53 protein-coding genes, 1 tRNA gene and 1 pseudogene (1 of these 55 running past the window's edge) are annotated in these 56,378 nt (G+C 63.4%); 29 read left to right on the plus strand and 26 right to left on the minus strand.

The window, feature by feature from the left end; genetic code table 11:
- On the minus strand, nt 1-597 hold the full coding sequence (locus DYZ14_RS16665; RefSeq protein WP_154721731.1) for a J domain-containing protein: 597 nt from the start codon (nt 595-597) through the stop codon (nt 1-3).
- Between the two features lie 471 nt (nt 598-1,068).
- On the opposite strand from DYZ14_RS16665, the gene DYZ14_RS16670 reads away from it, so the two are divergent.
- Complete coding sequence (locus tag DYZ14_RS16670; protein ID WP_028735154.1) at nt 1,069-1,281, plus strand: cold-shock protein; 213 nt, start codon at nt 1,069-1,071, stop codon at nt 1,279-1,281.
- Nucleotides 1,282-1,373: 92 nt separating this feature from the next.
- Here the strand turns inward: DYZ14_RS16670 and dusA are convergent, their stop codons facing one another.
- Entirely contained in the window at nt 1,374-2,384 is a 1,011-nt protein-coding gene (dusA, locus tag DYZ14_RS16675; protein WP_154721732.1) for a tRNA dihydrouridine(20/20a) synthase DusA, read from the minus strand.
- Between the two features lie 238 nt (nt 2,385-2,622).
- Here dusA and DYZ14_RS16680 point away from each other — a divergent pair, with 238 nt between their 5' ends.
- Nucleotides 2,623-3,015 (plus strand): GFA family protein, encoded by a 393-nt coding sequence (locus tag DYZ14_RS16680; protein ID WP_154721733.1) that lies wholly within the window; start codon nt 2,623-2,625, stop codon nt 3,013-3,015.
- A gap of 90 nt (nt 3,016-3,105) precedes the next feature.
- Here the strand turns inward: DYZ14_RS16680 and DYZ14_RS16685 are convergent, their stop codons facing one another.
- Both DYZ14_RS16685 and DYZ14_RS16690 read right to left on the minus strand, forming a co-directional pair.
- Nucleotides 3,106-3,543 carry a DUF1489 family protein gene (locus tag DYZ14_RS16685; RefSeq protein WP_115670018.1) on the minus strand — a complete coding sequence of 146 codons (438 nt, stop codon included), beginning with the start codon at nt 3,541-3,543 and terminating at the stop codon, nt 3,106-3,108.
- 63 nt (nt 3,544-3,606) lie between these two features.
- A complete protein-coding gene (locus tag DYZ14_RS16690; RefSeq protein ID WP_154721734.1) occupies nt 3,607-5,007 on the minus strand; it encodes an L-serine ammonia-lyase in 1,401 nt (466 codons plus the stop codon).
- Nucleotides 5,008-5,587: 580 nt separating this feature from the next.
- On the opposite strand from DYZ14_RS16690, the gene DYZ14_RS16695 reads away from it, so the two are divergent.
- From DYZ14_RS16695 to DYZ14_RS16705, 3 genes are all read left to right on the plus strand, one after another.
- Nucleotides 5,588-6,286, plus strand: coding sequence for a DUF599 domain-containing protein (locus DYZ14_RS16695; RefSeq protein ID WP_154721735.1), 699 nt, complete (start codon nt 5,588-5,590; stop codon nt 6,284-6,286).
- Between the two features lie 76 nt (nt 6,287-6,362).
- The gene (locus DYZ14_RS16700) at nt 6,363-7,334 is read left to right on the plus strand and encodes a DUF1624 domain-containing protein (RefSeq protein WP_232365570.1); all 972 of its coding nucleotides are present in this window, start codon (nt 6,363-6,365) and stop codon (nt 7,332-7,334) included.
- 12 nt (nt 7,335-7,346) lie between these two features.
- The gene (locus tag DYZ14_RS16705; protein WP_115670021.1) at nt 7,347-7,823 is read left to right on the plus strand and encodes a methyltransferase family protein; all 477 of its coding nucleotides are present in this window, start codon (nt 7,347-7,349) and stop codon (nt 7,821-7,823) included.
- A 39-nt stretch (nt 7,824-7,862) separates the two neighbouring features.
- On the opposite strand, the gene DYZ14_RS16710 is transcribed toward DYZ14_RS16705, so the two are convergent.
- Both DYZ14_RS16710 and mgtE read right to left on the minus strand, forming a co-directional pair.
- Complete coding sequence (locus DYZ14_RS16710; protein ID WP_115670022.1) at nt 7,863-8,249, minus strand: MerR family transcriptional regulator; 387 nt, start codon at nt 8,247-8,249, stop codon at nt 7,863-7,865.
- 67 nt (nt 8,250-8,316) lie between these two features.
- Nucleotides 8,317-9,735 carry a magnesium transporter gene (mgtE, locus tag DYZ14_RS16715; RefSeq protein WP_154721736.1) on the minus strand — a complete coding sequence of 473 codons (1,419 nt, stop codon included), beginning with the start codon at nt 9,733-9,735 and terminating at the stop codon, nt 8,317-8,319.
- Nucleotides 9,736-9,943: 208 nt separating this feature from the next.
- Between mgtE and DYZ14_RS16720 the strand changes: the two genes are divergently transcribed.
- Together DYZ14_RS16720 and DYZ14_RS16725 are read left to right on the plus strand one after the other, a co-directional pair.
- Nucleotides 9,944-10,438, plus strand: a complete 495-nt coding sequence (locus DYZ14_RS16720) for a peptide deformylase (RefSeq protein WP_154721737.1) — start codon at nt 9,944-9,946, stop codon at nt 10,436-10,438.
- Nucleotides 10,439-10,517: 79 nt separating this feature from the next.
- Nucleotides 10,518-11,018 (plus strand): BON domain-containing protein, encoded by a 501-nt coding sequence (locus DYZ14_RS16725; protein ID WP_154721738.1) that lies wholly within the window; start codon nt 10,518-10,520, stop codon nt 11,016-11,018.
- Between the two features lie 86 nt (nt 11,019-11,104).
- Here the strand turns inward: DYZ14_RS16725 and DYZ14_RS16730 are convergent.
- Nucleotides 11,105-11,189, minus strand: a tRNA-Leu gene (locus DYZ14_RS16730).
- A 190-nt stretch (nt 11,190-11,379) separates the two neighbouring features.
- Between DYZ14_RS16730 and lipB the strand changes: the two genes are divergently transcribed.
- The 10 genes from lipB to fghA all read left to right on the plus strand — a co-directional run bounded on the left by lipB (nt 11,380) and on the right by fghA (nt 19,786).
- A complete protein-coding gene (gene lipB, locus DYZ14_RS16735; RefSeq protein ID WP_154721739.1) occupies nt 11,380-12,096 on the plus strand; it encodes a lipoyl(octanoyl) transferase LipB in 717 nt (238 codons plus the stop codon).
- A 126-nt stretch (nt 12,097-12,222) separates the two neighbouring features.
- Nucleotides 12,223-13,149 carry a DMT family transporter gene (locus DYZ14_RS16740; protein WP_154721740.1) on the plus strand — a complete coding sequence of 309 codons (927 nt, stop codon included), beginning with the start codon at nt 12,223-12,225 and terminating at the stop codon, nt 13,147-13,149.
- 159 nt (nt 13,150-13,308) lie between these two features.
- Nucleotides 13,309-13,968: a hypothetical protein gene (locus DYZ14_RS16745; RefSeq protein WP_232365571.1), complete on the plus strand. Its 660-nt coding sequence runs from the start codon at nt 13,309-13,311 to the stop codon at nt 13,966-13,968.
- Nucleotides 13,969-14,007: 39 nt separating this feature from the next.
- On the plus strand, nt 14,008-15,291 hold the full coding sequence (locus DYZ14_RS16750; RefSeq protein ID WP_154721742.1) for a hypothetical protein: 1,284 nt from the start codon (nt 14,008-14,010) through the stop codon (nt 15,289-15,291).
- 47 nt (nt 15,292-15,338) lie between these two features.
- Nucleotides 15,339-15,959 (plus strand): GNAT family N-acetyltransferase, encoded by a 621-nt coding sequence (locus tag DYZ14_RS16755; RefSeq protein ID WP_154721743.1) that lies wholly within the window; start codon nt 15,339-15,341, stop codon nt 15,957-15,959.
- Nucleotides 15,960-16,079: 120 nt separating this feature from the next.
- Complete coding sequence (locus DYZ14_RS16760) at nt 16,080-17,207, plus strand: S-(hydroxymethyl)glutathione dehydrogenase/class III alcohol dehydrogenase (RefSeq protein ID WP_154721744.1); 1,128 nt, start codon at nt 16,080-16,082, stop codon at nt 17,205-17,207.
- Nucleotides 17,208-17,335: 128 nt separating this feature from the next.
- On the plus strand, nt 17,336-17,740 hold the full coding sequence (locus tag DYZ14_RS16765; RefSeq protein ID WP_154721745.1) for a hypothetical protein: 405 nt from the start codon (nt 17,336-17,338) through the stop codon (nt 17,738-17,740).
- A gap of 45 nt (nt 17,741-17,785) precedes the next feature.
- The gene (locus DYZ14_RS16770; protein ID WP_154721806.1) at nt 17,786-18,229 is read left to right on the plus strand and encodes a YaiI/YqxD family protein; all 444 of its coding nucleotides are present in this window, start codon (nt 17,786-17,788) and stop codon (nt 18,227-18,229) included.
- A gap of 44 nt (nt 18,230-18,273) precedes the next feature.
- Nucleotides 18,274-18,933 carry a DUF1345 domain-containing protein gene (locus DYZ14_RS16775; RefSeq protein ID WP_154721746.1) on the plus strand — a complete coding sequence of 220 codons (660 nt, stop codon included), beginning with the start codon at nt 18,274-18,276 and terminating at the stop codon, nt 18,931-18,933.
- 19 nt (nt 18,934-18,952) lie between these two features.
- Nucleotides 18,953-19,786, plus strand: coding sequence for an S-formylglutathione hydrolase (gene fghA / locus DYZ14_RS16780; RefSeq protein WP_154721747.1), 834 nt, complete (start codon nt 18,953-18,955; stop codon nt 19,784-19,786).
- A 234-nt stretch (nt 19,787-20,020) separates the two neighbouring features.
- Here fghA and DYZ14_RS16785 read toward each other — a convergent pair whose 3' ends face one another.
- The 9 genes and pseudogenes from DYZ14_RS16785 to DYZ14_RS16825 form a co-directional block, all read right to left on the minus strand.
- Nucleotides 20,021-21,655, minus strand: a complete 1,635-nt coding sequence (locus tag DYZ14_RS16785; RefSeq protein WP_195949998.1) for a glycoside hydrolase family 43 protein — start codon at nt 21,653-21,655, stop codon at nt 20,021-20,023.
- 225 nt (nt 21,656-21,880) lie between these two features.
- Entirely contained in the window at nt 21,881-22,933 is a 1,053-nt protein-coding gene (gene mgrA / locus DYZ14_RS16790; protein WP_154721749.1) for an L-glyceraldehyde 3-phosphate reductase, read from the minus strand.
- A gap of 363 nt (nt 22,934-23,296) precedes the next feature.
- The gene (locus DYZ14_RS16795; protein ID WP_154721750.1) at nt 23,297-24,430 is read right to left on the minus strand and encodes a Gfo/Idh/MocA family protein; all 1,134 of its coding nucleotides are present in this window, start codon (nt 24,428-24,430) and stop codon (nt 23,297-23,299) included.
- Nucleotides 24,431-24,466: 36 nt separating this feature from the next.
- Nucleotides 24,467-25,228 carry a sugar phosphate isomerase/epimerase family protein gene (locus DYZ14_RS16800; RefSeq protein WP_154721751.1) on the minus strand — a complete coding sequence of 254 codons (762 nt, stop codon included), beginning with the start codon at nt 25,226-25,228 and terminating at the stop codon, nt 24,467-24,469.
- Nucleotides 25,229-25,301: 73 nt separating this feature from the next.
- Nucleotides 25,302-27,763, minus strand: a pseudogene (locus tag DYZ14_RS16805) (beta-mannosidase).
- A gap of 295 nt (nt 27,764-28,058) precedes the next feature.
- Complete coding sequence (locus tag DYZ14_RS16810; RefSeq protein ID WP_154721752.1) at nt 28,059-29,150, minus strand: ABC transporter ATP-binding protein; 1,092 nt, start codon at nt 29,148-29,150, stop codon at nt 28,059-28,061.
- A 3-nt stretch (nt 29,151-29,153) separates the two neighbouring features.
- Entirely contained in the window at nt 29,154-30,095 is a 942-nt protein-coding gene (locus DYZ14_RS16815; RefSeq protein WP_154721753.1) for a carbohydrate ABC transporter permease, read from the minus strand.
- On the minus strand, nt 30,088-30,990 hold the full coding sequence (locus tag DYZ14_RS16820) for a carbohydrate ABC transporter permease (protein WP_154721754.1): 903 nt from the start codon (nt 30,988-30,990) through the stop codon (nt 30,088-30,090). The genes DYZ14_RS16815 and DYZ14_RS16820 overlap by 8 nt, the downstream gene beginning before the upstream one ends.
- A 141-nt stretch (nt 30,991-31,131) precedes the next feature.
- Nucleotides 31,132-32,367 (minus strand): ABC transporter substrate-binding protein, encoded by a 1,236-nt coding sequence (locus tag DYZ14_RS16825; protein ID WP_154721755.1) that lies wholly within the window; start codon nt 32,365-32,367, stop codon nt 31,132-31,134.
- A gap of 450 nt (nt 32,368-32,817) precedes the next feature.
- Here DYZ14_RS16825 and DYZ14_RS16830 point away from each other — a divergent pair, with 450 nt between their 5' ends.
- Together DYZ14_RS16830 and DYZ14_RS16835 are read left to right on the plus strand one after the other, a co-directional pair.
- Nucleotides 32,818-33,852 carry a LacI family transcriptional regulator gene (locus DYZ14_RS16830; RefSeq protein WP_154721756.1) on the plus strand — a complete coding sequence of 345 codons (1,035 nt, stop codon included), beginning with the start codon at nt 32,818-32,820 and terminating at the stop codon, nt 33,850-33,852.
- 335 nt (nt 33,853-34,187) lie between these two features.
- A complete protein-coding gene (locus tag DYZ14_RS16835) occupies nt 34,188-35,159 on the plus strand; it encodes a transposase (protein ID WP_154721757.1) in 972 nt (323 codons plus the stop codon).
- Nucleotides 35,160-35,334: 175 nt separating this feature from the next.
- Here the strand turns inward: DYZ14_RS16835 and DYZ14_RS16840 are convergent, their stop codons facing one another.
- From DYZ14_RS16840 to DYZ14_RS16865, 6 genes are all read right to left on the minus strand, one after another.
- The gene (locus DYZ14_RS16840) at nt 35,335-36,663 is read right to left on the minus strand and encodes an aspartate aminotransferase family protein (protein ID WP_115672634.1); all 1,329 of its coding nucleotides are present in this window, start codon (nt 36,661-36,663) and stop codon (nt 35,335-35,337) included.
- Nucleotides 36,664-37,155: 492 nt separating this feature from the next.
- Entirely contained in the window at nt 37,156-37,473 is a 318-nt protein-coding gene (locus DYZ14_RS16845; RefSeq protein WP_154721758.1) for an ArsR/SmtB family transcription factor, read from the minus strand.
- A 110-nt stretch (nt 37,474-37,583) separates the two neighbouring features.
- Nucleotides 37,584-38,333, minus strand: a complete 750-nt coding sequence (locus DYZ14_RS16850) for a HugZ family pyridoxamine 5'-phosphate oxidase (protein ID WP_154721759.1) — start codon at nt 38,331-38,333, stop codon at nt 37,584-37,586.
- 42 nt (nt 38,334-38,375) lie between these two features.
- Complete coding sequence (gene choV / locus DYZ14_RS16855; protein ID WP_154721760.1) at nt 38,376-39,422, minus strand: choline ABC transporter ATP-binding protein; 1,047 nt, start codon at nt 39,420-39,422, stop codon at nt 38,376-38,378.
- Nucleotides 39,419-40,294, minus strand: a complete 876-nt coding sequence (choW, locus tag DYZ14_RS16860; RefSeq protein WP_154721761.1) for a choline ABC transporter permease subunit — start codon at nt 40,292-40,294, stop codon at nt 39,419-39,421. Before choW ends, choV begins: the two co-directional genes overlap by 4 nt.
- An 80-nt stretch (nt 40,295-40,374) precedes the next feature.
- On the minus strand, nt 40,375-41,328 hold the full coding sequence (locus tag DYZ14_RS16865; protein WP_154721762.1) for a choline ABC transporter substrate-binding protein: 954 nt from the start codon (nt 41,326-41,328) through the stop codon (nt 40,375-40,377).
- Between the two features lie 293 nt (nt 41,329-41,621).
- On the opposite strand from DYZ14_RS16865, the gene DYZ14_RS16870 reads away from it, so the two are divergent.
- The 8 genes from DYZ14_RS16870 (at nt 41,622) to DYZ14_RS16905 (ending at nt 49,746) form a co-directional block, all read left to right on the plus strand.
- Complete coding sequence (locus DYZ14_RS16870) at nt 41,622-42,005, plus strand: c-type cytochrome (protein WP_154721763.1); 384 nt, start codon at nt 41,622-41,624, stop codon at nt 42,003-42,005.
- A 230-nt stretch (nt 42,006-42,235) separates the two neighbouring features.
- Nucleotides 42,236-43,324: a hypothetical protein gene (locus tag DYZ14_RS16875; RefSeq protein ID WP_154721764.1), complete on the plus strand. Its 1,089-nt coding sequence runs from the start codon at nt 42,236-42,238 to the stop codon at nt 43,322-43,324.
- A gap of 184 nt (nt 43,325-43,508) precedes the next feature.
- Nucleotides 43,509-44,663: a hypothetical protein gene (locus DYZ14_RS16880; protein WP_154721765.1), complete on the plus strand. Its 1,155-nt coding sequence runs from the start codon at nt 43,509-43,511 to the stop codon at nt 44,661-44,663.
- A gap of 3 nt (nt 44,664-44,666) precedes the next feature.
- Entirely contained in the window at nt 44,667-46,589 is a 1,923-nt protein-coding gene (locus DYZ14_RS16885) for an AAA family ATPase (protein WP_154721766.1), read from the plus strand.
- 50 nt (nt 46,590-46,639) lie between these two features.
- A complete protein-coding gene (locus tag DYZ14_RS16890) occupies nt 46,640-46,906 on the plus strand; it encodes a type II toxin-antitoxin system RelE family toxin (protein ID WP_269749457.1) in 267 nt (88 codons plus the stop codon).
- Nucleotides 46,903-47,349 (plus strand): helix-turn-helix domain-containing protein, encoded by a 447-nt coding sequence (locus DYZ14_RS16895; RefSeq protein ID WP_154721767.1) that lies wholly within the window; start codon nt 46,903-46,905, stop codon nt 47,347-47,349. The genes DYZ14_RS16890 and DYZ14_RS16895 overlap by 4 nt, the downstream gene beginning before the upstream one ends.
- Nucleotides 47,346-48,644, plus strand: coding sequence for a DUF6638 family protein (locus DYZ14_RS16900; protein ID WP_154721768.1), 1,299 nt, complete (start codon nt 47,346-47,348; stop codon nt 48,642-48,644). Before DYZ14_RS16895 ends, DYZ14_RS16900 begins: the two co-directional genes overlap by 4 nt.
- Nucleotides 48,637-49,746, plus strand: a complete 1,110-nt coding sequence (locus tag DYZ14_RS16905) for a DUF2333 family protein (protein ID WP_154721769.1) — start codon at nt 48,637-48,639, stop codon at nt 49,744-49,746. The genes DYZ14_RS16900 and DYZ14_RS16905 overlap by 8 nt, the downstream gene beginning before the upstream one ends.
- Before the next feature lie 30 nt (nt 49,747-49,776).
- Here the strand turns inward: DYZ14_RS16905 and DYZ14_RS16910 are convergent, their stop codons facing one another.
- The 3 genes from DYZ14_RS16910 to DYZ14_RS16920 form a co-directional block, all read right to left on the minus strand.
- Nucleotides 49,777-50,241 carry a PAS domain-containing protein gene (locus tag DYZ14_RS16910; protein ID WP_154721770.1) on the minus strand — a complete coding sequence of 155 codons (465 nt, stop codon included), beginning with the start codon at nt 50,239-50,241 and terminating at the stop codon, nt 49,777-49,779.
- A 47-nt stretch (nt 50,242-50,288) separates the two neighbouring features.
- On the minus strand, nt 50,289-51,011 hold the full coding sequence (locus DYZ14_RS16915; RefSeq protein ID WP_154721771.1) for a helix-turn-helix transcriptional regulator: 723 nt from the start codon (nt 51,009-51,011) through the stop codon (nt 50,289-50,291).
- Between the two features lie 162 nt (nt 51,012-51,173).
- Nucleotides 51,174-51,635 carry an Lrp/AsnC ligand binding domain-containing protein gene (locus DYZ14_RS16920; RefSeq protein ID WP_115672605.1) on the minus strand — a complete coding sequence of 154 codons (462 nt, stop codon included), beginning with the start codon at nt 51,633-51,635 and terminating at the stop codon, nt 51,174-51,176.
- A gap of 110 nt (nt 51,636-51,745) precedes the next feature.
- Between DYZ14_RS16920 and putA the strand changes: the two genes are divergently transcribed.
- Nucleotides 51,746-54,865: a bifunctional proline dehydrogenase/L-glutamate gamma-semialdehyde dehydrogenase PutA gene (putA, locus tag DYZ14_RS16925; protein WP_154721772.1), complete on the plus strand. Its 3,120-nt coding sequence runs from the start codon at nt 51,746-51,748 to the stop codon at nt 54,863-54,865.
- A 40-nt stretch (nt 54,866-54,905) separates the two neighbouring features.
- Here the strand turns inward: putA and DYZ14_RS16930 are convergent, their stop codons facing one another.
- Complete coding sequence (locus tag DYZ14_RS16930) at nt 54,906-55,424, minus strand: TIGR00645 family protein (RefSeq protein ID WP_115672602.1); 519 nt, start codon at nt 55,422-55,424, stop codon at nt 54,906-54,908.
- Between the two features lie 272 nt (nt 55,425-55,696).
- Here DYZ14_RS16930 and DYZ14_RS16935 point away from each other — a divergent pair, with 272 nt between their 5' ends.
- Nucleotides 55,697-56,378 carry the beginning of a formate--tetrahydrofolate ligase gene (locus DYZ14_RS16935; RefSeq protein ID WP_154721773.1) on the plus strand. 998 nt of this gene lie beyond the right edge of the window, so the window shows 682 of its 1,680 coding nt (coding positions 1-682); its start codon is at nt 55,697-55,699; its stop codon lies beyond the right edge, outside the window.

Consider the following 56,378-nt stretch of genomic DNA (forward strand, 5'->3'; position numbering starts at 1 on the left):
CTATTCCGCCGCCTCGGCCTCGGGGCCGCGGGGGCCGGCGGCCTCCAGCTCGTAGGAATAGCCTTCGAGCATGGCATAGGCCCGCTCGATCGCGGAAATCTGCGTCTCGGCGCCCTTGATCGCCTCGGTGATCGACTGGGCGCGGGCGCGCAGCATGGCGCCGAGCACGTCGTTGTCCGGGCGGCGGCCGATGCGGTCGGCATGCTGGCGCACGCGGGTGCGGTGGCGCTCCAGTTCGAGGATGTGGAAGCGGGCCTTCAGCAGATCGTCGGTCAGCTTGCGGCGCAGGCCGGCGACGGGATCGAAGCTGCCGGGGGCGCGCTCGTCGAGAATCATCTCGTTGACCAGCGTCTCCAGCATCATCAGGCCCTTGAGGTCGGTGGCGTCGGCGAGTTGCGGGTCATAGCCGGTATCGTCATAGACCCGGCGGCGCACCGGGTCCTTGAGCAGTTCATAGGACGCGTTGAGCCGGCCGAAGGCGTCGAGATCGCCGCCGGCATCCGGATGGGCGCTCTTCGCGGCCTTGCGATAGGCGGCCTTGACCGCCGCCTCGTCGGCGTCGCGCTCCAGTCCGAGCAGTTGATAGGGATCGATCACGGCGAAAGCTTCCTCGGCATGTGCAAAGCGGGCCCCCGCATGTCTGGTAAAGCGTCCGGGCCCCGGCTTCAAGTCGCAAGGCCGCTTGTCCAAAGAATGGCAAAGGGCGGTGCAAGGGCCAGGGACCGGCGGCGCGCGCCCGTGTCGTGTCCGGCGCCCCCGCCGCACCCCTCAAATCTTAATGGATTCAGCCGGTTGCCCTGCCGGAGTGACGATGCCGGGCCTGCAAGCCTCTTGCCTTTTGACGCAAAAGGCCTTAGCAATGTCGCCGTTCGGGCACTAATGATCCCGGAGACTGGACCGACTGTATGACCGCCGGAGCGGTCCTGGGGGCTTCCTCCCGCTGGTAGACGTTCTTTCCCCGTTATCGCGACTTCCGACTAGCCCGTCACACCGAAGGGCAATATCGACCCCTCTTCCGGCCCGCCGGGCGTGGGGAAACCAACGACACAAGGGATAAGGAACTCTCCCATGGCCACCAAAGGCACCGTAAAATTCTTCAACCAGGACAAGGGCTTCGGCTTCATCACCCCGGAAGGCGGCGCAAAGGACGTATTCGTCCACATCTCCGCTCTCCAGGCTTCCGGCATCCAGACGCTCAAGGACGGCCAGCAGGTTTCGTTCGACACCGAGCCGGACCGCATGGGCAAGGGCCCGAAGGCCGTCAACATCCAGGCTTTCTGAGCCCGTTCGCCGAAAGGCGATGATCATTTGAGACGGCGTCCACGGGGCGCCGTTTTTCGTTGTCCGCTTGTCCGGGCCGCCCTGCCCGCCGCTCAGGCCGCGACCTTCGGCCCGCCGGCAATGTCGACGGCGGCAAAGGCCTCGGCGATGATCTCCGGCCCGGCGGAGGGCTTGGTGGCATCCGACAGGATCTGCCGATAGCGCCTGGCCCCGGCAAAGCCCTGGAACAGGCCGATCATGTGGCGGGTCACGTGATTGAGCCTGCCGCCCCCGGCAATCACCGTCTCGGCATAGGCGATCATGGCGTCGCGCACCCCGTCCCAGTCGGGGGCCTTGGCGGGCAAGCCATAGATTTTTTCGTCCACCTCGGTCAGAAGCGTGGCATTGTGATAGGCGGCCCGTCCGAGCATGACGCCGTCCATCACCGCAAGGTGGTCGAGCGCCTTGTCCAGCGTGTCGATGCCGCCGTTGATGCCGAGGAAGACGCCCGGGTTTTCGCGCTTCATCCGGTAAACGATGTCGTAGTCGAGCGGCGGGATCTCTCGGTTCTCCTTCGGCGACAGGCCCTGCAGCCAGGCCTTGCGGGCATGGATCCAGATCGCATCGGCGCCGGCGGCCACCATGCGGGCGAGGAAATCCGGCAGCACCGCCTCCGGTGCCTGGTCGTCCACCCCGATCCGGCACTTGACCGTCACCGGCACGCTCGCCACCTTCTTCATTGCCGCGACACAGGCCGCCACCGTCTCCGGCTCGCGCATCAGGCAGGCGCCGAAGGTTCCCGACTGCACCCGGTCGGACGGGCAGCCGACATTGAGGTTGATCTCGTCATAGCCGAAGTCCGCCGCGATCCGCACCGCCTCGGCAAGCTTTGCCGGATCGGAGCCGCCGAGCTGCAGCGCCACCGGATGTTCTTCCGGCGAAAAGCCTAAGAGACGGTCGCGGTTGCCGTGCAGGATCGCGTCGGCCACCACCATCTCGGTGTAGAGCAGCGCCCGGCCGCTCAGGCGCCGGTGGAAGTACCGGCAATGCCTGTCCGTCCAGTCGATCATCGGGGCGACCGCGAAGATCTTCGTCCCCGGGCTTAAGAGCGGTGCTATCGTCATGCCGGGTCAGATAGCCTTGGCAGAGGCCGTCCGCAAGGGTGTCGGGTTTCGGCACCGGTTGTTTGAAAGGTCAAATAGGGATGGTCTTGCCGGCGCTGGCGCCGAGGGTTTCCGTTCGTCTGGCGCGAAAATTCTCCACCCCCGCGAAAATCCGAGACTCTCCATACTGCGACGAACAATTGCCGCTTTGCCGGCCTTCGTCGTAAACAGGGAGTAATTTGCCTGGAGGAGGTGCAGCATGGAGACGTTCACCGGCGGTTGCCTGTGCGGCAATGTCCGCCTTGTCGCAACGGGGCGACCCTACCGGGTCGGCATCTGTCACTGCCTCGACTGCCGCAAGCATCACGGCGCGCTTTTTCATGCGTCGGCGATCTTTCCCGAGGATGCCGTGACGGTCGAGGGCGAGACGCGCGGCTATGCCGGGCGGTTCTTCTGCCCGCGCTGCGGCTCACCGGTGTTCGGCCGCAGCGGCGACGAAGTCGAGGTAAACCTCGGATCACTGGATGCGCCCGACCAACTGGTGCCGACCTACGAACTCTGGACCATCCGCCGCGAATCCTGGCTTCCGCCATTTCCGCTCAACAGGCGTTACGAGCGCGATCGCGACGAAACCAGCCGCTTCGAGGAGTAGCACAGGCCGCAGTTATGGGGTCAGAGGAGCGAGCGGTGAACGATTGCCGAACCGAGTTGCCGTTCCGACTGCGATCAGGCGGGCCCGTCCTCACAACAGCCCGAGTTCCGCCAGTTCGCGCTTCAGATCCTCCGGCATGTCCTCGAGGTTGGCGCCGGAAGCCCCAAGGTCTCTCGGAGCGGAATCAGGCTCAAGGTAGCGCCAGCCCTGGAACGGGCGGCGGGGGGCGGGTGCGGTTTCGATCACTTCGGGGCCGAGCACCAGTTCGCAGCGGGAAATGCCGTCGGCGCCGGTGAAGGTCTTGATGTCGATGAGCTTCTGGCGGGCGGCGACCTGGCCCTTGATGACCCAGTAGAGCGATCCGCCGTCGAGCAGTTCGTCCATCCGCTTGGGCACCATGCGCGTCACATGGCTCGACTGCGGCTCGAGGCCCGCCGCAACCGCGGAAAGCGCGCGCTCGGCCACCCATTCGCGAAGATCGTCGAGGCTGTCGGCGCCGACGCAGAGCTTGATCATGTGCAGTGTCATGGCACCGGTGATAATCCGCTCACCGCCGGCGTCAAGGACAAAGCGGCTCTCCGACCCCCGCCGTCAGCATTCCACCACGTTGACGGCAAGGCCGCCGAGCGAGGTTTCCTTGTATTTCTCGCTCATGTCGTTGCCGGTCTGGCGCATGGTCTCGATGCAGGCGTCGAGCGGGACGAAATGCTGGCCGTCGCCCTTGAGCGCCAGCGAGGCCGCGGTCACGGCCTTGACGGCGCCGAGCGCATTGCGCTCGATACAGGGCACCTGGACGAGGCCGGCGACCGGGTCGCAGGTCATGCCGAGATGGTGTTCAAGCGCGATTTCGGCGGCGTTCTCGATCTGCTCCGGCGAGCCACCCATCACGGCCGCCAGCCCCGCCGCCGCCATGGCGGAGGCCGACCCCACTTCGCCCTGACAGCCCACTTCGGCGCCGGAAATCGATGCATTGTGCTTGATGATCCCGCCGATGGCAGCCGCCGTCAGCAAATAGTCGCGGATGCCGTCCTGGTCGGCATCGGGGTGGAAATGCAGGTAGTAGCGGATGGTGGCCGGCACCACGCCGGCCGCCCCATTGGTCGGCGCGGTGACGACACGGCCGCCGGCGGCGTTCTCCTCGTTGACCGCCATGGCATAGACCGACAGCCAGTCATTGGCGAGCAGCGGATTCTGCCGGTTGGAGCGCCATTCCTCCTGCAGCTGGTCGTGAATGGAGCGGGCGCGGCGGCGCACGTTGAGCCCGCCCGGCAGCCGTCCGTCCTGTTTCAGGCCACGGTCAATGCAGCCGCTCATGGCGTCCCAGATCCGGTCGAGGCCGGCATTGAGCGCCTCGCGGTCCATGACCGCTTCCTCGTTCGCCCGCTTCATCTGGGCGATCGTCAGGCCGGAGCGGGCCGCCATGTCGAGCATTTCCCTGGCCGAGGCGAAGGGATAGGGCACCTTGTGGCTGGAGGCCGCCTTCTTCGCCTTCTGCAGGGCCAGAAGCTCGGTGTCGGTGACGACGAAGCCGCCGCCGATCGAGTAGTAGATCGTCGTCAACAGCACGCGCCCGTCCCTGTCGAGGGCGGAGAGCCGCATGCCGTTGGCATGGCCCGATAGCGGCACCTTCTTGTCGAAGACGAGGTCTTCCTTCGGATTGAAATGATAGGCCGGATGGCCGGGCGGCGCGACCTTGTGGGTGCGCTCGACCTCCTCGACGATGGCGTCCATCCGGTCCGGGTCGATCCTGTCCGGCGCCTCGCCGGTCAGGCCGATGATCACCGCCCTGCCCGTCCCATGGCCGATGCCGGTATAGGCGAGCGAACCGTGGAGGCTGGCTTTGAGTGCCGCGACCTGAGCACCTTGCGGGCGTGGCCAGCTATCCGAGGCGATCAGGTCGAGAAAGCGGTTGGCCGCCGTCATCGGTCCCATCGTATGGGAACTCGAGGGCCCCACCCCGATCTTGAACACATCGAAAACCGAAAGAAACATGTCGCTCCGCCGCCTCCAGGCTGATTTGCCTCACGCTAGATCAACATGCTTAGCGGATGCGGCGGCGAACCGACATCCTTTTTCATCCGCGCGACATGAAGAGGGATCCCAAACGACAACAGCGCGGGTCGTGAAACCCGCGCCGCCTGAAACCGTCATTGATGACTTCGGATCAGATACTGCCAAAGAGATAAGCCAGGCACAAAATGCCGGCAAATCCGACCAGAGCGCGGATCGTAACGCCCCAGCAGGATTTATGGATGCTGTCTTCCATGAAGACTCCGTTTGACCGTTGTTGGCAGAAAGCCGTCCCCCGACCGCTTCCGTGCGAAACGATTTATTAAAATCCGCACGCCTTCGCAACTGCAAAAAAGGCAAAAGAAAGGCACATACCGCGCAGCAGCCATGCACCACGCGCATACGACATCGAAAATTCAATGACTTGCGCGCCAGCACTCGTCCGGCGCCCCGCAGAGATTTGCCCCGTTTCAATCCAAGATCTTTTCATTCGGTTAATTCGCTTGTGGAGAACCGTGCGAATCCGCTTAGAAAGGAGCCAGTCCATCGCGCCGGAATCGCCATGACCCTTCTCGACTATCTCGCGCTTTCGCTGTTCGGCCTCTTGTGGTTCGCCTTCGCCTGGATCACCGGCCAGGGACGCATTTTTTCCCGCACCAGCCTGACCCAGGCCATGGCCGAGCGCCGGCGCCAATGGATCATGAATTCGCTCGGGCGAGACCTGAAGATGATCGACACGCAGATCCTGTCCGGCCTGCAAAATGGTACCGCCTTCTTCGCCTCGACCTCGATCTTCGCCATCGGCGGCTGTTTCGCGCTGCTCGGCCAGACCGAACAGGTCGATGCCGTGCTGAAGGACCTGCCCTTCGTGGTCGAGGGCGGACGCACGACCTTCGAGGTCAAGGTCTTCGTTCTGACCGCGATCTTCGGCTATTCCTTCTTCAAGTTCGGCTGGTCCTACCGCCTGTTCAACTATTGCACCATCCTGTTCGGCGCACTGCCGATGGCCGACGAGGCACGCCGGGACCCCGAAGCCGCCGCCCGGGCCGCCGAACTGACGATCCGCATGAACATAATCGCGGCGGGACATTTCAATGCGGGCCTCAGAGCGCTGTTCATGTCGATCGGCTATCTCGGCTGGTTCGCCAGCCCCTATCTCTTCATGGCGAGTTCGCTCACCGTCTTCGTCGTCCTGCTGCGCCGGCAATTCTTCTCCGAGGCAAGGCTCGCACTGATCGAAACACCTGCGTCCGCGCCATGAAATCGTCACCTTTGCGCGGTCTGGCAAGGCGCATGGCGTAACCCGCCGACGAGACGGCAAGACGGAAGGAACGCGCGTGGCCGCTGATCAACAAACGACCGCCCAGGGCCTGCCGACCTTGCGGCGGATCGAGGCGCTGGACGCGGCGCGCGGCCTCGCGCTGATCGCCATGGCGACCTACCATCTGACCTGGGACTTCGAGTTCTTCGGCTATCTCGAACCCGGAACCGCCACCAGCGGTTGGCTGAAGATCTATGCCCGTGCCATCGCCTCGAGCTTTCTCTTCCTTGCCGGTTTCAGCCTGGTCCTGGCGCACTATCCCGAGCTGAAGGCGCGATCCTTCGCCAAGCGGCTGGCCGTCATCGTCGCGGCAGCCGCCGCGATCACCGTGGCCACCGCGGTCGCCATGCCGGAAAGCATGATCTTCTTCGGCATCCTGCATGCGATTGCCGCCGGCAGTCTGGTCGGGCTCGCCTTCCTGCGCCTGCCGCCGTTCGTCACGCTCGCCGCGGCGGTGGCGGCCATCGCCCTGCCCAATTTCTACCGGTCCGAGATTTTCGACGCGCCGGCCTTGTTGTTCGTCGGCCTGTCGCAGCATTTGCCCCGCTCGAACGACTATGTACCGCTCCTGCCCTGGGTCGGGGCACTGCTCACCGGAATTGCCGCGGCACGGATCGCTCTCGCCAGCGGCTGCCTTTCGCGGCTCGCCGGTCTGCCGGCTGGTCCAAGCTGGATCAGGCTGGCCGGACGCAACAGCCTCATCGTTTACCTTCTGCACCAGCCGCTGTTGATAGCGGTGGTTTTCCTGATCTCGATCATAGCGCCGCCACAAAAAAGGGATCCTATGCAGTCGTATCTGGCGAGTTGTGAAAACGCTTGCCTGGCCGAAGGCTCGGACGCGGCACTGTGCCAGCGTTTCTGCGCCTGCACGCTCGACCGGCTGCAGCAGCAGTCGCTTCTTTCGCCCCTCCAGTCTGGCGCAATCTTGCCGGACCAGGATGAGCGAATACTAGAGCTTGCGCGTGAATGTTCGGCCATCAGTCAATGACAGGACCTGACCATGAATGCCTATAGGTTGAAGCCGCTCAGCTTTCCCTGGCCTCCCGTCTTGTACGGTCTGGCCATCCTCTTCGCCCTGCTGGCCGACCGCTTCATCGGAATTCTGCCTTCGGTGATGCCCAACGGCTATCTGTTCTACGCAATCGGCGCGCTTCTCGTCGCCGTCGCGCTCTTTCTCGACCTGTGGGCTATCAAGACGCTGGTCGAATACCGAACGACCGTGATGCCGCATCGCGGCGCGCAACGGCTGGTGACGAGCGGCCCGTTCCGCTACAGCCGCAACCCGATCTATCTCGGCTATACGCTGATTACGCTGGCGATCGGCTTCCTCACCGGCAATGCCTGGTTCTTCGTCGCCGCCATCGGCGCGGCGATCGTCACCACCGTCATCGCCATCCGCAAGGAAGAGATGCACTTGCTGGCGCGGTTCGGCATCGATTTCGAGCACTATTGCCAGCGCACCCGGCGCTGGCTCTGACGGGCGGGCCCGGGCAGCGCCGCTGACACTGGTGGACGATCAGGTTCCGACGCCGATTTCCACAAGCCGCGTCAGGCAGGCCTCTTCGGCCTGATCGAGTTCGGCGAGCGTCTCCTCGATGTCCCGGCGCTTCTGCCGAAGATCGTCGCGCTTCTCGTCGATCTTCTTCATCATCAGCTTCAACTGACCGATTTCGCCCGGCGGTTCCTTGTAAACGTGGACTATTTCGCGGATTTCGGCTACGGTAAACCCAATCCGCCGGCCACGCAGGATTTCCTGCAGCAGGTGACGGTCGGCAGCCCGGTAGAGCCGGGTGCGGCCACGACGCTCGGGATGAAGCAGGCCCTCGTCTTCGTAGAAGCGAAGCGTGCGGGTCGACACCCCGAATTCGCGCGTCAGTTCCGTTATACTGTAATACTTCTTCACAACCGTTCCGATTCATTTGGGAAACGGTATCTTATTGACTTTTACGTATAAGTCAATTTTTTGCCCGTCAGTGCACCGAAAACCACCAGGTGGCGAGGCCGAGGAAGGCGAAAAAGCCGGTGATGTCGGTGACCGCGGTGACAAAAACCGCCGACGACACGGCCGGATCGGCGCCGACCTTGTCGAGCAGCAAAGGGATCAGGATTCCTCCGACGGCGGCGGCGAACATGTTGATCAGCATGGCCGTGGCGATGATTCCGCCGATATTGACGTCCTGGAACCAGAACCCGGCGATCACCCCGATCAGCATGCCGAAGACCACGCCGTTGAGCAGTCCGACGCCGGCTTCGCGGCGCACCACCCGCCAGGCATTGTGAATGTCGAGATCGCGGGTGGCGAGCGCCCGCACCGTCACCGTCATGGTCTGCGAGCCGGCATTGCCGCCCATGCCGGCAACGATCGGCATCAGGATGGCGAGCGCCACGATCTCCTCGATCGTCGCCTCGAACAGCGAGATGACCGAGGCCGCGAGGAAGGCGGTGAGCAGATTGACCAGCAGCCAGGGAATGCGCGAGCGCGATGCCTCCCGCACGCTGTCGGAGAGTTCTTCGTCACCGACGCCGCCGAGGCGCATCAGGTCTTCCTCGGCCTCTTCCTGGATCACGTCGACGACGTCGTCGATGGTCAGCACGCCGACGAGGCGTCCGTTCTCGTCGACGACGGCGGCGGAGAGAAGGTCGTATTGCTCGAAGACCTGGGCCGCCTCTTCCTGGTCCATCTCGGCCGGGATCGGATGGCTGGTTTCGCGCATGATCGTCTCGATCTTCTCCAGGCGCTTGGTGCGCAGGATGCGGTCGAGGTCGACGGTGCCGAGCAGCTTGAAGGTCGGGTCGATGACGAAGATCTGGGAAAAGCTTTCCGGCAGATCGGCTTCGTCACGCATGTAGTCAATGGTCTGGCCGACCGTCCAGAACGGCGGCACGGCGACGAACTCCGTCTGCATGCGGCGACCGGCCGAGCTTTCCGGATAGTCGAGCGCGCGGCGCAGCCGGACGCGCTCGGTGAACGGCAGCTGCGCCAGGATCTCTTCCCGGTCCTCATGATCGAGGTCTTCGAGAATGTAGACGGCGTCGTCCGAATCGAGCTCGCCGATTGCCGCTGCGATCTGGGCATTCGGCAGGTGCTCGACGATCTGCAGGCGGATCGCCTCGTCCACCTCGGTCAGCGCCGTCATGTCGAAGTCGTCGCCGAGCAGCCGGACAAGCGCGATGCGCTGGTCCGGCTGGAGCGCCTCGATCAGGTCGCCCAGTTCCGATTCGTGCAGGCGGGCGACGTGCTGGCGCAGGAAAAGCAGGTCGCGATCGGCGATCGCCGCGCCGACCAGGGCGCGGAAATCGGTGCGGATCGAGCCGTCCTCGGCGTAGATATCCTCCGGGCTGTCGTCGGCAGGGCTGCGAACGCGGATGTCTTCACCGGTCTCGGTCATGCTCGCGCCCTCGCCAAATCAAATCACAGCCGGCTTTCCTGCCGCCAAGGAGAATGGCGTCGGAAAGCGCATTGTCAACAACCGCCTAGCATAGCGCACGGGGATATATGCAATTGCGAAGGCTTCCTGCTAACCTATTGGCGAAGCGGGGTCCAGCCTCGATTGCACAGCCGCTTCGCCAGCCCGACCCGCAGCCGAAGAGGTGCCCTTGAGCGTCCGTCCGATCCTTCGATATCCCGATCCCGCCCTCAAGCGCGCCTGCCTCCCCGTCACGGCATTCGACACCAATCTGTCTGCTCTTGCCGACGATCTTCACGACACGCTGCGGGCGGCGCCCGGCGTCGGAATCACCGCCGCGCATATCGGCGTGGCGCTGCGGCTCGTCGTGCTGGACCTGCCGGAGCTCGGCGGCCGGCGCGACTATGCCAATCCGGAAATCTTATGGTCCTCCAGCGAAACAATGGAGCACACCGAAGGCAGTGTCTCGATGCCGGGTGCCACGGAAACGGTTACCCGGCCGCGCACCATCGACATTCGCTACCGGGATCTCGCCGGAGCCGTGCATGAAACGCGGCTCGAGGGATTTCCCGCCATCTGCATGCAGCACGAGATCGACCAGCTCGACGGCATGTTCTGGCTGCAGCGGCTCTCGAAGCTGAGACGTGACCGGCTGATCCGCAAATGGGAAAAGAGCCTCCGCTGAGTCGAACGCCTCGTCGTCGAACCAAAGACGGGTGTCGTGCGTTGTGTCGGACCACACCTGAGCCAAGGAGCGCGACGACATGACGATCGGCGATGAAAAGAAGGACTTCAGCCGCGAAGAGGACTATCGCGATTTCGAGCAGCGCGACATCGAGAACGGCTGGCCCTATGATGACGGCGCGGGTGCGGCTTCCCGTCCGGTCGGCAACAGCGCCTATGGCGAGCCGGAAGCCAATTTCGACCGCGAGCGCAATGGCGGCTATCGCCTCACCCATGCGGAGTCAGACGGTGGCCAGGTGCCGCTTTCCTCCCCGGTGCTGCCGGAAACCGACCACCGCGAGAACAGCGACCAGTTGGAAGCCGATATCGCCGATGCGCTCCAGGACATGCCGGAAACCATGCTCGCCGCCCTCGACATCCATGCGGACGGGCACATCGTCACGCTTCGCGGCGCAGTCGACACGGCTGAAGAGCGTCGCACGATCGAACTTCGGGTCCTCGGGACAAAGGGTGTCTCGGAAGTGCGCAACTTCATCACCACCATGGGTGTCGACACCCATATTCCGCGCGACGCGGACTGATAGTGGCCCGAAGGCAAATCCCGGAAACGACGAAGCCGGCCACCTTTCGGTAGGCCGGCTTTCGTATTCTTCCTCTGAAGGAAGAATGGTGCGGTCGAGAAGACTCGAACTTCCACGTCTTGCGACACAGCGACCTCAACGCTGCGCGTCTACCAATTCCGCCACGACCGCATCCTGGTAGCGCCGAATTGCTCCGGCGGGGCTGCATGTAGCAAAAGCATTCCGGGTGCACAAGGCCAAGATGACAGTTTTTTGAGAATTCCCGGACTGGCCCAGCCAACGCTTCGCCGGTCGTCCCCGCAGGGGCCTTGAAGTCGCGGGCCTTTCTTGCCAAGTAGAGGGAAAATGAAGGCTTTTTCCGATGCAGCGGACCGATCTCGCAATAGAAATGCTCCCCCTTCCCGGCTCCCCCCCGGTGCGCTGGCGCATCTCGGATGGTCTCGTTGCCTATGAGGATGCGATCGCGGAAATGGAGCGCCAGGTGGCGGCGATCGCCGACGGCACGGCGGATGAACTGGTCTGGCTGCTCGAGCACCCGCCACTCTACACCGCCGGCACCAGCGCCGACGCAGCCGACCTGATCGAGCCGGAGCGATTCCCGGTCTTTGCCACAGGTCGTGGCGGCGAATACACCTATCACGGACCGGGCCAGCGGGTCGCCTATGTGATGCTCGACCTGAAACGCCGCCGCCAGGACGTGCGCGCCTATGTGGCGGCACTGGAAGATGTGGTGATCCGCACGCTGGAGAAGATGAACGTCAAGGGCGAGCGGCGCGAGGATCGCGTCGGGGTCTGGGTGCGCCGTCCGGAAAAGCCGGCGCTTGCCGATGGCTCGATGGCGGAGGACAAGATTGCAGCCCTCGGCATTCGCCTTCGCCGCTGGGTGAGCTTCCACGGCCTGTCGATCAACGTCGATCCCGACCTGTCGCATTTCTCCGGCATCGTGCCATGCGGCATCAGCGCCTATGGCGTGACCAGCCTCGTCGACCTCGGGCAACTGGTGATGATGGCCGATGTCGACATCCGCCTGCGCGAGGCCTTCGAGGAAGTGTTCGGCCCGACGGTGCGCGCGGACTGAACCGGTCTAACGCAGCGGCCAGTTCGAATCGCTCCGGCGAGGGTGCGCGTACCGGCCTCTATCCGATCGGGCTTGAACGACTCTCGCACGCATGCTTGGTGGGTGTCTCAATGAGGCCCGCCGCCGATGTCCGATAACCACCTCTCAGGCACTGATACGACGCTGAAGGGCATTGCTCTGATGGCGGGATGCATGCTGGTCCTGCCGTTCATGGACGCGATCGCCAAGTACATGGCGAATGTCGAGGGCATGTCGCCCGGCCAGGTGAATTTCTATCGCTTCTTCTTCCAGGTCGCCTGTATCCTGCCATTCCTCTTCGCGATCCAGGGACGCAGCGCGCTGTCGGCCAAGCGGCCGGGGCTGAACCTTTTACGCGGCGTGCTGCACGGGGCGGCTAGCCTGATGTTCTTCACCGCCGTCAAGTACATGCCGCTGGCCGACGTCTTCGCCATCTATTTCGTCGAGCCCTTCATCCTGACGGCACTTTCGGCGGTCTTCCTCGGCGAAAAGGTCGGCTGGCGGCGCTGGCTGGCGATCGTCGTCGGTTTCGGCGGGGCGATGATCGTCATCCAGCCCAGCTATGAAGTATTCGGCCTGACCTCGCTGCTGCCGATCGCCTGCGCGTTCCTCTATGCCCTCTACATGTTTCTCAACCGGGCGATCGGCGAAGCCGACACGCCCGTCACCATGCAGACCATGGCCGGGATCGGAGGCACGTTGTTCATGGGTGCGGTGCTCGTCGGCGGCGATGCGGCGGGACAGGCGGATTTCGCCATCTCGCTTCCCACCTCCTGGCTCGGCCTCGCGCTGCTGGTGATTCTCGGCTCGATCTCCGGCTACGCCCACCTCATCGTGGTGCGCGCCTTCCGCATGGCGCCGCTGTCGGTTCTGGCACCGTTCCAGTATTTCGAGATCATCGCAGCGACCATTTTAGGGTATGCCCTGTTCAATGACTTCCCGACTGTATCGAAATGGGTCGGCATCCTGATTATCGTCGGTTCAGGCCTGTTCATCCTATGGCGCGAACAGCGCCGCGTCGCCGAAAGGCGCTGATTTTAGCTTTCCCGTCAAACGCCCGCTAACCCCCTTCCTTGGCGGAAACGCAAGGTTTGTCGGGCAATGTTCCGCCCAGTTTCATGATGAAACAGGGATAGAAAGATGAGCGAGTTTCGGCTCTCTTTTCCGGCATGTGTCGTCGCCGGGAAGAACAGGATGTCCGCCGAGGACATTCTGCTATTGCGCAGATACACCTTCCCGGAGGGCGTCAGGACGCCCGACGACGTGGTGACGTTGATGGCGCTCAACACCTGCTGTCCCGAGAAATGCCCGGAATGGACCGACTATTTCGTCGAGCAGTTGGCCGGCTTCATCGTCGAGCGCTGCCATCCCATTGGTTCGCTCGACGAGATCAATGTCGACTGGATCGAGAGCGTGCTGTTCAAGGACGGCGTGATCGAAGGCGAACTCGAACTTGCCGCCGTTCTCCATATCATGGACCTGGCCCGCCACGTGCCGCCGTCGCTGAAGATGTTGATGCTCGACCAACTCAGGATCGCGCTTGCCGAGGGGCGCGGCGCCTATGCCGGGAAGCGCGCATTTCGCACCGGGATCGGCGCGGACGACATTGCCTATGTGCAGCGTATCCTGCGCGGCCGGCTGGGCCAGGGCGCGCCTCTCCTGTCTCCGGCCAAGCTGGCGATCCTCGAGGTGATCGACCGCGAGAGTTCTTCCGGCGCGCGCCATGGCGACTGGCAACACTTCATCGAATCCGTGTTTCCGCACCGCAACCGGGCGCGAGCGGGAACGGAGCCGGTGCGGCGATGGCTGCAGGTGCCCGACTCGTTCTTCCTCGACGAGGAGATGGTGGCGTGACTCGGGCAACCACCCTGCCCCGATGAAGGGAATGACGCGATGACGAGCTTCCACTCCGCCTTCGTCCTCATCGGCTTCAATCTCGGCCTGATCTGGCTGATCATGGCTGCACCCCTCGGGACGAGGACGATTTCCGTGCGGCGCCAGACCGACAGGCGGCCTGAGGAGCTGTGGGACATGACGCGGCCGGCCGGCGGGCTGGCCGACTGGCATCCCGCGGTCTCCTCGGTCCGGCCGATCGACGGCAGACCGGACCGGCTGGAACTCTGCTATCGCGATCCAGACCGGAGCGGACGGCCGATCGTCCGCATGCTGGCGATCGACAGGACCGGGGTCACGGCGGATGGCGAGTTCTCCTGCGAACTTAGAATCGTCGCCGACAGCGCGCTCGATGCGGGCTTCTGGTCCGGCTATCGCGAGGTGCGGCGGATCGGACCGGCTGACCGGGGCGCGGTCATCGCGATCGAGCAGACCGACAGCTATCGCGGCCTCGGCTTTCTCTTCTATCGCTATCTCATGCTGCACCGGGAAATGGCGGCGCTGGAGCGCCATCTCGGTGGCCGCAGGGCAGAAGCCCGCGGATGGCTGGAGCATCCTCTGAGCCAGGCGGCTCTTGCCACCCTCTCGACCCTGATGCTGTGGCCGTTCTTCGGTCTCAACGCCAACGGATTGATGATCTCGGTCTTCCTGACGCTGGTGATCATCTGTCACGAACTCGGCCATATGGTGGCATTCCGCGCCTTCGGCCACCGCAACACGCGGATGATCTTCGTGCCGCTGCTCGGCGGCATCGCGATGGGCGGACGGCCCTATGCCAGCCGGTTCGAGGTGGCCACCTGCGCGCTGATGGGCGCCGGTGTGTCGGCCTTTGCGGTACCGATCCTGATTGCCGCCCACCGGGCGGCCGCCGACGGGCTGCTGACGCCCCAGGTCGCCGGCCCGCTCCTGGTGTTTCTGCTGATCCTGTCCGCCTTCAACCTGCTCAACCTCCTGCCGATGCACCGATTCGATGGCGGACAGGTCTTGCGCCAGCTGTTTGCCGGGCAGGCGATGCGAGCAGTGGCCACATTCACCGTGACCTCGGCGATCGCCTGGACGGGATGGCGCATCGGCTTCTCGTCGACGACGGTGATCGCAGGGCTTTCCGTCTTCACCCTGATGAGCCTGATCCCCACGCGCAGCGCAAAGCCGCGCCTGGAACTGGAGCCGATGACGCAGCAGCAGAGGGTACTGACCGGATTCGGGCTCTGCGCCGCCCTGACGATCCACGTGGGCGGCGTCATCCACGCTTGCGACCGGCTGTTTGCACCAGCGCCGCTCTGACGACCGGCCCCTTGACTTGGATGCGCCGAACGGTTCCAAAGACAGCCATGGATACCGTGAACCCTCCCCTTCCCGACGGCTATTCGGCCGTGCCCGCCGGCAAGATTGCCAATGTCGTCACCTGCCTGGAAATGCTGGAGAAACCGCCGGCCAAGCCGGCACGGCCGGCCGAACCGGGGCTGACCATCGAACGCTGGGACCGTCCCGACCTTGGCGAATACCGGGCGCTGTTTCGCGCCATCGGCGAGGAATGGATGTGGTTCTCGCGACTGGTCATGCCCGACGAGGAGCTTCGCGCGATTCTTTCCCATCCGGAGGTTCACGTCTATGCGCTGACCGACGGCGGGCGCCGCATCGGGCTGCTGGAACTCGATTTCCGCACCGAGGGCGAATGCGAGCTTGCCTTCTTCGGCCTCGTTACCGATGCGATCGGTCAGGGCGCCGGGCGAATACTGATGAACGCGGCGATCGACAAGGCCTGGGAGAAACCGATCAAGCGCTTCTGGGTCCACACCTGCCATTTCGATCATCCGGGGGCGCTGTCCTTCTACCAGCGCTCGGGCTTCCGGCCCTATGCCTTCATGGTCGAGGTGACCGACGATCCGCGGCTCACCGGACAGATGCGGCGCGATGCGGCCCGCCATGTTCCGCTGATCGAGCCACGCTGAGGCACACCAGGATCCTGTCGTTCAGGCGGCATGACGGGTGTCCGAGCCCGGCCTCCCTTGAGGCCGCCTCCTCCGCCGTGCCGTGATCACTTCCTAAACAAAAAAACCGGAGACATCCCCATGGATACGCGCGCCGCAGTCGCCACACAGGCTGGCAAACCGCTGGAAATCATGACCGTGCAGCTTGAAGGCCCGCGGGCCGGCGAGGTGCTGATCGAGGTCAAGGCGACCGGGATTTGCCATACCGACGATTTTACGCTCTCGGGCGCCGATCCGGAAGGCCTGTTTCCCGCCATTCTCGGCCATGAGGGCGCCGGCATCGTCGTCGATGTCGGCCCCGGCGTCACCTCGGTGAAGAAGGGCGACCATGTTATCCCGCTCTACACGCCGGAATGCCGCGAATGCTATTCCTGCCTTTCCCGCAAAACGAACCTCTGCACCGCCATCCGCTCGACGCAAGGCCAGGGCCTGATGCCGGACGGCACCTCGCGGTTCTCGATCGGCAAGGACAAGATCCACCACTACATGGGCTGCTCGACCTTCTCCAACTTCACCGTGCTGCCGGAGATCGCGGTCGCCAAGGTCAACCCCGACGCCCCCTTCGACAAGATCTGCTATATCGGCTGTGGCGTCACCACCGGCATCGGCGCGGTGATCAACACCGCCAAGGTCGAGATCGGTTCGACCGCCATCGTCTTCGGCCTCGGCGGCATCGGGCTGAACGTGCTGCAGGGCCTGCGCCTGGCCGGTGCCGACATGATCATCGGCGTCGACATCAATCCGGACCGCAAGGAATGGGGCGAAAAGTTCGGCATGACGCATTTCGTCAATCCGAAGGAAGTCGGCGACGACATCGTGCCCTATTTGGTCAACATGACCAAGCGCAACGGCGACCTGATCGGCGGCGCCGACTATACCTTCGACTGCACCGGCAATACCAAGGTGATGCGCCAGGCGCTCGAAGCCTCGCACCGCGGCTGGGGCAAGTCGATCATCATCGGGGTTGCCGGCGCCGGCCAGGAAATCTCGACGCGTCCCTTCCAGCTGGTCACCGGCCGCAACTGGATGGGCACGGCATTCGGCGGCGCGCGCGGCCGTACCGACGTGCCGAAGATCGTCGACTGGTACATGCAGGGCAAGATCCTGATCGACCCGATGATCACCCACACCATGCCGCTTACCGACATCAACAAGGGCTTTGACATGATGCACAAGGGTGAGAGCATCCGCGGCGTGGTGGTCTATTGATTCCATGCGCCCGGCCGTCCTGAAATAGTCAGGGCGGCCATTGGGCTCCTCCCCCTGCAGATGCCGCGAAACATGCTAGATTGCGGCAGCTCGGATCATCCACGCCGCGAGCCATTGGGGGGAACCATATGTCGATCAAATACGCATTGACTGCCATTGCCATGCTTGCTCTGCCGGGCATGGCCGCAGCCGATCCGACCGGAAGCTATTCGCTTGTCGGCCGGAATCCGGACAGCGGCCAGGAATACACCGGCACCGTCGAAGTCAGCCGCCGGGGCGAGACCTATATCGTCGTGTGGGACATCGGCGGCAAGGAATCGATCGGCACCGGGCTCGGCGCCAAGTTCGTCGGCGAGGACCGCTTCGAAATCGGTCCAGCGAGCGACGACGACACCGCCATTTCCGTCGGTTATGTGGCGGAGGACAATTTCGGCATCGCCATGTATTTCGAGCAGCCGGACGGCACCTGGCAGGGCGTGTGGACCTATGGCGGCTCGGAAAAGGTGACCGGAGAAATCTGGACGCGGGACTAGTCCGAGGCTATTGGGCCTCGGCGGAGTGAAGGATTGAAAACCTCAGTGATCTACGTCGATGCCGATGCCTGTCCGGTCAAGCCGGAAATCCTGAAAGTCGCGGAACGCCACGGCCTCGAGGTGACCTTCGTCGCCAATTCGGGCTTGAGGCCGTCGCGCGATCCGATGGTGAAGAACGTCATCGTTTCTAACGGCTTCGACGCCGCCGACGACTGGATCGCCGAACGCGCCGGTCCCGGCGACATCGTTGTGACGGCCGACGTGCCGCTGGCGGGCCGTTGCGTTGCCGCCGGCGCCTTCGTCACCGGGCCGACCGGCCGGGTGTTCGACAAGACCAATATCGGCATGGCGACCGCCATGCGGGATTTCGGCGCACACCTGCGCGAGACCGGCGAGAGCAAGGGCTACAACGCCGCCTTCTCGCCACGCGACCGTTCGGCCTTCCTCGAAACGCTCGACCGGCTTTGCCGGCGAGCCAAGGCGTGCTAGTCGGTCCGGTATTCCTGCCGCCGTGCGCACCCTGGGACCGGACAATGGCCAGTATTTTCCAACGCCTGATCGCCCACCGACACGGTCCCTTCTTCGCCGGCCTCGCCGCCGCAGCGATTGCCGTCATAGCCACGGGCCTGATGAAGCCACGTCTCGTGATCGAAGCCGGGGCCGTGGCCTTCTTCCTCGCCTATCTGGTGCTGATCGGCGTTCGCCTGCCGCAACTGAGCGCGGACTATCTGAGGGACAATGCGGAGGAAGCCGACGAGCCGGCGCCGGTGATCCTCCTGGTCACGCTCGCCACGGTGATCGTGGCGGTGGTGTCGCTGTTTCTCGCACTCAACCGGACCTCGGGCGGGAGCGGGCTTGAACTGGCACTCGCCTTTGCCTCCGTGCTCGGCGGCTGGCTGACGATCCACACGATGACCGCCATTCATTATGCACACCTCTACTGGAGGCCCGACAGCACGGAAGAGCGCGACGGCAATCGCGGCGGGCTCGAATTCCCCGGTACCGAGGCTCCGTGCGGCTACGACTTCCTTTACTTCGCCTTTGTCATCGGCATGACGGCGCAGACCTCCGACACCGCCATCAGCTCGACCGCGATGCGACGGATCAACCTCATGCACTCGATCGTCTCCTATTTCTTCAACACCGTGCTCATCGCTGCCGCCGTCAACGGCGCAGTGTCGTTAGCCGGCTAGCTAAAAGGACGTTTTCTCGATGAAGATCCTCTCGCAGAACACCGCTTTCGGCGGCATGCAGGGCGTGTTTTCCCACGAATCGCAGACGACCAAATGCGAAATGACCTTTGCCGTGTTCGTTCCGCCGCAGGCCATCGCCGAGCGTCGGCCGGTGCTGTGGTATCTGTCGGGCCTGACCTGCAGCCATGCCAATGTTATGGAAAAGGGCGAATATCGCCGCATGGCCGCCGAGCTCGGGCTCATCATCGTCTGCCCCGACACCAGCCCGCGCGGCACGGACGTACCGGACGAGTTGACCAACTGGAAGATGGGCAAGGGCGCCGGCATGTATCTCAATGCCACCGAAAGCCCCTGGGCCGAGCATTTCCAGATGAATTCCTACGTCACGGAAGAGCTCCCGGCGCTGGTCGCCGAGCATTTCCGCGTCGACATGGGCCGGCAGGGCATTTTCGGCCATTCGATGGGCGGCCACGGCGCGATGACCATCGCGCTGAAGAACCCGGAACGGTTCAAGAGCTGCTCGGCCTTTGCGCCGATCGTCAATCCGTTGACCGCCGACTGGACGCAGGACGCATTCGAGAAATATATCGGCGCCGACCGGGCGAAATGGCGGGAGTACGATGCCTGCGCGCTGGTCGAGGACGGCGCCCGCTTTCCCGAGTTCCTGATCGACCAGGGCAAGGCCGACAGCTTTCTCGAAACGGGCCTGAAGCCCTGGTTGTTCGAGGAGGCGATCCAAGGCACCGACATCGCCCTCACGCTCCGTATGCACGAGCGCTACGACCATTCCTACTACTTCATCTCGACCTTCATGGACGATCATTTGAAGTGGCACGCCGAGCGGCTGGGGTGAGCCTGGCGAACTCCTCTTCTCCCCAGCGGGGAGAAGGTGGCGCGAAGCGCCGGATGAGGGGGAGCGCAGCCACTCAGCGGCAATACAACCTCGGAATGGGGCCCCCTCATCTGCCCTTCGGGCATCTTCTCCCCGCTGGGGAGAAGAGGGAGCACGCACCCGGCCCCCTCATCTGCGAGATCTGAGGGTAGCATTGCCATGCCCTCGATGGGGAGAAGGTGGCGTCGGCCAGGCTCAGCGCCGGCGATAGGTGAAATGGTCGAAATCCGCCGGCTGGCCTCTCCCGCTGGTGTCGAAGGCGAACATGCCGGTGAAGGCGCCGGTGAACGAGCCGTGCTCGCCGCGGCCGCCTTCGTCGGAGATCACGCCGGCGTCGAGGACAGGGCCGATCGGCTGCCAGGCGGCCTCTCCGCTCCCCTCGCCCATGCCGCCGACAGCCGGCCGCCAGAAGAACTGGAGATCGTTATCGACTACCTCCATGGCGAGATCGACCGGGCCATCGGGCAGGCTCACGCCGTGACTAGCCGGGAAACTTAGCCGGCTATCGGGATAGTCGCCAGCGCAGGAGAGGATGGTCACGACGCGGCCGAGCTTCTCATGCAGGGTCACGCCGAGCGCATGCAGCTTGTGGCGGTTGTAGTAGTGGGTGAGGCCGGCGACCTGCTGGTAGGTGTCGGGCGTGAAGTCCACACGGGTCTTGGCGCGAAACCGATGATCCTCCTGCCGGCGCGCCACCAGGGACTGTTCGAACCACGAGCCGAGGCTTTCGCGGCCGAAGAGCCGCAGGTGACCCGGCCGGGCGGCGAGCGTGAACAGGCGGTCGGGTTCCGGCGTGCGCAGCCAATGGAACTCCGGCGGCAGGGCCGCATGGTCGAAATCGCGCCGGATGGTCTCGGGCCGTTCGATGCGCTCCACCGGCTTCGGCGGCATGACTTCGACAGCCGGGACCGGGGCGCCGCTTTCGAGGTAGAGCCAGCCGTCGTCCTTCCATACGCATTTCTGCAGTGCCGTTTCGCGCCCCAGCGTGCAGCGCCGTTTGGGCTGCAGCGGTCGACCGCAGAGATGGGTGTGATAGACCTCGCCCTCGGGCGTCTCGACATATTGCCCATGGCCGGCGCGCTGGAGTGCGGCCTCCGGATGATCCTTCGAGGTGATCAGATGCGTGTCCGGATGCATCTCGTAAGGGCCCTCGATCGTCCGCGACCGCGACATGGTCACGGCATGGCCGTAGCCGGTGCCGCCCTCGGCGGTGGTCAGGTAATACCAACCGTTCCTCTTGAACAGATGTGGTCCCTCGACCAGACCGAGCGGGCTGCCGGGAAAGATGTTCTTCACCGGCCCGGTCAGCTTGCGGCTCGCCGGATCCCATTCCTGCAACAGGATGCCGTCGAAGGCGGGATGCTTGGGCGAGCCGCCATAGCTCTCGGTGCGGTGGTTCCACTGCATGTTGAGGAACCATTTGCGGCCGTCGTCATCGTGGAACAGCGAAGGGTCGAAGCCGGAGGAGTTGACATAGACCGGATCGGACCATCCGGCGTCGATCGACGGGGCGGTGACGATGTAGTTGTGCGCGTCCTTGAAGTTGCCGTCGAAGCGCTTGACGTCGGTATAGACGAGATAGAACTGACCGTCGGCATGGGACAGGCACGGCGCCCAGACACCGCAGCTGTCGGGATTGCCGCGCATGTCGAGCTGCGACTTCCGCTCCAGCGGCCGCCGCACGAGCGTCCAGTTGACGAGGTCGCGCGAGTGATGGATCTGCACGCCCGGATACCACTCGAAGGTGGAGGTGGCGATGTAGTAATCCTCGCCGACCCGGACGATCGACGGGTCCGGGTTGAAGCCCGGCAGGATGGGGTTGTGGATCATGCTGTGTCTCTCCTCCATTTTTTCGGAAAACACCCCCTCTGTCGGCTACGCCGACATCTCCCCCACAAGGGGGGAGACGATCCGCTACCGTCGCACCCTCCCGTGCTCGGAAACTGAAACGCCGCAACTTCCTGCCAGAGGAAGTCGGACGGTCTGCCGGGGCCTCTCTCCCCCCTTGTGGGGGAGATGGCCGGCAGGCCAGAGGGGGTAAGCCGATTTCCAGCATCATTTCTTCTTCCGCGCCGGCCCCTTGCGTTCCGCCGAGGCGGCCCAGAGGTTGATGTCGGCTTCCTTCGCATAGGTGTCGATCTCGGCCAGTTCGTCGGGCGTGAAATCACGCCTTTCGAGCGCCTTCACGCAGTCCTCGACCTGGGACGGCTTGGATGCGCCGATCAGCGCCGTGGTGATCCGGTCCCCGCGGAGCACCCAGGCGAGCGCCATCTGCGCCAGCGTCTGGCCACGACGCTCGGCGATCGCGTTCAGCGTGCGGATGTTCTCGACATTGCGCTCGTTGAGGAATTCGCGGTTGAGCGACTTGTCCTGGGCCGCACGGCTCTCCTCGGGAATGCCACCGAGATATTTCGACGTCAGCATGCCCTGGGCGAGCGGCGAAAAAACGATCGAGCCGATGCCGAGTTCTTCCAGTGTGTCGATGAGCCCGTCCTCCTCGATCCAGCGATTGATCATCGAATAGCTCGGCTGGTGGATCAGGCAGGGCGTGCCGAGGCCTTTCAGGATCGCGACCGCCTCGCGGGTGCGCTTCGAATTGTAGGAGGAGAGGCCGACATATAGCGCCCTGCCCGACCGGACAATATGGTCGAGCGCGCCGCAGGTCTCCTCCAGCGGCGTGTCGGGATCGAAGCGGTGCGAATAGAAGATGTCGACATAATCGAGGCCGAGGCGCTTCAGGCTCTGGTCGCAGGAGGCGATCAGGTATTTGCGGCTGCCCCATTCGCCATAGGGGCCCGGCCACATGCCGTAGCCGGCCTTGGACGAGATAACGAGTTCGTCGCGATAGCCGTCAAGATCGGTCTTCAGGATCTCGCCGAAGGCCAGTTCGGCGCTGCCGCCCGGCGGGCCGTAATTGTTGGCGAGGTCGAAATGGGTGATGCCGAGGTCGAAGGCCTTGCGGACGATCGACTGCTTCAGGGCATGCGGCGTGTCGTTGCCGAAATTGTGCCAGAGCCCCAGCGAGATCGCCGGCAGCTTGAGGCCGCTCTTGCCGCAGCGGCTGTAGGTCATCCGCTCGTAGCGGTCTTCGGCGGGGGTGTAGGTCATGCGTCTCTCCCATGCTGTTGTCGAGGAAGGACTACCCCTCCCCAACCCCTCCCCACAAGGGGGCGGGGCTCTCTCATGGCCGTCCCCTGCCCTCGTCGACAGTCTCCTTGCGCGGCAGCAGCGGCGCACCTGTCGACCGTCGTGGCTGCCGCCCCCTCACCCGGCGCTACGCGCCACCCTCTCCCCGGTGGGGAGAGGAGTACCTCCGACGTCGTGGTCCCTCTTCTCCCCATCGGGGAGAAGGTGGTCCGAAGGACCGGATGAGGGGGCCGCAGGCAGATGGGCCGGTCCGGGGCACAGCCGCGGTCTTCTCCAGACCATTCATGACCGATCCAGGGCCGGCTGTAGGCCGAAGCATACCACTTACCTGAGCAAAGCCCGCGCCTCCTCGATGCCCAGCGCCGCCGGCTGGGTGCAGATGGTGGAGAGCGTGACGAACTGGCCCGTCTCGCCGGATTTGAGGATTGCCGTCATGACGTCGACACCATGAAGCGCGCGGTCGAGCGAGCAGCGGGCGTCGCGGCCTTCGAGGATGGCGACTGCCATGTCGGCAAGGCCGGCCGTGCGGTAGTTGGCGCGCGGGCCGTTGGCATGGTCCTGGTTGTTGACGCCGAAGGGGTGGTCCCAGTTCGCCAGCGGCTTGATGTCCTTGTCCCGGCCGGAAGCCTCGACGAGACCGCCGAAGAAGTTGGGGTCGGGCACGTAGAGCGAGCCTTCGGTGCCGTAGAGTTCCATGTTGGCGTGGCGGTGCGACCAGACATCCCAGCTGGCCGAGAGCGTGACCGTCGCGCCGTTCTGGAATTCGAGGAGCGCATGGACGTTGGTCGGCGTCTTCACCGGAATGACCTCGCCGGCACGCGGCTGGCTGGTGATGGTGCGGGTTTCGCTGGCCGTCGACGTCAAGGCGGCAACCCGCTTCACCGGACCGATCAGGTTGACCAGATTGGCGATGTAGTAAGGGCCGAGATCGAGGATCGGGCCGCCGCCGGGCAGGAAGAAGAAGTCCGGGTTCGGATGCCACATCTCCATGCCGGGGCTCATGACGTGGCATGTGCCCGAGGTGATCCGGCCGATGCCGCCCTTGTCGATATGGGCGCGGGCCAGCTGGTGGGCACCGCCGAAGAAGGTGTCCGGCGCGCAGCCGACGGAGAGCCCCTTGCCGCTGGCGATCCGCCGCAGGTCTTCGCCCTGTTCGAGGCTCAGGACCAGGGGCTTTTCCGAATAGACGTGCTTGCCGGCTTCGAGGATGCGCCTCGACACCGCATAATGCGCGTCCGGGATGGTCAGGTTGACGATGATGTCGAGCTCGTCATTGGCGAGCAGATCTTCGAGCGTCTGGGCCTTCACGCCGTATTCCTCGGCGCGGAGCTCGGCGGCGTTCATGTTGAGGTCGGAGCAGGCCAGCACCTTCAGCCCTTTGAAGAGCGGTGCGAGCGAGAAGTAGGTGGTCGAGATATTGCCGCATCCGATGATGCCGACGCCGAGTTCGCGTGCCATGGAATATGTCCTGATTGGGTGAAATGCCGTGGGAGATCAGTAGGTGTTGAAGGCGGCGATGGAGCGCTTGATGAGGCGGCCCACATCCTTCGGATTGTCGTGTTCGAGGATGTAGTGGCGCACGCCATAGGCCTTGAGCGCGGCCACCAGATCCTTCCACGGCACGGTCCCCTGCCCGACGTCGGCCCAGCCGTCCTCGTCGGTATTGGTGCCGGGAGGCGCGATGTCCTTGACATGAACGGCGGTGATGCGCTTGCCGTAGCTTTCGATCCAGGCGAAGGGATCGGCCGCGCCACGGATGATCCAGGCGATGTCGGCCTCCCAGGCGAGTTCGGGCCCGCCGGCAAAGATCTGCTCCTGCGGCGTCGAGCCGTCCTCCAGCGTGGAGAATTCGAAGTCGTGGTTGTGCCAGCCGAAGGTCAGCCCCGCATCACGCAGCGGCTTGCCGACTTCCTGCAGGCGCTGGCCGAAGGAGAACCAGCTGCTGGCATCCCTCGGGCGCATGTCGGGCAAGAGATAGGGGCAATAGACCGCCTCGATGCCGAGCAGCCTGGCGATCTTCAGGGCGCGCATCGGATCGCCTTCCAGCAGGTCGAGACCGAAGTGGCCGGTCGGCATGGTCAGCCCGTTGCGGTCGAGATCGGCACGCAGCGCGTTGAGGCCGGCATCATCCAGGGCGGCATACATGGCGCCATAGCCTTCGACATGGGTGTAGCCGGCTTCGGCGAGGAGCGGATAGATATTGGTGAAGGGCTGGAAATTGCGGGCGCTGTAAAGCTGGAAACCGAAATTGGACATGGTTCATTCCTCCTGTTCTCGGACGTCGGGCGGTGGGTCCGCCGTGACGTCCTGTCTTTGTCTGGCGATCGCCTCAGCCGAGTTGCTGGCAGCTCTGGAGATCGTAGGTTCGAAACTGCGGGACCCGGCCGTCGACGAGGGGTGTGGCCGGGGTAAATGTGACACGGCGGCTCATGCCGGCATGAAGATCGAAGGCGTTGTCGGAATATCGCCCCGGGCAGTCGCCTCGAGCATGACGAAGAGCGCGAGGCCGGTGGCGCTGACCGTGATCTCGAACCGTCCGTCGGTAAGCGGAGCGACGCCCGTCTCCAGGCCGGAGGGCTGGAGCTCCAGGGCCTTGTAGGGTTGAAGCGCCAGGTGCCCCTCGCCGCTCATGCCGTTGGAGGCGATGAAGCTCCAGGCGAGCAGCGCGTCGACCGGAATGTCCGTCTCGTCGAGCGTCAGGAGCGGAGCGGCCCGGTCGGGCGGGCATGTGCCGGTGGCGGTGCGGATCGGCAGGCGCTCGCCGTCCAGGGTGACGGCAAAGAGGTTCATGTCGACGGTCAGCTCTTCCAGGGTGTCGTTGACCATGGAGAAGGCGATGCTGGTTCCGTCGTCGCTCGGGATGGCGACGACATTGACCGGCTGGAAGAAGCGCCGCGCCATGTAGTGCAGCGCCTTCCAGCTGCCGCCATAGTCGAGGCTCGACCAGGAGGCGACCGGCCAAGTGTCGTTGAGCTGCCAGTAGAGCGTGCCCATGCAATGGGGTTTCAGCGACCGCCAGTAGTCGACCGCCGTGCCGATCGCCAGGCCCTGCTGGATCTGGCTGAGATAGACGAAATTGGCAAAGTCCTTGGGGAAGCGGAAATAGCGGAACATGGTGCCGGCGATCCGCTCGTTGCCGCCGGCATTCTTCTGGTGCAGCTCGATCACCGGCGAGGCGATGTTCATGTCGCCCTTGTTGGCGAAGGTCTCGATCACCGGCATCGAGGTGTAGGACTGGAAACCGAATTCCGAGCAGAAGCGCGGTTTGATAGTTCGGTAATTAGCGAAACTCTTATTCTCGTGCCAGACCGACCAGTAGTGCATGTCGCCGGAGCCGTCGGCATGCCAGGCGTCGCCATAGTCGAGATAGCCGGAGGCCGGGCTCGACGGCCACCAGATGCCCTGGCGATGGGCCTTCTTCACCCCCTGCTCGATCACCCGGTTCAGCCGGTCATAGGCGACGAGGTAACGGTCGCGGTTGTCGCGGCTTTCCTTGAACCAGGTGAGCGCGCCGACCAGTTCGTTGTCGCCGCACCACAGCGCGATGGACGGATGGGACGACAGTCGGCGGACCTGATAGTCGACTTCCTGGGAGACGTTCGACAGGAAATCCTCGGTGCAGGGATAGAGGTTGCAGGCGAACATGAAGTCCTGCCAGACCATCAGGCCGAGCCGGTCGCAGAGGTCGTAGAACCAGTCCTGCTCGTAGAAGCCGCCGCCCCAGACGCGGATCATGTTCATGTGGGCGGCGACGGCCGATTGCAGCAGGCCCTCGGTCTTTTCCAGGCTGGTGCGGGAAAAGAGCGCATCGGCGGGAATCCAGTTGGCGCCGCGGCAGAAGATCTCGCGGCCGTTGACCTTGAAGGCGAAGCGCGAACCGGCCTCGTCCGGGTCGGTGATGAGGGCAATGGTGCGCAGGCCGATCTGGCGGGTCAGCGTTTCGCCGGGGATTTCCGCGGACAGCGTATAAAGCACCTGCTCGCCGCTGCCGGCCGGCCACCAGAGGCGCGGCCCGTCGATGTGGAAGACGTGGGCGATCACCGTCTCGCCGGCGGGGATGCCGCAATCGAGCCGCTCGCGCAGGCCGTCGAATTCGAAATGCACCGGCACGATGCTCGGCTCGAAGGCATGCAGGGTGAGTTTGACATGCAGGTCGACGCTGCCGTCGTCGTGATGAACCTGCTCGGTCTCCAGATGCTCGATACGGGCGGGATCGAGCTTTCTAAGCGCAATCGTGCCGTAGAGGCCGAGCGGCGCCACCGCGATGTTCCAGTCCCAGCCGAAATGGCACTGCGGCTTGCGCAGCATGTTGCCGTTGGCGATCGGCGAATTGGCGGTCGAATAGGGAATGTAGAAGGGCTGGCGCGCCTGGCGCTCGGCGCCGGCAGCGATCGAGGAATGCAGCAGAATGCGAATGGTGTTCTCGCCGGGCTGCAGCGCGGCCGAGACGTCCGGCCGGTAGCGGCGGAAGCAGTTGTCGGCGGAGAGCACCGGCACGTCGCTGACGAAGACGACGGCGACCGTGTCGAGATAGTCGATGTCGAGGTACCAGCTTCCGTCGGCGTGATCGAGGAAGAACGACCGTTCCAGCGTCCAGTCATGTTCGGCCACCCACTGCACCGCCTCCTCGTTGCGGCCGAAATAGGGGTCGGGAATGATGCCGGCGGCCTGCAGCGCCGAATGCACGTCGCCCGGCAGCGTGATCGCCGCGCCGTGTTCGCCCTCGGCGGTCGACAGGCGCCATTCGCCGGATAGGTCGATCTTGCTCTGAGTGTCGGAAGCATTCGTCATGGGTCAATCCAGATCATTCATGTCGGAGCAAGAGCGCCCCCTCTGGCCTGCCGGCCATCTCCGCCACATTGGGGGGAGATCGGAATACGGTGGGCGCCTCGTTTCTCTAAGCGCCGTTGTTGCTTGAGCCACTCCTCTCACGATCGTCAGTAGAGCGAGCGGCCAACGCCGGCGGCGGCCTGAGCGCTCCCGACTGGAGACGGGAGGCAAGGCACGTCCGTCCTGCCGATCTCCCCCCTTGTGGGGGAGATGGCCGGCAGGCCAGAGGGGGGTGACACCGGACTGCCTGTGTCCATCAAAGCCTCGCTTCCGTCTCTGCATCGAACAGCGAGGCGACCGACATGTCGAAGCCGAGGCGCAGCTTTGCGCCCGGTCGATAGCGACGGGTGCCCGAGGTGCGGACCGACATGACGTGGCCGGCATGTTTCAGCCACAGCAGGTTGTCGGCACCCATCGGTTCCTCGATATCGACCACGGCCTCATGGGTCTCGGCGCCGGCCGGCACCTCGTCGTCGATCAGCACGTGTTCCGGGCGGATGCCGAGCACGACCTTGCTACCCGCGGTCAGCGGACCGGCCGGCTCGTAGCCGTCGAGGAAGAAGTCGACGCCGTTGGTGGTGAAGACCAGGCCGTTTGCCCGCTCGACCAGTTCGCCACGCAGGAAGTTCATCGAGGGCGAGCCGATGAAACCGGCGACGAACAGGTTCTTCGGCCGGTTATAGATGACCATGGGATCGTCGAGCTGCTGGATCACGCCGCTCTTCATGATGGCGATGCGGTCGGCGAGCGTCAGCGCCTCGATCTGGTCATGGGTGACGTAGATCATCGTGTTCTTCAGCGAATGATGCAGCCGCTTGATCTCGACGCGCAGCTCGGAGCGCAGCTTGGCGTCGAGGTTGGAGAGCGGTTCGTCGAACAGGAAGACGTCGACGTCGCGAACCAGCGCCCGGCCGATGGCGACGCGCTGGCGCTGGCCGCCGGAGAGCTCGGCCGGCTTGCGCTTCAGAAGCGGTTCGATCTGCAGGATCTCGGCGGCACGTGCCACCTTCTCGCGGATCTTGTCATCCGGCACCTTAGCAACGCGCAGGCCGAAGGACAGGTTCTTCTCCACCGTCATCTGCGGATAGAGCGCGTAGGACTGGAAGACCATGCCGATGCCGCGGTCCTTCGGCTCTTCCCAGGTGACGTTCTTGTCCTTGATGAAGATCTGCCCGTCGGTCGGCTCAAGCAGGCCGGCGATGCAGTTGAGAAGTGTGGACTTGCCGCAGCCGGACGAGCCGAGAAGAACGAGAAACTCACCGTCACGGACCTCGAGATCAAGGTTTTTCAACACGTTGACCGCACCGAAGGACAGGGACAGATCGCGGATGGATACGCTGTTGGACATGAATTAACCCTTCACTGCGCCGGCGGCGATGCCGCGGACAAAAAGCCGGCCGGAAACGAAATAGACGATGAGCGGAACGGCCCCCGTGAGCAGCGTCGCCGCCATGTTGACGTTGTATTCCTTCACGCCCTGAACCGAGTTGACGATATTGTTTAGCTGCACCGTCATCGGATAGGTGTCGGGCCGGGTGAAGACGACACCGAACAGGAAGTCGTTCCAGATGCCGGTGATCTGGATGATCATGGCGACGACGAATATCGGCAGAGACATGGGCAGCATGATCCTGAGGTAGATCTGCCAGAAGCCCGCGCCATCGATGCGCGCCGCCTTGAAGAGTTCGGCCGGCAAGGACGAGAAGTAGTTGCGAAACAGCAGCGTCAGGATCGGCATGCCGAAGATGGTATGGACGATGACCAGACCCGTGAGCGTGCCGTAGATGCCGAGTTCGCGAAGCGCGATGACCACCGGATAGATCATCACCTGATAGGGAATGAAGGCGCCGATGATGAGGATCGAGAAGAACAGTTCCGAGCCCTTGAACCGCCAGTTGGCGAGCGAATAGCCGCTGACCGAGGCGACGAAGATCGACACGACCACCGACGGCACGAGAATGCGCACGGAATTCCAGAAACCGCGCGACAGGCCGTCGCAATTCAAGCCGGTGCACGCCTCGGACCAGGCCTTGACCCAGGGCTCGAAGGTGATCTCCATCGGCGGCGAGAAGATATTGCCCATGCGCACTTCGGGCATGCCCTTCAGGGACGTCACCACCATCACGTAGAGCGGCAGCAGGTAGTAGAGTGCCGCGACGAACAGCGTGCCGTAGAGCATGATGTTGCGCCTTGAGATGGCGCGCCGCGGACGGCGGCCGCGCGGGCCCGAAACATCGGGCGCGACCGCGTCGAAGCCGGCGCCGACCGTGTTGAGTGTCGAGACGTTAGCCACGCTGCTTCCCTCCGAATTCGAGATAGGCCCACGGAATGATGATGATGGCGACGGTGAGCAGCATCATGGTCGAGGCGGCAAAGCCCTGCCCGAGGTTCTGGGCCTGGAACATATAGTCGTAGACGTATTTTGCCGGGACTTCCGAGGCATTGCCCGGCCCGCCGCTCGTCTGGGCGACGACGAGGTCGTAGACCTTGACGATGCCGCTGGCGATGATGACCAGCGTGGTGATGAAGACCGGGCGCATCATGGGAATGACGATGAAGAGATAGGTCCTCCACATCGGGATGCCGTCGACGCGTGCCGCCTTCCAGATATCCTCGTCGATGCCGCGCAGGCCGGCGAGCATCAGGCACATGACGAGCCCTGTCCCCTGCCACAGGCCGGCGATCAGGATGCCGTAGATGACGATGTCGGCATTATAGAGCGGGTCGAAGCGGAAGCTCTCCCAGCCGAGCGACCGGACGATGCCCTGGATACCGAATTCCGGATTGAGGATCCACTGCCAGACGAGGCCGGTGACGATGAAGGACAGCGCGAAGGGATAGAGGAAGATGGTGCGAAAGGCATTCTCGAACCGGATCTTCTGGTCCATCAGGGCGGCGAGCAGGAAACCGATCACCAGGCTGAAGATCAGCGTCAGTATGCCGTAGATTGCCAGGTTCTGGATCGAGATGATCCAGCGCGACGTGTTCCACAGGCGCTCGTACTGGTCGAACCCGACGAAGGACAGGCGCGGCAAGAGCTTGGAGTTGGTGAAGGAATAGAAGATGGTCCAGACCGAACCTCCGAAGAAGATTCCGACGGCGATCAGGATCATCGGGATGGAGGCAATCTTGGAATTGAGATTGCGGAAAAGCTGGTTGGGGCGTTTGGCAGGCGCATGACCTGTCATTTCGGTTCCTCCTCGAGCGCGTCATCGCAGGACACGAGGCAACGGGCTAAGCATCCGATGCCGGCGGACCTTGCGGGGCCAGGATGTCGCAACACCCGGCCGGCACCGTGAACCGATGCCGGCCGGATGCCGTCGACTGTCTCAGTCAGCCGAGGAGATGATGTCGGCGAAGCGTTCCTGGGCCGCTTCCGGGCTCATCGACGTGCTGGCGAAGAACTCGGTCAGCAGATCTTCCTTCTGCTTCTGGCTGTCGGCGGAGAGCGCCTGGTCGGTGCTGGTCAACGCATTGCCCTTGGCGACGATTTCGAGCCCCTTCTTCATGCAGTCGTTGGCGGCCGACAGATCGACGTCGCCGCGGACCGGAAGAGAGCCTTTCTTGAGGTTGAAGGCGACCTGGGTCTTCGGGTCCAGCATGGCCTGGGCAAGAACGTCCTGCGCCTTCGACTTCTCTTCATCTTCGAGCACCGGGAAGTAGAAGGCGTCGCCGCCCGTGGTGATGTAGGGGCTGACGCCGAGACCCGGCAGGCAGCTGTAGTCCTTGCCGGCGACCTGGCCGGCGATCTGGAACTCGCCTTGTGCCCAGTCCCCCATGACCTGACCGCCGGCCTTGCCGGTGATCACGAGATTGGTCGCCTGGTTCCAGTCCTGGACATTGCTTCCAGCGGCCATTTCGCGCGCCTGGGCCGCAGCCTGGAAGACCTTCGCCATGTCCGGACCGGCTGCTAAGTCGGCATCCTTCTTGACGTAGACCCCTTCGAAGAGTTCCTTGCCGCCCAGATTGAGCACGAGCGTGTCAAACAGACCGCCCGACTGCCAGGCCTGACCGCCGAGGGCGAGTGGCTGCAGACCAGCCTCACGCAACTTGGGCGCGGCGGCGACGAACTCGTTCCAGTCCTTCGGCACCGGCACACCGGCCTTCTCGAACGCGGCGTTCGACAGCCACAGCCACTGCCAGGAATGGATGTTGATCGGGGCGCAATAGATCTTGCCGTCGATGGTGCAGCTGTCGAGCAGGCTCAAGGGCTTGATGACCTCTTTCCACTTGCCCGCTTCGGCAACCGCGGTCAGATCGCGCATCAGGCCGGCCTCCACCAGTTCCTGCGCCTGACGCCCGTGGTTGAACTGTGTCGCGCCCATCGGATCGCCACCGGTGATGCGGCTGATCATGATCGGCCGGGCGGTGCTGCCGGCGCCGGCGATCGCCCCGTCGATCCACTTGTTGCCGGTGGCATTGAATGCCTTGGCGAATTCGGCGACCGCGGCCGCCTCGCCGCCGGATGTCCACCAATGGGTGACTTCGAGTTCTGTTGCATTGACCGCACCCAACGGCAATACGACGCTTGCGACCAAAGCTGCCGCGACGCTACGAAAATTCATGAGTGTCCTCCCTCACTGAAACGATGCCGTAAAAACGTATTCCAATCGATTTAAAGGCGCAACCTCCGCGATGTTAATTTTTTGTTATACCACCACTTTCCACCCTAGGCAGCACGCAAGCGCAGCATATGACACCCCATCCGCCGGCAGATTGAAGCGCCTGGAAGCCCGTTTTTATCTCTGTTTTTTCCATCATTTGCCGCGCTGCGGCCGTTTTCTGCGTGCGCCGCGGCAGACTCTGATGGAATCCAGGATGTCGCCCGCCTCTCCGCGCTCGGTTCCCCTTATGCGTGCATCACGATTGCCAGCCCCGACAAATTCATGCTCGACAAACTTACTGTATCGTTACAGATTTCTGCTGTTGTTCGTGGCACATTGATTGTCGCATCGCGTTTGCAGGCGGCGTGCGAGCAACTATAATGGCGGCTCAAGGGAAGCGGCGGGGACAGCATGAAAGATGACAAGCCGCGGGACGGAACCGGCCCCGCGAAGGAAGGCAGGGAGCGGCCGACGCTCAAGACGATCGCCTTCATGACAGGGCTCGGCATCACCACGGTTTCCCGCGCGCTGAAGGACGCACCCGACATCGGCGCCGAAACCAAGGAGCGTGTCCGAATGGTGGCGCGCCAGCTCGGCTACCAGCCGAACCGCGCCGGCGTCCGCCTGAGGACAGGCAAGACGAACGTCATCGCGTTGGTCCTGAGCATCGACGAGGAGATCATGGGCTTTTCGAGCCAGATGGTCTTCGGCATATCCGAGGTGCTGTCGGCCACGCCCTATCATATCGTCGTCACGCCGCATTCGCACAGCAAGGACCCGATGCAGCCGGTGCGCTATATCCTCGATACCGGTTCGGCCGACGGCGTCATCATTTCGCGTATCGAACCGGATGACGCACGCGTCAGGCTTCTGAGCGAACAGAACATGCCGTTCGCCACCCACGGCCGCACCGATGGCAAGATCGTCCACCCCTATCACGACTTCGACAACGAGGCCTATGCCCACCAGGCGGTCGAGCGGCTGGTGGCGCGGGGCCGCAGGCGGATAGCTCTGCTCCAGCCGCCGAGCAAGCTGACCTACTACACCCATACGCGAGCCGGTTTCCAGGCAGGGCTTCGCGCGTTCGGCGCGCAGGAAGTGCCACTCGACGCGACCATCGACACGCCGCTTGCACAGATCCGCGACGCCGTCGAGGCGCTGATGCGCTCGGCGGATGCGCCGGATGGCATCATCTGTTCGTCGGGTAGTGCGGCAATCGCCGTCAATGCCGGGATCGAAGCGGCGGGAAAGCGCGTCGGGCGCGATGTCGACCTGGTGTCGAAACAGTCGGCGCCCATCCTCAACTGGATCCGGCCGGAGATCATCACGGCCTATGAAGACGTGCGCCTCGCCGGTCGGGAACTCGCCAAGGCGGTAATCTCCAGCATCGACGGCGTGGCGCCCGACATGCTGCAAAGCATCAGCCAGCCGGTTTGGGGCGATTGAAAGAGCGGCTTGGCCGGCAGGGCTTTCGCGTGAGATTTCGACGCGTTGCATTCATACGCAACGAGCGTCGCGTTCTCCCTCTTCTCCCCAGCGGGGAGAAGTGCCGAACGCAGTGAGGCGATGAGGGGGCTAAGTGCCCCGACATCAAGTGGCTTCGCCCCCCTTGCATGTTCAAACTGCATCGATTGTTGGATGATTGATGCGCTCTCCGGCGGATGGCCATCCGCCGGAGAGCGGACGGTCGGGACCGCGCGCCCCTTGGCAAGAACCGGGGATGAGACTGGTCCGGCCGTCCTCGCGTTTGTCCTGAACAGATGATGGGGAGCAAGTCCCGCATGCAAGGCAAGGTTTCGTTCGAAGAAAACGCGATGCCGGCAGTCTACGTCGGCGTGGACGTGTGTAAAGAGTGGCTCGACATTCATCTCCATCCGCTTGGGCAAAGCCGGCGGTTTGGCAATGACACGACCGGCATCCGCCAGTTGAAGCGGATGCTGGCCAGGTGCCGACCGGAAAGCATCGTGATGGAGGCGACCGGCAAGTTCCACCGTGCGGCCCATCGCTCGCTTTCGGCCGACGGCTTTTGCGTCTCCGTCGTCGATCCGCTGCGCGCGCGCCTGTTTGCCCGCGCCTGCGGTTATCTGGCCAAGACCGATCGGCTCGACGCCCGGCTGCTGGCGCTTCTGGCGGCAAGTCTCAGGCCGGGGGCGAACACGCCGCCGAGCCCGCACATCGAGGCCCTGCAGGAGCTGGTCAATGCGCGCGCGGCGGCAAAGGGCGAGATCACAGCGCTCCAGAACCGTGCCAGGACGGCCACCACCGCCTTCCTGCGCGGCGAGCTGTCGCGCCGCCTCAAGAGCCTGGAGCGGCATGTGCAGCGCCTCGACGAAGAGATCGAACGGTGCATCGGCGAGGATCCGGAACTGGGCCGAAAGGTCGAGATCCTCACCTCCATTCCCGGCATCGGCCGCATCACCGCCTGGGCGCTGATGGCGGGCATGGACGAACTGGGCAGGTGTTCGGGCAAGCAGGCCGCCATGCTGGCCGGCCTTGCGCCGGTCGCCAACGACAGCGGCGCCCGCACCGGCCGCCGTTCCATCCGGGCCGGCAGGCCCGCGCCACGGCGCGCCCTCTACATGGCCGCCCTGTCGGCCCGGCGCTCCAATCCGTCCCTCACCCGCTTCGCCAAAACGCTCGAAGCCGCCGGCAAACCACCAAAGGTCATCCTCGTCGCCGTCATGCGCAAACTGCTCGTCCTGGCAAACTGCCTGCTCGCTCAGGACCGCCTCTGGACCCCAAATCCGCCTTGACACCAAACACAGATGCTCATCCGGCGCTACGCGCCACCTTCTCCCCGCTGGGGAGAAGAGGGGGCGCGGGCGTCGTGCCCGATGGGTCGGTCGCTCTCTGGCTTCGTCGAGTTGTGGCCGAAACGAGAAAAGCGGCCGTTTCCGGCCGCTTGAAATCTCTCTCCGAACCCTGAGGTCAGATGTTCGCCATCAGCACCTTGCGGAGCTTGTCGAACAGTTCGTCGATCTCTTCCGTGGAAATGATCAGCGGCGGCGAGAGGGCGATGATGTCGCCGGTGGTGCGGATCAGGAGGCCCGATTCATAGGCCTTGAGGAAGGCGTTGAAGGCGCGCTTGGTCGGTTCGCCGGCGATGGGCGCTAGTTCGATCGCGCCGATCAGGCCGATATTGCGGATGTCGATGACGTTCGGGCAGTCGGCCAGCGAATGCAGCTTCTCTTCCCAGTAGGACGCAAGCTCGGCGGCGCGGGTCAGCAGCCCCTCTTCCTTGTAGGTGTCGAGGGTACCAAGTGCTGCGGCCGAGGCGATCGGGTTGCCGGAATAGGTGTAGCCGTGGAAGAACTCGATCAGATGTTCCGGACCGGTCATGAAGGCATCGTGGATCTCGGAGGTGACGAAGACCGCGCCCATCGGGATGACGCCGTTGGTCAGCCCCTTGGCGGTGGTGATGATGTCGGGCTTGACGTCGAAATACTGCGCGGCGAACGGTGCGCCGAGGCGGCCGAAACCGGTAATGACTTCATCGAAGATCAACAGGATGCCGTGCTTGGTGCAGATCTCGCGCAGGCGCTGGAGATAGCCCTTCGGCGGGATCAGCACGCCGGTGGAGCCGGCCACGGGTTCGACGATGACGGCGGCGATCGTCGAGGCATCATGAAGCGTGACGATGCGTTCCAGCTCGTCGGCGAGATCGCCGCCATGCTCCGGCATGCCCTTGGAAAAGGCGTTCTTGGCCGGCAGATGGGTGTGCGGCATGTGATCGACGCCCGTCAGCAGCGTGCCGAACATCTTGCGGTTGGTGACGATGCCGCCGACCGAGATGCCGCCGAAATTTACGCCGTGGTAACCGCGTTCGCGACCGATCAGGCGGGTACGTGATCCCTGACCCTTCACCCGCTGATAGGCGAGCGCCACCTTCAGCGCGGTTTCGACCGATTCCGAGCCGGAATTGGTGTAGAGGACATGCGCCATATTGTCGGGCGCGAGGTCGACCAGGCGGTTGGCAAGCTCGAAGGCCTTTGGGTGGCCGAGCTGGAAGGCCGGGGCGTAGTCGAGTTCGCCGGCCTGTTCGCGGATCGCCTCGGTGATCTTCGGGCGGCAGTGGCCGGCATTCACGCACCAGAGACCGGCGGTGCCGTCGAGCACCTGGCGGCCGTCATGGGTCGTGTAGTACATATCCTTGGCGCCGACGAACAGGCGCGGTTCCTTCTTGAACTGGCGGTTTGCCGTGAACGGCATCCAGAAGGCGCGCAGGTCGTTGGGCGTTGTATTCAAGCGGTTGGACATAATGCTCTCCATGGCCTTTTTCGTTGCGGGCGGCCATTTCCCGGTCGGCGGCGATCGGCCGGATATTTCGTAGAAAACCCGGCCAAATTAGCAGCGCGACCAAGGTCGTCAACCGGCATCAACAAACATCATGAGTGCTCAAGGTTCCGGTTATGATTTGCCGCGGCCGCGGCCGGCCGGGGCAGGGGAGTGCGGCCTGCCGACTTAAGCTTAGGGCAAGCTCGGTGAGGGAATGTGAGAGTGGCCGGGAGATCGTTCCCGAGGGCAGTCTGGGCGCCTTCCGGCAAGACCGGCGGCAAGCGCTGGCAGGTACCGGCCCCGGCGTTCCCAAGCGACGGGTCGGTGCCTGCGTTCGCCGGCACGAGAAAGACCGGCAAATCAAGGATCTGCCGGTCAGGATCTTCTCAGAACGTCATGTCAAATTGCCGCCATTGGAGCGGTCGAATGATGAATTCGACCGATCGCCTTCTCGCCGCGGAAACGGGCGGGGCGTCAGGCGGCCGATTTATTGGCGCTGGTCGAGCAATAAATGTCTTCCAGCGTGCCGAGGATCTTGATGACCGATTCGGAGGTGCTGGAATAATAGATCGTCTGCGCGTCGCGGCGGGTCTTGACCAGCTTCTGGGCGCGCAATTTCGAAAGATGCTGGGACAGGGCCGACTGGCTGAGGCCGACCTGGGCGGCGAGAACGCCGACCGGGACCTCGCCCTCGACGAGGCTGCAGAGGATCATCAGGCGCTTGGGATTTGCCATGGCCGAGAGCAGGCCGGCGGCGGGAATGGACTGTTCGGACAATACCTTGGTTTTCATCAGATCAACTTTCGTTAGCCGGCCTCGGGAGGAAAGGCGACGGTTTGCAATCCATCAAATTGGTTATACAGGAACTCTAACAAGTGCCAAAAAATTGTATATGCCTAAATTTAAGGTATCGGGTATGCTGTATTAGTTATCTCTGAATAGAGCTCTGCCCGTGAGCTTATTAGACGCCCAAAATCGTGTCGAACCAGTAAATCTCCACAAATAAGATCGATTCCCGCCCGGTCGATGCCACAAAAAGCCCATTTTCCCGGGTTCTGCCCGCAGCGTCCGGTGGCCAGAAGGCTGGCGAGTTCTGGTTTCGTACCTGCTAATTCTCGCACTAGCTCGACCTCCTGTCCGGAGATTTCGCCGCCTGTTTCGGCGGCGATGACGAAGTCCTCGCCCGGCAGGAGATAGGCGCGGCCGAAGCCGCCGTTGAGGCTTGCCGACTGCGGCGCGAGGCGGAAGAAGCGGAAATCGGGAAAATCGATGTAGAGCTTCGCCTTCGGGTGGCGGGCGATGAACCGCGCCCGCAGGCGCTGGTGGACGGGGCCGTCACGCTCGACCGTTTCGGCCAGGCAGGAGAGGGTGAGGCGCGGATGAGCCAGCGGGTCGCCCTTGCCGGGCTCGCCGGCCAGCAGGGATACCCTTCGATCCTTGGCGAGCGCCCTGGTATGCGCCGAGAGCGCCGAGACGAGGATGACCGGGCTGCCGTCGGTATCCGTTGCCAGCAGCACGCGGCTGACCGAGGGATAACCGCTTTCCGGCTCGAGCACGGCAAGGGCGACATAACGCGCCGACCTGAGAAGACGACGGGCAAGCATGCGTGCCTCATCGTCCGTCTCGCGTATCACCGATGGTTTGTCCGTCATGGTTCTTTCCGTTTCACGCGATCGCCTGAACGGATCGTCCATTCAGGCCTTGCGCCGGTGCAGGGTCAATCCGGCGACGACATCCTGGGCGGAGATCGTCCCGATGATCGCGCCATTGTCAACCACGCCGATCGTGCCGGGTTGTCGCGCCAAAACGTCGAGGATCTCGACGAGCGGCGTTTCCGGCCTGGCCGTGCCGGCGACGGCCCCTTGAGAGCTGGCTGTGACGATGCCGTGATGCATGACGTCGCGGGCCGTCAGCATGTTGATCGGGTTCATGTTCTGCACGAAGTCGGCGACATACTGGTCGGCCGGGTTGCGGACGATTTCCTGCGGCGTGCCGCACTGGATGATGCGTCCGCCTTCCATGATGGCGATGCGGTTGCCGATGCGGAAGGCCTCGTCGAGGTCATGGCTGACGAACAGGATGGTCTTCTTCAGGCGATGCTGGAATTCGAGAAGTTCGTCCTGCAGCCGGGTGCGGATCAGCGGGTCGAGGGCCGAGAAGGGTTCGTCCATCAAAAGGATCGGTGCGCCGGTGGCAAAGGCGCGGGCGAGCCCGACGCGCTGCTGCATGCCGCCCGAGAGCTCGTTGACCTTGCGATCGGCCCATTGGGTGAGGTTGACGAGTTCCAGCTGTTCGCCGACGGCGCGGCGGCGATCGGCCTCCGCGACACCTGCGAGTTCCAGCCCGAAGCCGACATTTTCCGCCACCGTGCGCCAGGGCAGCAGACCGAACTGCTGGAACACCATCGAGACGGTGTGCATGCGCAGGTCGCGCAATTGTTGCGGCGTACAGGTGTAGGGATTGGTGGTCCGGCCTTCGTTGAATACCTGGACATCGCCGCGCACCACCGGGGCAAGCCCGTTGACGGCGCGCAGAAGCGTCGACTTGCCCGAGCCGGACAGGCCCATGAGCACCAGGATCTCGCCCTCCTTGATCTCGAGCGAGGCATTGGCGACGCCGAGCACCAGACCGGTCTCGGCGCTGATCTCGTCGCGGCTGCGTCCCGCATCCGCCAGGTTGAGCGCCCGCTGCGGATTTGATCCGAATATGATCGAGACATTGTCGAACAGGACGGCGGTCATGCGGCGTCTCCTTCGTCGGATGACCGGAAGATGCGATCGAGGATGATGGCGAGGATGACGATGCACAGGCCGGAATCGAAGCCCTTGGCGATGTTGACGGTGTTGAGCGCGCGGACGACCGGCACGCCGAGGCCGCTGGCGCCGACCAGCGCGGCGATCACCACCATCGACAGCGACAGCATGATCGTCTGGGTGAGACCGGCCATGATCTGCGGCATGGCGAAGGGCAATTCGACCTTGCGCAGCACCTGGGAGGGGGTGGCGCCGAAGGCCTGGGCCGCTTCCACCAGGGAGGGCGGGGTCGAGATGATGCCGAGGCGGGTGAGCCGGATCGGCGCGGGGATGGCGAAGATGACGGTGGCGATCAGGCCCGGCACCATGCCGAGGCCGAACAGGATGAGCGCCGGAATCAGGTAGACGAAGGTCGGGATCGTCTGCATCAAGTCGAGAATGGGCCGGATGATCGAATAGAGCCAGGGGCGCCTGGCCGCGGCGATGCCGATCGGAACGCCGACCACCATCGATACGCCGGTGGCGGCGAGCACCAGCGCCAGCGTCTCCATCGTCTCTTTCCAGTAGCCCTGGTTGTAGATCACCAGCAGACCGACGAGCGTGAAGGCGGCGACGCCGAGCGATCGGCGCATGAACCAGGCCACGCCGGTGAAGATGGCGATCATCAGCAGCGGATAGAAGTCCGCCAAGGCCGTGCCCTTCAGATAGGGGGCTTGGAGGACGAACAGCATCGCATTGATCGAGGCGTTCAGGATCATCGCGATGAAGTCGAAGAAGAATTTGAGATTGGTGGTCAGCCAGTCGACCGCGTGCTTTGCGCCCATCCCGATCGGGATCTTGTAATCTGTCAGCCAGTCCATGGTTCCCCGGTGCCTTTTCGGCTTGTCATGCTCCTGATGAAGAAGGAGCGGCTCTCGCCGCTCCTTAAGGTCACTTGCCGTTAGAGGCCGAGCGCGCTCTTGACCGCCGGCAGGGCCTCGCCGCCGTCCTTGGTGGTGACGCCGGCCAGCCAGGGCTCGATCGCCGCGCCATTGGCCTTCAGCCAGTCGGTGGCCGCGACTTCCGGATCCTTGCCGTCGTTGAGGATGCCGCCCATGACCTCGTTCTCCATGTCGAGCGAGAACTTGAGGTTGGTGATGAACTTGCCGACGTTCGGGCATTCGGCGAGATAGCCGGCGCGGACATTGGTGAAGACTTCGGCGCCGCCGAAGTTCGGGCCGAAGGTCGCGTCGCCGCCGGTCAGGTAGGTCAGCTTGAAGGTGGAGTTCATCGGGTGGGGAGCCCAGCCGAGGAAGACCACCGGTGCGCCGTCCTGCTCGGCGCGGGCGACCTGCGCCAGCATGCCCTGCTCGGACGACTCGACGACCTCGAAGCCTTCCAGGCCGAATTCGTTCTTCTCGATCATTTCGAGCACGAGGCGGTTGCCGTCATTGCCCGGCTCGATGCCGTAGATCTTGCTGTCAAGCGCATCCTTCTGCTTGGCGATGTCGGCGAAATCCTTGATGCCGAGTTCTGCGCCCTTGGCATTGGTGGCCAGCGTGTACTTGGCGCCTTCGAGATTGGGCCCGTGGGTTTCGATCGACTTGTCTTCGGTGAAGGGCTTGATGTCGTTGGCCTGGCTGGGCATCCAGTTGCCGAGGAAGACGTCGATGTCCTTGTTCTTCATCGAGGTGAAGGTCACAGGCAGCGACAGGACCGTGACCGAGGTCTCGTAGCCAAGCGCCTTGAGCAGTACGGATGCGGTGGCGGTGGTCGAGGTGATGTCGGTCCAGCCGACATCGGCAAAGCGCACGGTGGCGCAGCCTTCGCCTTCGGCCGCCATGGACGGGGCGGTGGACAAGGCAAGGATCGCGGCGGTGGCGATCGTGAAACGCTGGAAATTGACTTTGGTCATCGAGATGCTCCCGTTTTTTAATGTTCCCAAGTCAACAATCTATACACCACAAAAGCAAGCGCACACGCGCATTTGCGCCTTATTCCCCTCCCTGTTTGCGACGTTGTGCCTAGCTTCCGGATCGATTCTTAAGTCGCGCTTGACCCTGCCGGAGCCCCTGAGATCATTGCGCATCCCGGCCTTGCCGAAAGCCGCGGCATAGCGTCCTGTGGAAATCGCCGCAGGAGTGCTATAGTTTACCATCTGGACGCCCCGCATCATCGCGGCGCGCCGCGAATTCAAAGGGAGAGTTCATGAAACTTCGTTGTCTGATCCTGGCTGCCGCGCTGACCGTTCCGGCAGCCGCAGCCTTCGCCGAAGGTGATGCCGTCGCCGGAGCCAAGGTGTTCAAGCAGTGCCAGGCCTGCCACTCGGCCGTCGATGCCAAGAACAAGGTCGGCCCGACCCTGATGGGCGTCATCGATCGCCCGGTCGCCACCGTCGAGGGCTTCAAGTATTCGAAGGCGATGACGGAGTTCGGCGCCGACGGCAAGGTCTGGTCCGAGCAGCTTCTGACCGAGTACCTGCCCAAGCCGCGCGAACTGGTCAAGGGCACGACCATGACCTTTGCCGGGCTGAAGAAGCCGGAAGACATCGCCAATGTCATCGCCTATCTGAAGAACCCGACCGCCAAGTAATCGGCTCGGGTGATCAATCCTTGATCTACGGGTAGCGGCGCGCAGGCGTGCCGCTACCCGTTTTTATTTGCCCGCTCTTGCAGGCGCTTCGCCAGCCTCCATATCAGACCAGTATTTTTCTGTCCGGCGCAAGCGACGGCGGTTCTAATATCATTGATTTGTTATAAGGTTGCGGTCACATGCCGCTTGGGCCGGGCCAAGAACCGGCGACAGTTCAGGGAGACGATCGCATGGCCTCGCTACAGTCCTTCGACAGCGAAATCGAGAAGACCCGCACCATCGTCAACGAAGTCAGGGGCAAGATGGAGCAGTCGGGCGTCGTGCTCGACCAGTTTGCCAAGGCCGATACCAAGCTCGGTGATGTCAATTTCGACATCGAGAACGCGCGCATCGAGGACGTCATCAAGCAGCAGAAGGTGATGGAGGCGAACATCGCCGACCTGATCATCGGTCTCGAGGACGCCACCAATGTGTTCGGCGCCGAATTCGAGAGCATGAAGAGCTATACCGGCTACGAGAAGTTCATCGGCATCTTTTCCAAGCAGAAGGCGCAACGCATGCGCACCGACCGTGTGCGCAACATGTCGCTGGCCGGAAACCTGCAGGAATTGCTGGCAAAATCCGACAGCATCGTCGGCATCCTGAAGGACCAGCGCACCGTGCTCGACCAACGCTATACGAGCTCCGAGCAAAGCCTGATCCAGGTAATCGAACGGCGCAAGCTGACTGTCGCCAATCTCGAGACGACGCAAAAGCGTATCGAGGAACTGAACCCGATGTTGCTCGACATCGAAAACCGGATCGCCGCTTCGACCGACCAGTCGGCGCGCACGCAGCTCGAGGGCGAGCGCTCGAAGCTGGCGACCGAATACAACCAGGCGCAGGCCAAGGAGCAGGAGCTTTTGGCCGAAAGCCAGACGCTCGAGCGCTATACCTCGATGTTCCAGACCTTCGTCGACAGCCTCAACAACCAGATCGCCGCGCAGAACACGCTGATCAACAAGCTGACCATCGATACCGAGCAGCGCATCGTGCTCTACAAGGCGCTGGAAGACTCGCTGAAGACGGCTGCCCAGCAGGACGTGGCGCACAAGATCAACACGCTTGGCAGCCAGGTCGATACGGCGGCGGAGGAGACGATGGCCGGCGTCGGTGCCGCCGCCCAGAAGCACATCGGCGACCTCTTGGAACTGCACGAGAAGAACATGCTGGCGACGCAGGACATCCAGCGCCGCAAGAAGCTGGCCGACGAGGCCTTTGCCCGGCGTTTCCAGGCGGTTCTCGACAAGCACAACTCGGCCAATTACGTGAAGTCGTGATGGGTTTGCTGGAAAAAATCCCCTCGCCAACCCCTCCCCACAAGGGGGAGGGGCTTAACCCGTGCATCTGTCCGGTTGAAGTGGCTCGGCGGCGCTGGGGCTTCTCTCCCCCCTTGTGGGGGAGACGGACGGCAGGCCAGAGGGGGATCCGGCATTTCGGTGCAATTGCAGAGGCCTCCCGCCGATGAACGTCGCTGCCGGCAATAACGGGGCGGTCGCCCAGTATTTCAACACCATTCGCGCAGCGCTCGGTGGGCTGGAGACCTATCTGTCCAATCCCGAGGTCACGCTGCCGGGCAGCGGCTTTGCGGGGCAGCTTCTGCTTCCCTATGTCGAGCGGCTGAAAAACTCGTTTGCCTGCTGGGAGAACCGCATCGGATTTACCGACCAGTTCCGCATTTCGCGCGCCGAAAGCGGTTTTCCGGTGTTCCAGAACGTGCTGGAACTGGAAAATGACCGGTTGAGTGCGGAAAAGCGGCTCGCCAACCTGCCGGACGCCAAGGCGATGCGGTCGGAAATGGTCGACTTCATCCTCCGGCACAAGGCGTTCCCGGCCGCCCTGCAATCGCAGATGGCCGAGCGGATCTATCTCGAGCAGATCGGCAAGGGTGAGATCTTCTCGCCCTTCGTCCTGCCCGAGACGGTGCGGGTGACGGTCAGCGAAAAATCCGGCAGACCCCTTTACGTCGTGACCTGGGCGGTGTTCGACGGGACGAGCACGCTGCCGATGATCTATGTCGCGGATGTCGAGGATTCCTCCGACAGCGTCCGCGAATTGCTGGTCGGCAAGGATGGCAGGCTCAATCCCGATGTCGAGATTCCGCTGCCGGTGGGCGGGCTGCTCAATCCGCAACTCGCCGCGCAATTCGACGATTTCGCCGCCAAGAACGGAGCCTATTCGCTGACGCCGGCGACGATCGCCACCAATATGGACAAGGATTTTCCGACGCTGCATCCCAAGCAGTTGCGCCGCATCGTCCTCGGGCCGTTCTATTCGGCGGGCATCACCGAGAACAATGCCCGGATCAACGAGATCCTGTCTCGGGTGCGCAAGCCGGAAAATGCCTGGCTTCTCACCTGGACCATGCAGGAAGTGTTTTCCAAGGCCGAGCGACCGGCGGTCAAGGGGTTCTTCTCCTCGACCCCGGCAAGCCAGGAATTCCATATCGAGACCAACGACCTCGAAGCCGCACGCATGGGCGTCTCGGCCTATGAGAAACACGCGCTGGTGCCGCACGACGCCTACCAGGCGCTCTATGCCTCCGGCGAGGCCAATGCGACCTTCGGCAATTACAAGGTTCATGTCATTTCCGGGAACAATGTCGTCAGCGAGGTCTAGCCGATGAGCAACGGGTTGAATGCGGGCCTCACCACCCTTCGCGAAGACGAGATCGCCAAACATCTGGCCGTGGCGCAGGCGCTGGTGACGCGCTTCGTGGCGCTCGATCCGGGCGAGGGGGCGGCGGGCACGGCATTGGCCGGCAGCGGGCGGCGCTTCGTCTCGACGGTCTCGACCGGCGGCGTGCGCCGCACCCGCGAGGTGGAGCTGGCAAAGACCATCCAGTCGGCCGGCAGCAGCGATCCGCTTCTGTCGCCGACCCAGCATGGCGTGCTCTACCGGGTGCGGCGCGGCATCCAGGTTTCGCTGGCGATCGGCGAAGTGTTCGGCCGGCAGACGGACCTCGAACAGTTGCAGGCGCGCAATCTGACCGCGCCTTTGCAGGGCGAGGAGGCAGCGCGATTCAAGGCGCTGTTGTCGGCCTCGGCCTATGTCGCGGCCTTTTCGCTGGCCGCCTATCTGCTCTCGACGCTTGCCGGCGAGGGCGAGCCGGTCAATGACACGCCGGAACCGGATTTCCTGTTCGACACGCCGCAGGATGCGCTGAAAAGCATGGTGGCAGGGCTGGACGCGGCGCTCAAGGGCGCGGCTGACGACACGACGCTCGGACAGCGGACGCGCGCCTTTGCCCGTGCGGCGATCGATGGATTGTTGACCCGCAAGGCGCGGTTCACCGGGCTTGCGGCGTTCGAGAACACCCATATCCGCATCGATCAGGACGACTTCACCCTCGACGGCTTCGACGTGGCCCCGGGCCAGCGGCGCAAGCCCCTCGTGATGACCTTCAAGAAGCCGGAGGAAATCGTCGGTAACCACATCGCCAAGTTCCAGGCGATGAAGCTCGCCAAGATGCTGATGGCCTATGATTTCGACCGGCAGATGAACCCGTTCGTCGAGCTCGGCGGCTTTCTCTTCACCTTCATCGGCGACGGCATGCCGGGGACCGGCAAGACGATCCTGATCCAGATGATCGCGGGTCTGCTCAACGACTACTGCCAGGTGGCCGGCTATGCCTTCCACTACGAGAATTTCGGCGTCGACCAGATCTCGTCCTACCAGGGCAAGTCGGGCCAGAACTGCAAAGCCTTCATCGACAATGTCGTCAATCCGCGCGTCATCGGCTTCGGCACGATCGACGACGTCGACCAGGTGGCGGCGAAGCGTTCCGACGACCGGGCCTCGGCCGGCCAGCACGAGATCACCGCCGTCTTGATGGAGGCCTTTGCAGGGGCGTCTACCGTGGTGCGCGGCAATTGCACCTTCGGCATGTTCTCCAACTATCCGGAAAACGTCGACGATGCGCTCCGGCAGCGGGCCGGGGCGCGCTGGCTGGTCGACGGGCCGCAGACGGAAGAGGACTATATCGACATCTTCGCCCTGCTGATCGGCAAGAACCATTCGATCCCGCTCGGCGAGCATCAGCTGTTTGCCAACCAGGAGATCAAGCGGGCGGTCGGCGTTTCCTACGAAAAGCACGGACGGCCGGAAGAGGAGGGGCTGGTTGCGGTCTGGGAGCGGTTCGAGAAGGAACGCGGGCGGATCGAGACGCTCGCCGACATTGGCGCCTATCTGCACGAGATCAAGCTGGCCGAACCGCGCTTTACCGGCCGGGCGATCAAGAACATCACCGATGCGGTGAAGATGCGTGCGATGGATGTCGAGCTGCCGGACGACTGGTTCGCGACGCCCGAGGCCTTCATGCACAAGGGCTACGACGAGAAGAAGGCGATGATCGCCGAGCTGCGCGGGCCGGTGACGATGGAGATGATCCTGCAGGAGATCAACCGCTATGGCGACAGCGAATTCCGCTATGCCGACAAGTCGGACGAGGCGGCGGTCAACGAGATCATCCGGCGCGAGAGACAGCGGGAGCGGGCGATCGGCGAGATCGAGGCGATGAAGCGGGAGGGGAAGTGGTCGGCGTGAAAGTTAGCTGATGGCTAATTTTCTTGCCCGACACTTAGGGGCGGTCTATATTGAAACGGACAGTCATCTATAGCAAGCAAGCTGCCAAGAAACTGGGTCGGATGCCTGCTTCCGAGGCTGCTCGGATTCGGCAGAAGATTGTGCAATATGCTGAGGATCCAGCGTCGCTCGCCAACAATGTCAAAAAGCTCGAAGGCGTCGAGTACTATCGGTTACGGGTCGGTGACTGGCGTGTGATCTTCCGGGAGGATGGGTTCATCGTCGACGTCATCAAGGTTGCCGTGCGCGGCGAGGCTTACAGGGGATTGGAACAATGAACACCGCTGTTTCTTTCACGACGCCTAACGGCGAGGACCTCGTGGTTCTGAGCCGTAAGGACTATGAAGCGCTCTTGCGTCAGGCGGAACAGGCCGAGGACCTCGAAGACCTTCTGTCGGTCCAGGCTTTTGAGGCCAGGGTCGCTGCCGGCGAAGAGGAGCGGATTCCGTCCGAATTTGTCGATCGGCTGATCGACGGCGAGAACCCGATCCGGGTGTGGCGGGATTTTCGCGGGCTTTCGGCCAGGGAACTGGCGGCGGCTACGGGGATCAGCGCCGCTTATCTCTCGGAGATCGAGACCGGCAAGAAGGAAGGCAGTCTGTCCGTCTTCCGGCAGATCGCCAAAGCCCTGCGGCTCGATCTCGACGATCTCGTCTGGGGCGAGGGGCAGCCGAAGAGCGGCGAAACAGAACGCACGGACGGGGTAAAGAGCAAAGCATGAACCGTCTCCTCGAAGCCGAACTGATCTACGGCCGGCTGCTCGCCGTCACCGAGCCGCATCTTGTTGCCCGCTATAACAAGGCGCTGTCCGGTTTCGGACTGAAGCCGACCGCTCTTTCCGAGTTCGACATCGACATGACCGGTTTTTCGCCGCAGATCGCGGCGGAACTGGGCGACAAGGATTATCTCGATCCGAACCGGGTGAACCGCCGTTTCATCGTGCTGACGCCGGAGCAGGAGAACCTTCCGGTGGTGCATACCAGCTTTTCCAACACCGCCGGCCTGATGCACGAGTTCTTCACCGCCAATGCGCGGGCGATCAATTCGGTGACGATCAAGGATGCGCTCTACGGCGAGATCGAGGATTCGGTCGCAAGGGTCGAAAGCCTGGAGGACCTGTTGTCGATCAACGCGGTGCAGTTCAAGGCGCTCTCGGCCGAGGATGTGCTCGGCAAGGCCGCGGAGCTTCGTCGGCTGGCTGATAGACTGCAGAGCGAGCCCGACGCCTGGCGCGATGACGCGCTCCTCAATCGCATGGTCGAGCTTGCCAGGCTGACCGGCGACATTCGCCAGAACGTGCTGGTGCCCGACAAGCTGGTGTTCCGCCACGACGCCTTCTGGGCCAATCATTTCGGCGGCACCTATGTCTTCGTCGACGACAAGATCACCACGGTGATCTCCGATCCGGCGGCGCCCGGTTTCCGTCGCTCGCGTCCCTGGCAGGTCAGCTATATCTCGATCCGGGATCCCAAGCAGATCTTCGATTTTCTTGCCAGGACGGGACGGATCGAACTGCCGCGGGCGAGCTGGGTCGAGGGATCGGGTCTCTATGTCCATCGCGCCGAAATGGCGGCCATCGCGCTGGCCTATGACGCCGATCCCGCCATGGACTTTTCCAAGCTGGAGCCGGTCTGGCTGCAGACCTTCATTCACCGCAATGCCGAGCGGGTGGCGCGCGACGGGACCTATCCGTTCCTGCAGGAGATGATCCGGGCGATCGGCACCTCGGGCAGCATCCGGATCGAGGATGTCGAGCCGTCCCGCCGCTTCCTGCTGGTGCGGGCCAAGCCGGACCATCGCGACCAATGGCTCACCAACCGGCTGATATCGCAATTGACGCCGATGGACTTCGTGTCGCGTTTCATTTTCGACAAGCAGGGCTTTTATGATGCCTACGAAGGGTTTAGCGATGGCTTCCGGGAATATGTTGTATCCCGCCTGTCGCAGACCTACTTGAAAGACAAGGCGGGTTTCCGCAAACGCCTCTACGGCATAGGAGAAGACGACAATGCTTGATCCGATCATCGCGTTCTTCCAGCGCGTCTTTGCCGCCATCGGGCGCGGCATCGGCATGGTCGTGGCTGCGATCTTCTGGCCGTTCCTGGCGGCGCATAGCTGGTATCAGCGGCGCAACTGGCTGATCAAAATTCCGGTCCTGCTGTTCGTCCTGGTGCTGATCGGTTTCTATGGCCAGTTCATCTGGCGCACGCAGGTCTGGTACGGCTTCGATCCGGAATTCGCCCAGGCCTACAAGTTCCCGGCGCGCCAGACTGCAGCCGGACAGGAGAACGCCGCCAAGCCGGGCACCTGCCAGAATTCTGCGATCGTCACGGTGGTCGCCGACCTCACGGATACCAATGTCAACCAGAATATCTGGGTCTCGTCGTCGCTGATCTACAAGCTCGGCCTGTTCGGCATGGATTGGGACCATACCCCGTTCTTCGACAACAAGGCGTCGTTCCAGCGCGGCGCCAACCAGGTCGCACGCCGCCTGGCGATCGAACTGGCCGACAATCTCGGCCGCGTGCGCGGCACGTCGAGCATCAACAACGACCTGCAGGATGCCCGCGGCAATATCCAGTTCGACGAGGGCACCTGGTATTTCGGCACCGATCCGCTCGGCTTCAAGACGCCGACGCCGAACTACTACCGCTCGGCCGTCGAGAGCTGGCGCAAGTTCAATTCCTCGCTGGAGACCTGCGCCGCGGTGTTCGATGCGCGCGCGGACAACCTCGTGCAACTGCTCGACCGCATGGCGAGCGACCTCGGCAACACGTCCGACATCCTTCGCCGTCGCTCGGAGGAGTTCAATGCCGGCTGGTTCGACACGCGCGCCGACGATCGTTTCTGGTTCGCCTATGGCCAGCTCTATGCACAATATGCCCTGCTGCAGGCGACCCGCGCCGATTTCGTCGACGTGATCCGAGAGCGCAACCTGACCGCCATCTGGACGCAGATGGAGCAGCAGTTGCAGGGCGCCCTGCGCATCCAGCCGGCGATTATCTCCAACGGTTCGGAAGACGGCTGGATCATGCCGACGCACCTGGCCACCATGGGTTTTTATATTCTCAGGGTGCGTTCCAACATGGTCGAACTGCGCTCGGTGCTCGACCGCTAAGAGAGGTGACGGCCCGTCTTCGGCGGGCCGTTATTTCCTCGATTCGTCTTCGTCGGAGAAAGCGGCGGTGCGCAAACGCTCGAAGAACTCGTAGGTAATGCCGACGATTTCGCCGGACGTGCCGGCCTTGGCGCGGAATTTTCCGACGCTGCGGACGAACTTCCAGCCGTCTTCTCCACGCCGCACGCGGAAGATGTTGTGGTAGCTCTGCTTGAGACTGCAGGTGCGCTCGAAACTCTCCATCAGGATCGGCAGATCCTCCGGATTGATCCGGGCGCGGGCCTCCACCAGGTTCAAGGGTCCGTCGGTAACGTCCATCTCGAAAATGCGAAAGACGTCGGGCGTGGCGAAATACAGGCCCGTATCCAGGTCAATGCGCCAGAAGCCGTAAAGCCGGAAGGCCTGGGCCAGTTCCACGACCTCGTGTTCGGTCATGCCGACCGAGGTGCAGTCCTGGAATTCCTTGTGGTCCAGCTGGTCGAAACGCAGGGGCACGATGATCTCTTTCCCCTGATCGGGCGCTTGCCCGCATCCATCAGGAATCAGTTAATTAGCTTCAGCCGTATCGCCTTGGCTACCAACTGCGTCCTGTTCACGCAATCCAACTTTTTGATCGCATTGGTCATGTAGGCGTTGACCGTGTGGTCGGACAGCGACAGGATCTGGCCGATCTCGATCGAGGTCTTTCCCTGGGCAGTCCAGCGCAGGACCTCGAGTTCGCGGGCCGACAGGATATTCGGTGCCGCGGTCTCGGCGCGCCGCATGCGGTCGTAAACGTCGAAAGCGTGCAGGGAGATCATGCCCAGTTCGTTGAGTTCGACCTGGTGGAGCGGAGCCCGCTGGCCGTCATAGCGCAGGAAATAGCGTCCGGTATCGACCGAGTTCATCGGAAAGATCGTGCCCATCAGGAGGCCGAATCGCGTCATCAGTTCATGCATCTTGTCCGGGCAGTCGAAGCTCGACGAAGGACCGTTTTCGCCGAGATACCAGGTCTGGGGGAGGACGGAATTGGCGAATTTCGGCAGGATCGGGCAATGGCGAAGGAACTGATGCTTGTCGAATTCGCGGGCAAACTGCTGGGGAAGCGTACTCTCTAGGACCAGAGGCGCGATCGCCAGGTCGTGCGGGGTGGGGGCAGCCATGATCGTCACGTGATCGAGACCGAATTCGTCGGCGATCCGTTTCATGATGCTCATCACCTGAGCACGTGTCTGGCTGCCGGCTATTTCATCGCTTAGCAGCGATTGACGTTCCGCGGTTGTCATCTGTGAATTCGAAAGTTGAGGAAGCGGGAAATGTTAACATTAACAAATATATCAGTCACTCTGAAAAGCCAGTACTTTTTACCGGGGATCACCGCAAAGTCCAAGGGCTGAGCGAAAAAGCCGGTCACGTGGTAAACAAACAGAGGCGTGTGACGCCGGTGGCTAGACGGGCAGGGCGGAACCGGTCTTGACCTCTTCCATCACGGCATAGGTGTGGGTTTCCCTGACGCCCGGCAGTGGCAGGATGACCTCCGAGAGGAACTGGCGATAGGCTTCCATGCCGGCGACCCGCGCCTTGACCAGATAGTCGAAGCCGCCCGCCACCATATGGCATTCCATCACATCGTCGGACCGCTTGACGGCTGAGGCGAAGGCGTCGAAAACATCAGGCGTGGTGCGGTCCAGTTTGACCTCGATGAAAACCAGCAGGTTGCGTCCAAGCTTTTCCGGCGACAGGATGGCCATGTAGCCGATGATGAAGCCGTCACGGGTCAGCCGGCGCACCCGTTCGGCGGTCGCCGTCGGCGACAGGCTGACGCGGTCGGCGAGTTCGATATTGGTCAGGCGACCCTCCTTCTGCAGGGTTCGGAGGATCTTCCGGTCGAGCCTGTCGAGTTCTTTCATAAAGCACTACCCTCTGGTGTTTTTGTAGTTGTTCCGCCTGACTATAGCGGAAAAATCAGCGATTAAAATCAGCAATCAGTCGATAGCTTGCCGATAACACGGAGGTGACGATGATCAAGACTGCCATGCCCGATTTTCCCCGGTTTTCCGCGCCTTTCGCCGGCGACGACGACCAGTTGATGCGCGACTTCGCCGCGCAGCTTTCGCTCGGCGCCCAGCAGAACGCGGCGATCGACCAGCGCGCCACGCGCTTCATCGAGGCGATCCGCGACAATTCCGGCTCGATCGGCGGTGTCGAGGATTTTCTTCGCGAATACGGCCTGTCGACCCGGGAAGGCCTGGCGCTGATGGTGCTGGCCGAAGCGCTCTTGCGCGTGCCCGATGCGCTGACGCAGGACCGGCTGATCGAGGACAAGCTGAAAGAGGGCGGCTGGAGCGAGCATGAGGCGCATGGCGACAGCTGGTTCGTCTCGGCCTCCGCCTGGGCGCTGGGCTTGTCGGCCAGGGTCATCCGGCCCGGCGAGACGCCGGAAGGTGTCATGCGCGGCCTGGTCAAGCGGCTCGGCCTGCCGACCGTGCGCTCGGCCACCAAGCAGGCCATGCGCTTCCTCGGCCATCACTTCGTGCTCGGCGAAACGATGAAGGATGCGCTCGGCCGCGCCGCCAAGAGCGAGGAAAAGGGCTATCGCCATTCCTTCGACATGCTCGGCGAGGGCGCCCGCACGGCGGAAGACGCCAAGCGCTATTTCAAGTCCTATGCCGATGCGATCGAATCGATCGGCGCCTTCATGGCCAAGCACGGCAAGGGGAGCCAACTGCCGGACCGCATGGGCATTTCGGTCAAGCTTTCGGCGCTGCATCCGCGCTATCTTGCCACCCACCATGAGCGGGTGATGCGCGAACTGGTGCCGGATCTCTTGAAGCTCGCCCAGATGGCCAAGGCGCACCAGCTGAACTTCACCGTCGACGCGGAAGAGGCCGACCGGCTCGAACTGTCGCTCGACGTCATAGGTGCCGTGTTCTCCGATCCGTCGCTGGCCGGCTGGGACGGCTTCGGGCTGGCCATCCAGGCCTATCAGAAGCGCGCGCCGCAGGTGATCGACTATATCGACGAGCTCTGCCAGCGGAACGGCCGGCGCATGATGGTGCGCCTGGTCAAGGGCGCCTATTGGGATACCGAGGTGAAGCGGGCGCAGGAACGCGGCCTTGACGACTATCCGGTCTGGACCCGCAAGCCGGCGACCGATCTCGCCTATCTCGCCTGCGCCGCGAAGATGCTGGCCAAGCGCGAGCGCATCTTCCCGCAATTTGCCACCCACAATGCGCTGACCGTGTCGATGATCCTCGAACTGGCCGGCGCCGACCGCACCGGCTTCGAATTCCAGCGCCTGCATGGCATGGGCGAAGCGCTCTACAACAACCTGCTCTCCGGCAATGAGCGCATCGCCTGCCGCATCTATGCGCCGGTCGGCGGCTATCGCGACCTGCTCGCCTATCTGGTCCGCCGCCTGCTGGAGAACGGCGCGAACTCGTCCTTCGTGGCGGTTGCCGGCGACAAGAACGTGCCGATCGCCAACCTCCTCGAACGGCCGGTCGAACGGCTCGGCATCGAGAAGGGCAAAAGCGTGCGCCACAACCAGATCCCCATGCCGCTCGCGCTCTATGGCGAGCGCAAGAACAGCGCCGGCTTCGAGTTCGGCCATCGCGAAAGCCTGAAAAGCCTGATCGCGTCGCTGGCCGGCCAGACGGCCAAGGTGGATGCCGGTCCGCTGGTTCCAGGGGCAACGGGCCAGGCGGAGGCCGCTCCGGTCCTGTCGCCGTCCGACCGTAGCCGGGTCGTCGGAACCGTGCGCAATGCGGCCGTCGCCGACGTCGATCGCGCCTTTGCCGCCGGCCGCAAGGGCTTTGCCGTGTGGTCGAAGACGCCGGTCGAGGAGCGTGCTGCCTGCCTCGACAAGACGGCCGACCTGCTGGAAGCCAATCGCGACCGGCTGCTGGCGCTGCTGTCCGCCGAAGCCGGCAAGACGCTGGACGACGGCATTGCCGAAATCCGCGAGGCGGTCGACTTCTGCCGCTACTACGCCGCCCAGGCGCGCAAGCTCTTCGCCGAGGCCGAGGCCATGCCCGGCCCGACCGGCGAGAGCAACCGGCTTCTGTGGCGCGGCCGCGGGGTGTTTGCCTGCATCTCGCCATGGAATTTTCCGCTGGCGATCTTCCTCGGCCAGGTGTCGGCCGCACTCGTCGCCGGCAATGCGGTCGTCGCCAAGCCGGCGCCGCAGACGCCGCTCATCGCCTATGAAGCGGTCAAGCTGATGCACCAGGCCGGTATCCCGGCCGATGTGCTGATGCTTCTGCCGGGCGGTCCGGAGATCGGCGCCGCCATTTCGGCCCATCCGCAGCTCGGCGGCCTTGCCTTTACCGGCTCGACCGGAACGGCGCAGGCGATCAACCGGACGCTTGCCGCCAAGAACGGCCCGATCGTGCCGCTGATTGCCGAGACCGGCGGCATCAACGCGATGATCGTCGACGCGACTGCCCTTGCCGAACAGGTGGCCGACGACGTCGTCGTGTCGGCCTTCCGCTCGGCCGGCCAGCGCTGCTCGGCGCTGCGCATCCTCTACCTCCAGGAAGACATTGCCGACGGCATGCTGGACATGATCGAGGGGGCGGCGCGCGAGCTCAATCTGGGCGACCCGGCGCTGACTACCACCGATGTCGGCCCGGTGATCGACGAGAAGCAGAAGGCCATGCTCGAAGGCCATGTGGCCGAGATGCGCAAGGGCCAGAAGATCCGCTATGCCGGCACGGTGCCCAATACCGGCAATTTCTTTGCGCCGCATATCATCGAACTCGACCGGCCGGAGGCGCTGACCAAGGAAGTGTTCGGTCCGGTTCTGCATGTGGTGCGGTGGAAGGCCAAGGACCTGGCCAAAGTGATCGAAGCGATCAATGCCACCGGCTACGGCCTGACGCTCGGGGTGCACAGCCGCATCGAGGCGACCATCCGCACCGTCACCGAGGCGCTCGATACCGGCAATGTCTACATCAACCGCAACATGATCGGCGCGGTGGTCGGCACCCAGCCGTTCGGCGGATCGGGCCTGTCGGGCACCGGCTTCAAGGCCGGCGGTCCGGCCTATCTGATGCGCTTTGCCGTGGAACAGGTGATCTCGGTCAATACGGCCGCCGCCGGCGGCAATGCCAGCCTGATCGCCATCGGCGAGGGCTGATCCGGAAGACGAGGGCGGGAGGCGAAAGCCTCCCGTCCATTCATATCTTGTCGACGCCCGTGTCCTTGATCTTCTTCATCATGACCTCGAGATAGCCGAGCATGACGGCGGAGACGACGAAGGCGAGGTGCATCAGCGTCAGCCACATGATCTTACCGTCCGTGAACTGGTTCGCGTTGAGGAAGACCTGCAGCAGGTGGATCGACGAGATGGCGACGATCGACGAGGCGACCTTGATCTTCAGGCTGCCGGAATCGAGCTTGCCGAGGAAGGAAACCTGGTCCTCGGCCTCGTCGAAGCGGCTGACGAAGTTCTCGTAGCCGGAAATCATCACCATGACGATCAGGCTTGCCACGAGCGCCGCATCGATCAGGCCTAGCATGGCGAGGATCATCTCCGCCTCGCTATAAGTGAAGACATTGCCGGCCACTTTCAGGAACTTGTAACCGAAGGACACGGCATAGACGGCGAGGGCTGCGACCAGCCCGAGATAGAAGGCGACGAGGATCCAGCGGCTCGACAGGATGATCCGTTCGACCAGCAATTCGAGGGATTTCATGGGGCGTTGCTCCAGCGACGTTCGATTGTGGTTGGCAGACATAGGCGCAGCCCGCCTTGCCCGCAAGACCGACGGATGGCGCGGTCGCGACCAGATGCGGGTGGAAAGTCCATGGTGGACAGATTTCACCGGAAAGGCCGCATTCATTTCCTTTCTTGTCGCTGTCGGATAAATCGGAGGTCAGCGCGGTATCGCCTTGAAAGCGGTTCTGCGATTTATTGGTGCGGCAGCGGCTGAGGCGCCGAAGCGGGGCAAGGGGGAGTTTGCAGTCCATGGGTGAATTCAAGTCCGATATCGAGATCGCGCGCGCGGCGTCCAAGAAGCCGATCCAGGCGATCGGCGCAAAACTCGGCATTCCCGTCGAACAACTCGTGCCCTACGGCCACGACAAGGCGAAGGTTTCGGCCGAGTTCATCCGCTCGCTGGAAGGGCGGCCCGAGGGCAAGCTGATCCTGGTCACCGCGATCAATCCGACGCCGGCGGGCGAGGGCAAGACGACGACGACCGTCGGCCTGGTGGACGGACTGAACCGCATCGGCAAAAAGGCCATGGTCTGCATCCGCGAGCCCTCGCTCGGACCCTGCTTCGGCGTCAAGGGCGGGGCGGCCGGCGGCGGTCATGCGCAGGTCGTGCCGATGGAAGACATCAACCTGCACTTCACCGGCGATTTCCACGCCATCACTTCGGCGCACAATCTGCTTGCGGCCATGGTCGACAACCACATCTACTGGGGCAATGCCCTCGACATCGACGTGCGCCGCATAACCTGGCGTCGGGCGATGGACATGAACGACCGGGCGCTTCGCCAGATGGTCGGTTCGCTGGGGGGCGTCGCCAACGGTTTCCCGCGGGAATGCGGCTTCGACATCACCGTGGCCTCGGAAGTCATGGCGATCCTCTGTCTCGCCGCCGATCTTGCCGACCTGGAACGGCGGCTCGGCGACATCATCGTCG

The organism is Ciceribacter sp. T2.26MG-112.2, from assembly GCF_900492205.1.
GTDB lineage: Bacteria > Pseudomonadota > Alphaproteobacteria > Rhizobiales > Rhizobiaceae > Allorhizobium > Allorhizobium naphthalenivorans_A.

Excerpts from the sequence above, each read along its gene's own strand:
- putA (WP_154721772.1), top strand. The coding sequence starts at position 51,746 with ATGATCAAGACTGCCATGCCCGATTTTCCCCGGTTTTCCGCGCCTTTC.
- DYZ14_RS16680 (WP_154721733.1), top strand. The coding sequence starts at position 2,623 with ATGGAGACGTTCACCGGCGGTTGCCTGTGCGGCAATGTCCGCCTTGTC.
- DYZ14_RS16800 (WP_154721751.1), bottom strand. The coding sequence starts at position 25,228 with ATGTCCAATTTCGGTTTCCAGCTTTACAGCGCCCGCAATTTCCAGCCC.
- DYZ14_RS16785 (WP_195949998.1), bottom strand. The coding sequence starts at position 21,655 with ATGATCCACAACCCCATCCTGCCGGGCTTCAACCCGGACCCGTCGATC.
- DYZ14_RS16930 (WP_115672602.1), bottom strand. The coding sequence starts at position 55,424 with ATGAAATCCCTCGAATTGCTGGTCGAACGGATCATCCTGTCGAGCCGC.
- DYZ14_RS16825 (WP_154721755.1), bottom strand. The coding sequence starts at position 32,367 with ATGAATTTTCGTAGCGTCGCGGCAGCTTTGGTCGCAAGCGTCGTATTG.
- DYZ14_RS16835 (WP_154721757.1), top strand. The coding sequence starts at position 34,188 with ATGCAAGGCAAGGTTTCGTTCGAAGAAAACGCGATGCCGGCAGTCTAC.
- fghA (WP_154721747.1), top strand. The coding sequence starts at position 18,953 with ATGAAGATCCTCTCGCAGAACACCGCTTTCGGCGGCATGCAGGGCGTG.
- dusA (WP_154721732.1), bottom strand. The coding sequence starts at position 2,384 with ATGACGATAGCACCGCTCTTAAGCCCGGGGACGAAGATCTTCGCGGTC.
- DYZ14_RS16795 (WP_154721750.1), bottom strand. The coding sequence starts at position 24,430 with ATGGCACGCGAACTCGGCGTCGGCATCATCGGATGCGGCAATATCTCG.
- DYZ14_RS16830 (WP_154721756.1), top strand. The coding sequence starts at position 32,818 with ATGAAAGATGACAAGCCGCGGGACGGAACCGGCCCCGCGAAGGAAGGC.
- DYZ14_RS16725 (WP_154721738.1), top strand. The coding sequence starts at position 10,518 with ATGACGATCGGCGATGAAAAGAAGGACTTCAGCCGCGAAGAGGACTAT.
- DYZ14_RS16905 (WP_154721769.1), top strand. The coding sequence starts at position 48,637 with ATGCTTGATCCGATCATCGCGTTCTTCCAGCGCGTCTTTGCCGCCATC.
- DYZ14_RS16685 (WP_115670018.1), bottom strand. The coding sequence starts at position 3,543 with ATGACACTGCACATGATCAAGCTCTGCGTCGGCGCCGACAGCCTCGAC.
- DYZ14_RS16775 (WP_154721746.1), top strand. The coding sequence starts at position 18,274 with ATGGCCAGTATTTTCCAACGCCTGATCGCCCACCGACACGGTCCCTTC.
- mgrA (WP_154721749.1), bottom strand. The coding sequence starts at position 22,933 with ATGACCTACACCCCCGCCGAAGACCGCTACGAGCGGATGACCTACAGC.
- DYZ14_RS16745 (WP_232365571.1), top strand. The coding sequence starts at position 13,309 with ATGTCCGCCGAGGACATTCTGCTATTGCGCAGATACACCTTCCCGGAG.
- choW (WP_154721761.1), bottom strand. The coding sequence starts at position 40,294 with ATGGACTGGCTGACAGATTACAAGATCCCGATCGGGATGGGCGCAAAG.
- choV (WP_154721760.1), bottom strand. The coding sequence starts at position 39,422 with ATGACCGCCGTCCTGTTCGACAATGTCTCGATCATATTCGGATCAAAT.
- DYZ14_RS16670 (WP_028735154.1), top strand. The coding sequence starts at position 1,069 with ATGGCCACCAAAGGCACCGTAAAATTCTTCAACCAGGACAAGGGCTTC.
- DYZ14_RS16845 (WP_154721758.1), bottom strand. The coding sequence starts at position 37,473 with ATGAAAACCAAGGTATTGTCCGAACAGTCCATTCCCGCCGCCGGCCTG.
- DYZ14_RS16895 (WP_154721767.1), top strand. The coding sequence starts at position 46,903 with ATGAACACCGCTGTTTCTTTCACGACGCCTAACGGCGAGGACCTCGTG.
- lipB (WP_154721739.1), top strand. The coding sequence starts at position 11,380 with ATGCAGCGGACCGATCTCGCAATAGAAATGCTCCCCCTTCCCGGCTCC.
- DYZ14_RS16705 (WP_115670021.1), top strand. The coding sequence starts at position 7,347 with ATGAATGCCTATAGGTTGAAGCCGCTCAGCTTTCCCTGGCCTCCCGTC.
- DYZ14_RS16695 (WP_154721735.1), top strand. The coding sequence starts at position 5,588 with ATGACCCTTCTCGACTATCTCGCGCTTTCGCTGTTCGGCCTCTTGTGG.
- DYZ14_RS16865 (WP_154721762.1), bottom strand. The coding sequence starts at position 41,328 with ATGACCAAAGTCAATTTCCAGCGTTTCACGATCGCCACCGCCGCGATC.
- DYZ14_RS16810 (WP_154721752.1), bottom strand. The coding sequence starts at position 29,150 with ATGTCCAACAGCGTATCCATCCGCGATCTGTCCCTGTCCTTCGGTGCG.
- DYZ14_RS16915 (WP_154721771.1), bottom strand. The coding sequence starts at position 51,011 with ATGACAACCGCGGAACGTCAATCGCTGCTAAGCGATGAAATAGCCGGC.
- DYZ14_RS16740 (WP_154721740.1), top strand. The coding sequence starts at position 12,223 with ATGTCCGATAACCACCTCTCAGGCACTGATACGACGCTGAAGGGCATT.
- DYZ14_RS16820 (WP_154721754.1), bottom strand. The coding sequence starts at position 30,990 with ATGACAGGTCATGCGCCTGCCAAACGCCCCAACCAGCTTTTCCGCAAT.
- DYZ14_RS16760 (WP_154721744.1), top strand. The coding sequence starts at position 16,080 with ATGGATACGCGCGCCGCAGTCGCCACACAGGCTGGCAAACCGCTGGAA.
- DYZ14_RS16765 (WP_154721745.1), top strand. The coding sequence starts at position 17,336 with ATGTCGATCAAATACGCATTGACTGCCATTGCCATGCTTGCTCTGCCG.
- mgtE (WP_154721736.1), bottom strand. The coding sequence starts at position 9,735 with ATGACCGAGACCGGTGAAGACATCCGCGTTCGCAGCCCTGCCGACGAC.
- DYZ14_RS16850 (WP_154721759.1), bottom strand. The coding sequence starts at position 38,333 with ATGACGGACAAACCATCGGTGATACGCGAGACGGACGATGAGGCACGC.
- DYZ14_RS16750 (WP_154721742.1), top strand. The coding sequence starts at position 14,008 with ATGACGAGCTTCCACTCCGCCTTCGTCCTCATCGGCTTCAATCTCGGC.
- DYZ14_RS16690 (WP_154721734.1), bottom strand. The coding sequence starts at position 5,007 with ATGTTTCTTTCGGTTTTCGATGTGTTCAAGATCGGGGTGGGGCCCTCG.
- DYZ14_RS16920 (WP_115672605.1), bottom strand. The coding sequence starts at position 51,635 with ATGAAAGAACTCGACAGGCTCGACCGGAAGATCCTCCGAACCCTGCAG.
- DYZ14_RS16900 (WP_154721768.1), top strand. The coding sequence starts at position 47,346 with ATGAACCGTCTCCTCGAAGCCGAACTGATCTACGGCCGGCTGCTCGCC.
- DYZ14_RS16875 (WP_154721764.1), top strand. The coding sequence starts at position 42,236 with ATGGCCTCGCTACAGTCCTTCGACAGCGAAATCGAGAAGACCCGCACC.
- DYZ14_RS16755 (WP_154721743.1), top strand. The coding sequence starts at position 15,339 with ATGGATACCGTGAACCCTCCCCTTCCCGACGGCTATTCGGCCGTGCCC.
- DYZ14_RS16840 (WP_115672634.1), bottom strand. The coding sequence starts at position 36,663 with ATGTCCAACCGCTTGAATACAACGCCCAACGACCTGCGCGCCTTCTGG.
- DYZ14_RS16885 (WP_154721766.1), top strand. The coding sequence starts at position 44,667 with ATGAGCAACGGGTTGAATGCGGGCCTCACCACCCTTCGCGAAGACGAG.
- DYZ14_RS16870 (WP_154721763.1), top strand. The coding sequence starts at position 41,622 with ATGAAACTTCGTTGTCTGATCCTGGCTGCCGCGCTGACCGTTCCGGCA.
- DYZ14_RS16880 (WP_154721765.1), top strand. The coding sequence starts at position 43,509 with ATGAACGTCGCTGCCGGCAATAACGGGGCGGTCGCCCAGTATTTCAAC.